At 52.0% G+C, this 57,129-nt stretch carries 45 protein-coding genes, 1 pseudogene and 1 riboswitch; of the genes and pseudogenes, 20 read left to right on the top strand and 26 right to left on the bottom strand.

Going from position 1 to position 57,129, the window contains the following annotated elements; all coding sequences use genetic code 11:
- Positions 1-171 precede the first annotated feature (171 nt).
- The 6 genes and pseudogenes from PsAD37_RS04050 to PsAD37_RS04070 form a co-directional block, all read right to left on the bottom strand.
- A complete protein-coding gene (locus PsAD37_RS04050; RefSeq protein WP_063295091.1) occupies positions 172-1,365 on the bottom strand; it encodes an NnrS family protein in 1,194 nt (397 codons plus the stop codon).
- Positions 1,366-2,230: 865 nt separating this feature from the next.
- On the bottom strand, positions 2,231-3,763 hold the full coding sequence (locus PsAD37_RS04055; RefSeq protein WP_063295055.1) for a nitrite reductase: 1,533 nt from the start codon (positions 3,761-3,763) through the stop codon (positions 2,231-2,233).
- Between the two features lie 116 nt (positions 3,764-3,879).
- Entirely contained in the window at positions 3,880-4,299 is a 420-nt protein-coding gene (locus PsAD37_RS04060; RefSeq protein WP_063295056.1) for a plastocyanin/azurin family copper-binding protein, read from the bottom strand.
- A gap of 213 nt (positions 4,300-4,512) precedes the next feature.
- Positions 4,513-5,706, bottom strand: a complete 1,194-nt coding sequence (locus tag PsAD37_RS29020; protein ID WP_275078304.1) for an ethylbenzene dehydrogenase-related protein — start codon at positions 5,704-5,706, stop codon at positions 4,513-4,515.
- 36 nt (positions 5,707-5,742) lie between these two features.
- Positions 5,743-6,219 (bottom strand): annotated as a pseudogene (locus PsAD37_RS29025) (NapC/NirT family cytochrome c); the annotation flags it as partial.
- A 265-nt stretch (positions 6,220-6,484) separates the two neighbouring features.
- Positions 6,485-8,158, bottom strand: a complete 1,674-nt coding sequence (locus PsAD37_RS04070) for a cytochrome D1 domain-containing protein (RefSeq protein ID WP_208991683.1) — start codon at positions 8,156-8,158, stop codon at positions 6,485-6,487.
- 530 nt (positions 8,159-8,688) lie between these two features.
- On the opposite strand from PsAD37_RS04070, the gene PsAD37_RS04075 reads away from it, so the two are divergent.
- The 7 genes from PsAD37_RS04075 to PsAD37_RS04105 all read left to right on the top strand — a co-directional run bounded on the left by PsAD37_RS04075 (position 8,689) and on the right by PsAD37_RS04105 (position 17,688).
- The gene (locus PsAD37_RS04075; protein ID WP_063295059.1) at positions 8,689-10,659 is read left to right on the top strand and encodes a beta-galactosidase; all 1,971 of its coding nucleotides are present in this window, start codon (positions 8,689-8,691) and stop codon (positions 10,657-10,659) included.
- An 87-nt stretch (positions 10,660-10,746) separates the two neighbouring features.
- Positions 10,747-11,901, top strand: coding sequence for an ABC transporter ATP-binding protein (locus tag PsAD37_RS04080; protein ID WP_063295060.1), 1,155 nt, complete (start codon positions 10,747-10,749; stop codon positions 11,899-11,901).
- Positions 11,902-11,914: 13 nt separating this feature from the next.
- The gene (locus PsAD37_RS04085; protein ID WP_063295061.1) at positions 11,915-13,153 is read left to right on the top strand and encodes a sugar ABC transporter substrate-binding protein; all 1,239 of its coding nucleotides are present in this window, start codon (positions 11,915-11,917) and stop codon (positions 13,151-13,153) included.
- A gap of 21 nt (positions 13,154-13,174) precedes the next feature.
- Positions 13,175-14,119, top strand: coding sequence for a carbohydrate ABC transporter permease (locus tag PsAD37_RS04090; protein ID WP_063295062.1), 945 nt, complete (start codon positions 13,175-13,177; stop codon positions 14,117-14,119).
- Positions 14,112-14,924, top strand: coding sequence for a carbohydrate ABC transporter permease (locus tag PsAD37_RS04095; RefSeq protein ID WP_063295063.1), 813 nt, complete (start codon positions 14,112-14,114; stop codon positions 14,922-14,924). Before PsAD37_RS04090 ends, PsAD37_RS04095 begins: the two co-directional genes overlap by 8 nt.
- 3 nt (positions 14,925-14,927) lie before the next feature.
- Positions 14,928-16,640: an amylo-alpha-1,6-glucosidase gene (locus PsAD37_RS04100; RefSeq protein ID WP_063295064.1), complete on the top strand. Its 1,713-nt coding sequence runs from the start codon at positions 14,928-14,930 to the stop codon at positions 16,638-16,640.
- A 7-nt stretch (positions 16,641-16,647) separates the two neighbouring features.
- Entirely contained in the window at positions 16,648-17,688 is a 1,041-nt protein-coding gene (locus PsAD37_RS04105) for a LacI family transcriptional regulator (RefSeq protein WP_063295065.1), read from the top strand.
- Positions 17,689-17,695: 7 nt separating this feature from the next.
- On the opposite strand, the gene PsAD37_RS04110 is transcribed toward PsAD37_RS04105, so the two are convergent.
- From PsAD37_RS04110 to thiC, 6 genes are read right to left on the bottom strand one after another with little or no spacing between them, the layout of a single operon-like run.
- Positions 17,696-18,661: a HesA/MoeB/ThiF family protein gene (locus tag PsAD37_RS04110; RefSeq protein ID WP_063295066.1), complete on the bottom strand. Its 966-nt coding sequence runs from the start codon at positions 18,659-18,661 to the stop codon at positions 17,696-17,698.
- The gene (locus tag PsAD37_RS04115; protein ID WP_063295067.1) at positions 18,658-19,251 is read right to left on the bottom strand and encodes a thiamine phosphate synthase; all 594 of its coding nucleotides are present in this window, start codon (positions 19,249-19,251) and stop codon (positions 18,658-18,660) included. The genes PsAD37_RS04110 and PsAD37_RS04115 overlap by 4 nt, the downstream gene beginning before the upstream one ends.
- Entirely contained in the window at positions 19,251-20,018 is a 768-nt protein-coding gene (locus tag PsAD37_RS04120) for a thiazole synthase (RefSeq protein WP_063295068.1), read from the bottom strand. The genes PsAD37_RS04115 and PsAD37_RS04120 overlap by 1 nt, the downstream gene beginning before the upstream one ends.
- Position 20,019: 1 nt before the next feature.
- Positions 20,020-20,217, bottom strand: a complete 198-nt coding sequence (gene thiS / locus PsAD37_RS04125) for a sulfur carrier protein ThiS (RefSeq protein WP_063295069.1) — start codon at positions 20,215-20,217, stop codon at positions 20,020-20,022.
- Positions 20,214-21,155, bottom strand: coding sequence for an FAD-dependent oxidoreductase (locus PsAD37_RS04130; RefSeq protein WP_063295070.1), 942 nt, complete (start codon positions 21,153-21,155; stop codon positions 20,214-20,216). Before PsAD37_RS04130 ends, thiS begins: the two co-directional genes overlap by 4 nt.
- A complete protein-coding gene (gene thiC / locus PsAD37_RS04135) occupies positions 21,152-22,951 on the bottom strand; it encodes a phosphomethylpyrimidine synthase ThiC (RefSeq protein WP_063295071.1) in 1,800 nt (599 codons plus the stop codon). The genes PsAD37_RS04130 and thiC overlap by 4 nt, the downstream gene beginning before the upstream one ends.
- A gap of 115 nt (positions 22,952-23,066) precedes the next feature.
- A riboswitch (TPP riboswitch) is annotated at positions 23,067-23,187 on the bottom strand.
- 183 nt (positions 23,188-23,370) lie between these two features.
- Between thiC and PsAD37_RS04140 the strand changes: the two genes are divergently transcribed.
- The 7 genes from PsAD37_RS04140 (at position 23,371) to PsAD37_RS04170 (ending at position 31,881) form a co-directional block, all read left to right on the top strand.
- Positions 23,371-25,338 (top strand): hypothetical protein, encoded by a 1,968-nt coding sequence (locus PsAD37_RS04140; protein ID WP_063295072.1) that lies wholly within the window; start codon positions 23,371-23,373, stop codon positions 25,336-25,338.
- Positions 25,339-25,505: 167 nt separating this feature from the next.
- On the top strand, positions 25,506-26,453 hold the full coding sequence (locus tag PsAD37_RS04145; RefSeq protein ID WP_063295092.1) for an N-acetylmuramic acid 6-phosphate etherase: 948 nt from the start codon (positions 25,506-25,508) through the stop codon (positions 26,451-26,453).
- A gap of 131 nt (positions 26,454-26,584) precedes the next feature.
- Entirely contained in the window at positions 26,585-27,841 is a 1,257-nt protein-coding gene (locus PsAD37_RS04150; protein ID WP_063295073.1) for an ABC transporter substrate-binding protein, read from the top strand.
- A gap of 73 nt (positions 27,842-27,914) precedes the next feature.
- The gene (locus PsAD37_RS04155) at positions 27,915-28,868 is read left to right on the top strand and encodes a carbohydrate ABC transporter permease (protein ID WP_244272474.1); all 954 of its coding nucleotides are present in this window, start codon (positions 27,915-27,917) and stop codon (positions 28,866-28,868) included.
- Positions 28,869-28,875: 7 nt separating this feature from the next.
- Positions 28,876-29,721: a carbohydrate ABC transporter permease gene (locus tag PsAD37_RS04160; RefSeq protein ID WP_153039672.1), complete on the top strand. Its 846-nt coding sequence runs from the start codon at positions 28,876-28,878 to the stop codon at positions 29,719-29,721.
- Positions 29,718-30,782 (top strand): Gfo/Idh/MocA family protein, encoded by a 1,065-nt coding sequence (locus PsAD37_RS04165; RefSeq protein ID WP_063295074.1) that lies wholly within the window; start codon positions 29,718-29,720, stop codon positions 30,780-30,782. The genes PsAD37_RS04160 and PsAD37_RS04165 overlap by 4 nt, the downstream gene beginning before the upstream one ends.
- Position 30,783: 1 nt before the next feature.
- On the top strand, positions 30,784-31,881 hold the full coding sequence (locus PsAD37_RS04170) for an ABC transporter ATP-binding protein (protein ID WP_063295075.1): 1,098 nt from the start codon (positions 30,784-30,786) through the stop codon (positions 31,879-31,881).
- A 31-nt stretch (positions 31,882-31,912) separates the two neighbouring features.
- Here the strand turns inward: PsAD37_RS04170 and PsAD37_RS04175 are convergent, their stop codons facing one another.
- On the bottom strand, positions 31,913-32,839 hold the full coding sequence (locus tag PsAD37_RS04175) for a LysR substrate-binding domain-containing protein (RefSeq protein WP_057464105.1): 927 nt from the start codon (positions 32,837-32,839) through the stop codon (positions 31,913-31,915).
- 576 nt (positions 32,840-33,415) lie between these two features.
- Here PsAD37_RS04175 and PsAD37_RS04180 point away from each other — a divergent pair.
- Positions 33,416-34,678, top strand: coding sequence for a NupC/NupG family nucleoside CNT transporter (locus PsAD37_RS04180; protein WP_063295076.1), 1,263 nt, complete (start codon positions 33,416-33,418; stop codon positions 34,676-34,678).
- 134 nt (positions 34,679-34,812) lie between these two features.
- On the opposite strand, the gene PsAD37_RS04185 is transcribed toward PsAD37_RS04180, so the two are convergent.
- On the bottom strand, positions 34,813-35,262 hold the full coding sequence (locus PsAD37_RS04185; protein ID WP_063286673.1) for a GFA family protein: 450 nt from the start codon (positions 35,260-35,262) through the stop codon (positions 34,813-34,815).
- An 84-nt stretch (positions 35,263-35,346) separates the two neighbouring features.
- Between PsAD37_RS04185 and PsAD37_RS04190 the strand changes: the two genes are divergently transcribed.
- Complete coding sequence (locus PsAD37_RS04190; protein ID WP_063295077.1) at positions 35,347-35,703, top strand: helix-turn-helix domain-containing protein; 357 nt, start codon at positions 35,347-35,349, stop codon at positions 35,701-35,703.
- A gap of 53 nt (positions 35,704-35,756) precedes the next feature.
- Here the strand turns inward: PsAD37_RS04190 and PsAD37_RS04195 are convergent, their stop codons facing one another.
- The 7 genes from PsAD37_RS04195 to hutI form a co-directional block, all read right to left on the bottom strand.
- Complete coding sequence (locus PsAD37_RS04195) at positions 35,757-37,316, bottom strand: TRAP transporter large permease subunit (RefSeq protein ID WP_084407653.1); 1,560 nt, start codon at positions 37,314-37,316, stop codon at positions 35,757-35,759.
- Positions 37,313-37,831 (bottom strand): TRAP transporter small permease subunit, encoded by a 519-nt coding sequence (locus tag PsAD37_RS04200; RefSeq protein WP_063295078.1) that lies wholly within the window; start codon positions 37,829-37,831, stop codon positions 37,313-37,315. Before PsAD37_RS04200 ends, PsAD37_RS04195 begins: the two co-directional genes overlap by 4 nt.
- A gap of 190 nt (positions 37,832-38,021) precedes the next feature.
- Complete coding sequence (locus PsAD37_RS04205) at positions 38,022-39,122, bottom strand: TRAP transporter substrate-binding protein (RefSeq protein WP_063295079.1); 1,101 nt, start codon at positions 39,120-39,122, stop codon at positions 38,022-38,024.
- Between the two features lie 159 nt (positions 39,123-39,281).
- Positions 39,282-40,967 (bottom strand): urocanate hydratase, encoded by a 1,686-nt coding sequence (gene hutU, locus PsAD37_RS04210; protein ID WP_063295080.1) that lies wholly within the window; start codon positions 40,965-40,967, stop codon positions 39,282-39,284.
- Between the two features lie 11 nt (positions 40,968-40,978).
- Positions 40,979-41,806, bottom strand: a complete 828-nt coding sequence (gene hutG, locus PsAD37_RS04215; RefSeq protein WP_084407654.1) for an N-formylglutamate deformylase — start codon at positions 41,804-41,806, stop codon at positions 40,979-40,981.
- Positions 41,807-43,375, bottom strand: coding sequence for a histidine ammonia-lyase (gene hutH, locus PsAD37_RS04220; RefSeq protein WP_063295081.1), 1,569 nt, complete (start codon positions 43,373-43,375; stop codon positions 41,807-41,809).
- Positions 43,376-43,389: 14 nt separating this feature from the next.
- Positions 43,390-44,625 carry an imidazolonepropionase gene (gene hutI, locus PsAD37_RS04225; RefSeq protein WP_063295082.1) on the bottom strand — a complete coding sequence of 412 codons (1,236 nt, stop codon included), beginning with the start codon at positions 44,623-44,625 and terminating at the stop codon, positions 43,390-43,392.
- Positions 44,626-44,899: 274 nt separating this feature from the next.
- On the opposite strand from hutI, the gene PsAD37_RS04230 reads away from it, so the two are divergent.
- Together PsAD37_RS04230 and PsAD37_RS04235 are read left to right on the top strand one after the other, a co-directional pair.
- The gene (locus tag PsAD37_RS04230) at positions 44,900-46,276 is read left to right on the top strand and encodes a formimidoylglutamate deiminase (protein WP_063295083.1); all 1,377 of its coding nucleotides are present in this window, start codon (positions 44,900-44,902) and stop codon (positions 46,274-46,276) included.
- Between the two features lie 44 nt (positions 46,277-46,320).
- Positions 46,321-47,031: a UTRA domain-containing protein gene (locus PsAD37_RS04235; protein ID WP_063295084.1), complete on the top strand. Its 711-nt coding sequence runs from the start codon at positions 46,321-46,323 to the stop codon at positions 47,029-47,031.
- A 6-nt stretch (positions 47,032-47,037) separates the two neighbouring features.
- On the opposite strand, the gene PsAD37_RS04240 is transcribed toward PsAD37_RS04235, so the two are convergent.
- From PsAD37_RS04240 to PsAD37_RS04260, 5 genes are all read right to left on the bottom strand, one after another.
- Positions 47,038-47,907: an SDR family oxidoreductase gene (locus PsAD37_RS04240; RefSeq protein WP_063295085.1), complete on the bottom strand. Its 870-nt coding sequence runs from the start codon at positions 47,905-47,907 to the stop codon at positions 47,038-47,040.
- A gap of 335 nt (positions 47,908-48,242) precedes the next feature.
- The gene (locus PsAD37_RS04245) at positions 48,243-49,112 is read right to left on the bottom strand and encodes an ABC transporter permease (RefSeq protein WP_057464094.1); all 870 of its coding nucleotides are present in this window, start codon (positions 49,110-49,112) and stop codon (positions 48,243-48,245) included.
- A gap of 9 nt (positions 49,113-49,121) precedes the next feature.
- Positions 49,122-49,904, bottom strand: coding sequence for a taurine ABC transporter ATP-binding protein (locus tag PsAD37_RS04250; protein WP_063295086.1), 783 nt, complete (start codon positions 49,902-49,904; stop codon positions 49,122-49,124).
- 123 nt (positions 49,905-50,027) lie between these two features.
- Positions 50,028-51,014 carry an ABC transporter substrate-binding protein gene (locus PsAD37_RS04255; protein WP_063295087.1) on the bottom strand — a complete coding sequence of 329 codons (987 nt, stop codon included), beginning with the start codon at positions 51,012-51,014 and terminating at the stop codon, positions 50,028-50,030.
- A gap of 292 nt (positions 51,015-51,306) precedes the next feature.
- Complete coding sequence (locus PsAD37_RS04260; RefSeq protein ID WP_063295088.1) at positions 51,307-52,821, bottom strand: PLP-dependent aminotransferase family protein; 1,515 nt, start codon at positions 52,819-52,821, stop codon at positions 51,307-51,309.
- Between the two features lie 171 nt (positions 52,822-52,992).
- Between PsAD37_RS04260 and PsAD37_RS04265 the strand changes: the two genes are divergently transcribed.
- Complete coding sequence (locus PsAD37_RS04265) at positions 52,993-54,330, top strand: aminotransferase class III-fold pyridoxal phosphate-dependent enzyme (RefSeq protein ID WP_063295089.1); 1,338 nt, start codon at positions 52,993-52,995, stop codon at positions 54,328-54,330.
- A 79-nt stretch (positions 54,331-54,409) separates the two neighbouring features.
- Complete coding sequence (locus tag PsAD37_RS04270; RefSeq protein WP_063295090.1) at positions 54,410-56,884, top strand: FAD-dependent oxidoreductase; 2,475 nt, start codon at positions 54,410-54,412, stop codon at positions 56,882-56,884.
- Positions 56,885-57,129 lie beyond the last annotated feature (245 nt).

Raw genomic sequence — 57,129 nt, forward strand, 5'->3', positions numbered from 1 at the left:
CTGATCATTCAGGCCTTCATTTCAGCAATTCAGGGAGCATGGGATCTGACTAACATCACAGTTAACGCCAGCAGCTTTTGGCGAGGTATATGCGAACCTCCCAGAAAGCGAAAAATTCAACGAATTCGAAAACATAGCTCCTTAAGTTAGCGCCTATGGGGCAACTCCCCCTCACTTCTTCCCCCACGCCAGCAGGGGGCCGAAGGTCACCACGTACACCACGAATGCAAGGATCCATGCTAGCGCTGACATATCGTAGAGCCTTGCTGCGAGGTCTGGGAATAGGCCTGCGGAGAAGCGGAGGAGGACTGATGTGGCCATTGCGCAAAAGAGGAAGGTGGCACCACGGCTTGCTTTTAGCTCCATGCCCATATGCCCGAGGGTTGCACGGGTCATGACGGCCAAAGTCATCATACCCAGGACGCCAGCCATTAGCAGGTGTTGTGCTCCGGTGATATCCAGTAGGTCTGGCTGGAGAATGGCAAAGCCAAGTGCAAGCAGACCCAGCGGCATAAACAGATAGCTTGCGTGCAGCACCAAAACCAGAGGTTCCTTGAAGGTATACTGTCCTTTCCAGCGAACCAGACGCGCGAAGTGCAATACTCCGGCAATCAAAAGCACAACACCCGCCAGCCAATGATCTTGAAGCGCAGTCCAGACAAGCAGTGCGACCAGGAGGGCAAGCAGTGAGATCTTGTCGAACACCTGCATCGGGCTCGCTGGCAGGCTCTTACGGCCTTGCTTCACCAGCCAGTTACGGGTGAAGGAAGGAATAATCCGCCCACCGATCAAACCTACCATCAGAACCATGGTGGAGATACCCAGACGCATACCATAGCCCTGCGCTGCGTATCCATCGCTCCAGGCTTCCCAATGGAACAGCAGGTTGGATGCTATGAGCAGGCCCAGCAAACCCAACACGATCAGGTTGCGCCAGTTTTTGCCTGCCATAATTTCGCGCAGGCACGCAATGGCCAGCACCAATGGCATTGCAACATCAAGCGCGGCAACGACGCTTGCTGGAAGGTAAGCGCCGAACAGGATCGCGGCACGGCCAATCACCCAAAGGCTGAACAGGACAATGAGCGGCTTGCCCACAATGGGCATACGCCCGGTCCAGTTGGGAATAGCGGTCAGCAAAAAACCTGCAACAACGGCGCTTAGATAGCCGAAAAGGAACTCATGGGCGTGCCACGAGACAGGATCAAACGCAATCGGCAGCTCGATGTACCCGGAAACGAGTGGAATCCAGAGCAACATAAGCACGATTGCCCAGACTGCGCTGGCGAGGAAGAACGGCCTGAACCCATAACTGAATAGCACAGGGCCTTGCCAGGATCTGACTTGTTCCATAGTGGTCGACATGAGGCGCTCTTTTGGCTTTTGTTGATGCGCGCGTGCACATTCAGTGATCGATGCGTTAGAGCGCGTTCCGTTTGATTGCATTCAATCAAACGACAAGAATTCGCTCCACTAAAGATGCTAGAGCGCGATGCGTAAATGAAAATGAACGCAACGTGCTCTAGCTTTACAATCAGCTTCATCAATCTAACTCACCATGTCCTTGACTATTATTAAGTGCACTCTGCATTTAAAGCGTGTTCCCGAAAAGCGGTTTTGGTTTTCGGGTGAGAATATGCCCAGCCTAATGAGAGGAGAGTGTCTCGATACGTCAGTTCGTCCAAGACATCTCTTAGGTGGCTTATGATCGCACAAGCACTGAAACCACCACATGGCATCCCATGCAGTGTTGAACCAGAGTTCCCGGAAGTCGGGATGAGCAAGGCGGCAGGCAATGCCTGCGCTATTTGTTAGTAATGAGTCTTCGGCATCAGCTGCTCGCCTCGCCCGGGCTTTCTTGTAATGAACAACGTCGCCTCTTTTGCCTATAAGGCACGATAGCCGGTTTCCCGGAAAGAAAGTGGCTTATCCAGTCAGATTTCCCTGACCAGACAGTTCCTCCGTCTTTGACAAACACTTTTGCAAAAGTGAGTTACCTCACCGGCACATCTGCACCTGTCACCGCGTGATACCCTATAGTCCTGGGCCCTTCCCCTCAAACCATGCGGTCACGTTTGAAGTTCGGTTCACCGGACCACTGAAAGGTGCGTTACGTCTTCCAATAGCCCCGCCCAACCTACGACAAACTGACGGTCGCTCCGCCAGCAGCCCGTTACGTAGGCATAGGTTTAGAGTATGGGAGGAAAACACGAGGGGGATAAGTTTATCTTTAGTTTTCAGGCGTTCCAACACCTGCAATCCTGTTGCCGATGTTGTACTTGCCGCGAGGCTTTCTCATGAGCAGGCGCCGCACTTCTTCCAGTGTTTGTGCATCATAAACAATGACAGCCCCATCCTCTTCCCAGACAGAAACCAGGGCGTATTTGCCATCATCTGTGAACTCCACATGGGCCGCACGGGAGCCTTCCTGAGGGCGCAGGGTCTTTACAATCTCAAGGCTCTGCTTGTCTATCACCTGGATCGCGTCTTTGTCTGGACCAAAGAAAACATCTACCCAGACATAGGGCGAGCTCTCGTGCGTCCGCGTGAAGAAGCCAGAGCCGAGCATCTCAATCTGTTTGATAGTCTCCCATGACTTCATGTCTACAATGGAAACCAGCGGTTCTCTCAGATGCGGGGTGGCCATGACGGTCCGCTCACCCATCTTCCAGGTAGAACCTGAGCTCAGATGTGGCAGGCCTGCCAAGTCCAGATCAGCAATCTTGTGTCCGATAACCAAATCAACCACCTGTCCACCAATGCCACTGGGGGAAGCGCCCATCACGTATTCATCACTTGGGTCGAGATAGAAATCTTCAACCAAACTTTTGACAGTGAATTTGCGCAAAGGAAACGGGTCTTTGTTAGGAGCAGGCCCCTCAACGCGCCAGTCATGGGCAAATCCGTAATGCGGTGGATTAGGGCCATAAAACACTTCCCAAATAGAGGGCGCATCCTTCAGCGCCAACACAAAGCTCTTGCGTTTGGCGGCGAGGTAAACAGAGGAGACACGGCTTGGTGTGCCGTCTTTGCCTTGAACGTGCTCTAGTTTCTGCGGGCTCAAATCATCAGCGGAGAGAATGACAAACGTGTTGGGCAGATAGTTCGCCACAGCAATCCACTTGCCATCGTGGCTCAAAGCAATATTCCGGCTGTTCAGCCCGGCACGAATGCGGCTCACCTCCTGTAACGCGTAAAGGTCATACTTCAAGATCCAGCCATCACGGGACATGATGTAGACGTAGCGCCCATCAGGGGAGAACTTGGGCTGGCCACGTGTCCCCAACGGAATCTTGAAACGCGTCAAAACTTCGAAGCTGTCGCCATCCACCACGCTGACAGAATGGTTCAGCATCTCCACTACCAATGTCAGGTTCATCGGGTCGGCAGACCAGACAGGCTTCACAGTCGCTTTATAATCATCGTTGGCAATCAGGCTCGCGGAAATCTGCTCCATCGTCCATGTCGGTGCAGGCTTCAATGGCGTCTTCAGAAAAGCGCTGAATGCATCAATCTCCTGGTCGCTCAGCACATCCTGAAAGGACGGCATCTCAGTTATATTTCGCCCGCGTTTAATTGTGTCTTGCAACGCCGTGCCGCGCATACTCCCCAAAGTTTCAGGAAGCAGAGCTGGCCCGATCAGGCCCAAACGGTTTTCACCGTGGCACTCTACGCAGTGCCTTTGGTAAAGAGCGGCAGGGTCGGCAAGGCAAGCAGATGCTGAAAGAACAGCCGAACCAAGAGCAACAAGGAGCCTGATCATTGAATAAACTCGAATTTGGGGAAAGTACCTCTGAAGCGCAGTCGCCGTGCTGGTTCAAAGCCACGCAAAAACAAAGGCAAAGCAGTTCATGTGTTTCACCTTAAATGCGGACTGCTTTAAGGTGTGACGGTCACCATGCCGATCATCTTCTGCGTTTCCCAATGTGGACCACACAGATATTGCTGCGATCCCGCGCTCAGGAATGTGAATTCGAAGGTCTCTTCAGGGAACAATCGATCGGACTCTTTCTCACCCGCCTCATTCAAATGAACGGTGTGGCTTGTCCGCTTGTCAACATTCACCCAGCGAACGGTGGTGCCAACAGGGACAGAAAGTGTCTCAGGGCAGAACCGATACTTGTACATCTTCACGATCGTAACGCCATCCACCTCAGCTGCCGGATGTCCAAACATATCGACATAACGAGCTTCTGCTTTTGCGCACAGTGCAGCAGCTTTGTCATCCGCAGCAACAGCAGGTGCCACCATCAAAAGACCCAGAAGAAGTGCGGAACAGTGAAGAAATCTTGAGTACATGAAGCGCCCCCTTGCAAATGCATATCCAAAAACCACTTGATATTATTGATAAGGATACGCTCGGAAAAACTTAGAGCAAGCTCTGCAACTATGCATATCTTCGAAAAGTGGAAACCGGTTTTCGGATAAAGATACGCAAAACCAAAAGAATAAAGGAGGATCCAACCTCCAAGAAAAAGGGTGGCCAATTGCTCGGCCACCCTTTGTGTTTTTTTAACGTCCTACCACATTGATTTGGGCAGTTTCGTCATCCAGTGCCAGACTGGTGTTCAGTGTCACGTGGTGGAAACGTGCAGCTGCGAAGTCATCATGGATAGCGAAGCCAACCGTGTAGGTCTTGCCAGCTTCAAGCGGAACATCACCTGGCTTGTCGCTTGCCAGAGGACGGGAGAAGACCACAGTCCACATACCAGCGGAAAGCTTGGCAGAAGCTGTGATGTCACCATTATTCTCGACACGACGCTCAAGCAAGTAACCATTGCTTGCGGAACCGTCAGCATAGACGCGCATCAGATCCATGAAGGTACCATCAGCTAGCAGCTGATCGAGTTCTTCAGCAGATTTCAGCTTGTTCCAACCACCTTGAGCCTTACCACGACGACCTTTGATCTCGACCTTTGTCCGGGTCTCACTCAGGTACTTCTGGATGGACTTCTTGGCTTTCAGCATCTCAGCAACATCACCGGAAGCAGCGATTGCTTCTGGACCCGGATCAAACGGCATGTAGGTGTTGTCTGCATGGCATGTTGCCCAGCAACCAACCTGTTCACCCATCTTGATACCGGTGCCAGTGATCATCATGGCAACCTTAATCTGGTTTTCAGGATCCATCTTGCCACCGTCAACAAATGGTGCTGGTGCATGAGGAGTATCTGGCCATTGCAGGCGGAAGTAGACATTCTCATCATCATAAGCAGCCTGCATCGTTGCGTTGATCACACCACGCTTCCCAGGAATTGGGGTTGGCTCGGTGTTGTCAGTGCCTTTGACGATCTTGTTGCCAATGTTGTTCAGCTCTTTCGCATGACAGGTTGTGCACTGGTCACCACCTTTTGTCAGCGGACGAGCACCACCGTGCTGCTTGCCGTTCTGCACAAACTCGAAGGAAGCCTGACCAGGGTAGAACAAAGTCATGTCTACGCTGTCCACACCGCTCCAGTCGATGTTGGCACCAACAGTGTCACCTGCATCAGCAGCGGGTGCTTCACCGGCAGCTTTTGCACGTTCTTCAGCAACGGCTGCGTCAACAGCAGCTGCAATCTGAGCCTGTGTAGCTTCCTGCTGTGCTTTCTTCGCAGTGCTTGCAGCCTCCGCTTCAGCAGCTTCTTTGGCCTCAATGCGAGCGAGGCTCTCCAGATACTCTTTCGGAATCTCGCGAACGTAATTCTGGTCAGGAGCTTCAATCATCTCCAGATATTCGTCAGAGGCACGGTCACGAACGTTCTTATGCGCAATACCTTTATGGCAATCGATACAGGTCTGACCTGTCTTCATTGCATTCAGGTGCTGCTGACGTGCGCGTGGCCTTTGGAATTCTGGCATCATGGATTCAAAATCATGACAGTTGCGGCATTCACGAGAGTCAGAAGACTTCATCCGCGCCCATTCGTTTTTCGCGAGGTGTAGACGCTTCTTGTCAAATTTCTCTGGTGTGTTGATCGTGCCGACCAGCTTGCCCCAAACTTCTTTGGATGCCTTGATCTTGCGGATGATCTTATGTGTCCAGTCTTTAGGAACGTGGCAGTCTGAGCAAACTGCACCAACACCTGACCGGTTTACGTCGTGGATCGTGCCCTGGTATTCCTGATAGACAAAGTCATTCATCTCGTGGCACGAGACGCAGAATTCTTTTGTGTTTGTGGCTTCCATGACGGTGTTGAAACCGCCCCAGAAGATAATGCCGACGACAAAGGCCCCCAAGAGACCAGCAACCGGCATTCCCCATAGGAAATACCGGCGCCAGATCGGCTTTTTCTTTTCCGTACCGTTGGACTGGGTCATTTCCAGGCTCCGTTTTGGATTTTCTGTCGACCCATCCTTGTCGGGTCGTGTGCGGTCGGCTTTCAAGATACGGGGAGCAAATCCGTCATCTCCGGCTGGTGTCCAACCGTTGCAGTCTCGATACCGCTGATAAAAAAGAAGGGCGGGCGTGGTGCCCGCCCCTCAAAAGGATCGTTAGATCACATTAGGTAACGTGGTTCGAACGGATATGAACGTTGAACTTACCGGTTGGGGCATAAAGGCCTTTAATCCGGGTTTTCTCTTCAAGGGTGTCTGCGTCGTAAACAACGATTTCACCATTTGGCTCAAGAGAGTCGCTCATGTTCCAGTTGGATACCCAAACTTCAGAACCATCTGCGTTGAACTCGAAGTGAACAGCGGCATTGCCGTCTGTTTCAGTAACCTGGATTGTTTTCACAATCTCACCGGTTTCTTTCGAGATCACCTGTACAGCCTGCTGTACTTCTGGATCTGGGTGTTTGGTCTGGTCAGCCCATACGTACTTGGAGTTTGGATGTGTACGAATGAACAGGCCTGGGCCATCAGTTTCAACTTCGTAACACTTCTTCCAAGCTTCATCAGGACGACCTGCTGGATCGTTTGCCCAAACAGAAACAGTACCAACACCGAGGTGAGTTGTACCTGCAACCGGACCACACTTAGGATCGTTCCAGTTAGCACCTGGACCTGGGTGTGGAAGAGCAGCAACGTCGATCATAGCTTCAAGCTTGCGATCTTTGGTGTCGACAACAACCATTTTGTTCGATGCGTTAGCAGCGATCTGGAAGTAACGGCCTGTTGGATCGAAGAATCCGTCGTGCAAGAACTTCGCGGAGTCAATTTTGTCGATACGAAGGTTGTCGATATCGGAGTAATCAACCTGCCACATCTGGCCAAGTTCTTTAACAGCAACCAGCCATGTAGGCTCATTTGGAGTTGTGTAGATAGCAGCAACACGGCTTTCTTCTACATAATCTCCGTCCACGTTCACGCCGCGGGTTGAAACAACCTTAAGCGGTTCCATGGTCACTGCGTCAGAAATCACGAAGTGTGGAGGCCAGTAAGCACCACCAATGATGTATTTGCCATCGCCGGAAACGGCAACGTCACGTGCATCATAAGCAACGGTAACTTCAGAAACGAGCATCTTGTCTGGTGTCTGCCAGAGGTCGATTTTCGTCATCTTGCCGTCACGGCCCATGGTGTACCAGAAACGACCTGGATCTTCAGGCTCTGCCAGTTTGTGATGCTCGGATGCTTTGATCACGTGCACTGCATAACCGGTAGGGATATGAACCAGAACTTCTTTGGTGTCGCCGTCGATGACTGCAACTTTACCTGCATCACGCTCGATAACAACGAAGAAGTTTTCCCAGTTACGGCCATGAAGCGGCTTGGTTGGGTAATCTTTTTCTTCGACGTAAACCTTGCGGGTTTCGCGCATCTGAGCAAGTGACATCTCAGGTGGCTTTGGCGGATCCAACATAATGTAGGTCGCCATGTCCTTGATTTCTTGCTCGCTCAGGATTTCCGAGAAGTTGTTCATGCCGCCTTCTGTGCCCCAGGCGATGATCTTCTCAAGGCGTTCCTGACCTAGCTGAAGGGTACCACCTTCAGTGACGGTGCCGTCTTTGCCTTTTTTCTTCCAATGCGGCTCAAGGTTTTTACCTGTCGCGCCCTTGCGTAAAACGCCGTGACAGCCTGCGCACTGCTCAAAATAAAGCTGCTTAGAACGTTCAAAGGCTTCTTCGCTCAGTGTTGGACCTTCAGCAAATGCAGGTGCAGCTGCACTTCCTAGCAACATCGCGAAGCCGGCCGCTAAAGCGTACCCTGACCCACGTCTCTTATTTTGTAACATTCTCAATCTCCAATGCTGGTGAGACCAGGTCACAGTGAATTGAACGGCCGCTGTCCTCCTTGACTAATGTTAAGCAAGAAAACTTAGAACCCTACCCTGAAACATCACGCCCCAAAAAACCGCCGAAAACTCCCCTTTTAGCCAAACTTGCGACAGAACGTCTCAACCGTGCTTTTCATTCAGTGGACAATAACCATGCGATGAAGAGGCGATGAAACGGCTTCGCACTGGAACTTGGTGTTAGAATCAGTAACTTATTGAAATAATTGATTTTAATGTCATGCGCTGCTGTCGTGTATGGCAATAAAGGAGAATGATGAACGATCGTTCCGCTGATTCTTACTTATGAGACTTCAGGTTTGCATACTTCCAAGAGCAGACCCACAGACTGGTCCATCACTCGCACATAGTATTCAATCACGATAAAATTAAACGTTTATATTCCGATGTCTTCTCTGATATATCTCCTATGTGGGTGATTCTTTAAGTGTCACTTATTGAGAGATATTCGTTGTATTGAGGCGTTTTGAATGTTGGAGTTGGGGACCTGTTATTATCCTGAGCAATGGCCAGAAGCCATTTGGGCTGATGATGCGCATCAGATGGTTGAGCTTGGCTTGAAATGGGTACGCATTGCTGAGTTTTCGTGGGCTTTGGTTGAGCCGGAGGAAGGGAAGTTCGATTGGGCCTGGCTGGATAGAGCTGTCAAAGTGCTTGGTCAAGCAGGGCTGGATGTTGTCATGTGTACACCAACCGCAGCGCCTCCGAAGTGGCTCATAGACAAACATCCTGAAGTTCTTCCCGTCAATGAAGATGGTGTAACGCGAAAATTTGGAGCCAGGCGCCATTATTGCTTTTCAAGTCCGATCTATCTTGAGTATGCGACGAAAATTGCTGAAGCATTTGCTCGAAGATACGGCCAGAACCAACATGTCAAAGCTTGGCAGATTGACAACGAATACGGTGACCACGACACGATTCATAGTTATTCGTCTGCCGCAAAACAGGCCTTTAGTGAATGGTTGGAGCACCACTATAATTCAATCGAGCAGCTGAACGAGGCATGGGGAACGTGTTTCTGGGGTATGAAATATTCCGCATTCTCTCAGATTGAGCTACCGAACAATCTTGTAGAAGAGCCAAGCCCTACTCATCTGTTGGATTACTATCGCTTCTCCTCTGACCAGGTCGTCAAGTTTAATCGGTCTCAAGTCGATACCCTTCGGAAATTTGTTGGTAGTACGCCAATCACGCATAACTTTATGGGTCACAATGCGGACTATGATCATTATGCTGTTGGTGTAGATATCGACTTTGCCTCTTGGGACAGTTACCCCATGGGTGCACTTGTCTACTCACCGAAGGAAGATGCCGAGAAAGCAAAGCTTCTGCGGGTTGGTTTGCCAGATCAGCCTGCGTTTAATCACGACCTCTATCGTCATGTTGGCAAAGGTAAAGCCTGGGTTATGGAGCAGCAACCCGGACCTGTGAACTGGGCGAAGCATAACCAATCTCCTCAGGATGGCATGATCCGCCTTTGGACGTGGCTGGCTTATGCGCACGGCATTGATGTTGTCTGTTACTTCCGTTGGCGCCAATCAAAATTCGCGCAAGAGCAGTTTCATACAGGTCTTCTCTTGCCGAACAATGAGCCCGATCAGGCTTTTAGTGAAGTGGCTCAAGTTGCGAACGAGTGCAAGCTGCTGCCCGAAGCCGGTGAAAAGAAAAAAGCACAGGTTGCACTTGTCCTTGATTATCCATCTAGATGGGCAGCTCGTACCTTGCCTCAGGGAGCTGACTACTCCAGCGCGAAAGTTGCGATGGATTGGTACGCAACACTCTCTAGGATGGGCGCGGATGTCGATATCATTGGCCCGCACTCCGATCTCAGTAATTACAAGCTGATCATCCTCCCGGATATGATCATAGATAATCCGAAATTTACTTCGCGATTAAATGAGGCCGCCGCCAAGGTCTTTCTGGGGCCGCGCTCTGGCAGCAAAACTGAACACATGCATGTTTCGGAGCCTTTGCCACCAGGCAGCCTCAAAGAGCTCATCGACCTTGATGTTGTGCGGGTGGAGTCTTTGCCTCGTTACAATCAAGACCAGATTGTTTTCGAGGGGGAGCGTGGAAATGTCACCAACTGGCGGGAGAGCATTAAGGCCTCTGAGGAGGTCTTGGGGCACTTCAGGTCCGATTATCGCGATGGGTATCCGGCATTGGTTGGTAATCAGAAATGCATCTATGCAGCGGCACACGTTGACGATGCTTTGCAGGAAAAAATAGCAACTTATCTTGTGAAATGGGCGGACGTTGAGTTGCATGCAGGCCTACAAGAAGGCCTTCGTATTACATGTCGCGGACAACTTAAGTTTGCGTTCAATTTCACCAATGAAACCAAGCATCTGATGCTGCCGAAAGCCGCAAAGATTTATGTAGGGGCAGAGCTGGTGCCGGCATTTGGAGTTGTAATTTGGTCAGATAGTCCGAATGGGTGAGTAAGGTGACTAAAATATAAGTATCTTTACATATAAAATTAAACGTTTATATTTTGAGTGGCCTTGCTCAGCTTCGGGGGGAGATCCATGGCAGGCGTAGATATCAAGCAGCTTTACAAAAGCTTCGGCAAGACAGAAGTGCTTACCGGGATCGATCTGGGTATTCGAGATGGAGAGTTCGTCAGCTTCCTTGGTCCGTCTGGATGCGGAAAGACTACGCTCCTTCGTTCCATTGCAGGGCTTGAAGAAGTATCTGGTGGCTCTGTCAGGTTGGGAGCGCGCATCATAACACAGTTGCCGCCCGCAAAACGCGATATCGCGATGGTGTTTCAGAACTACGCGCTCTATCCGCACATGAACGTCTACAAGAACCTGTCTTTCGGTCTTTCCTTAAATGGTGTCCCTAAAGCGGAAATTGAAGAACGAGTACAGACTGCTTCACGTATTCTTCAGATTTCTGATCTCTTGAAGCGCCGCCCAAGGCAACTTTCAGGTGGGCAGCGCCAGCGTGTGGCCATTGGGCGTGCCATTGTTCGTGATCCTAAGTTGTTCTTGTTGGATGAGCCTTTGTCTAACCTTGATGCGGGCCTCAGAGTAAGCATGCGTGTGGAACTTGCCAGCCTTCATCGCCGACTGGGTGTGACCATGATTTACGTCACGCATGATCAGGTAGAAGCAATGACGCTTTCTAGTCGTGTCGTTGTCCTGAACAAAGGAGCGGTCGCACAGTTCGGTACACCGCTTGAATTGTTCTATGCTCCGCAAAACCTGTTTGTTGCCGGTTTCATCGGTTCACCCAAGATGAACATGATGAAAGTGAACGCCAATGCTATCAATGAGATGAGTATCGCACTCACATCAGAAAGCATCTCTGGTTCTATTTCGTTTCAGTTAAGTACTCCCGTGCAACAAGTCCCCGACCAGCCTCACATTTTTGGTATTCGTCCAGAAAATGTGGGGCTGGTTGAGGAAGCCAATTCCCATATGAGTGGCAACGTGGAACTGGTCGAGCGATTGGGGACAGAAAGCCAGGTTCATGTTCGTTTGGACTCTGGTCAGGGGCTCACGGCCGTCACCAGAGGAACGCATCCGGTCAATATGGGCGACAGGGTCCACCTCAATTTTCCAGCAGAGCACTGCCATCTTTTTAGTCCTGAGGGGGAGGCCTATCCACGCAAGTTGGATGGGGAAACGCGTTCATTGATTGAACGTCAGGAGACTGCAGCACTTTGCATTGCATAGAAGGAGGAGAGGAATGAAAAAGCGTCTGAAACAATTAGCGATGGTGACAGCAGTTACCTCAATGGCTTTGGGAGGAGCCAATGCTGTATTCGCAGAAGAAGTGCTCCGCTTTGCAACATGGAACAGTAGCGAGAACCTCGCTATTCTACAGGAAATCTCAAAGCGTTTTGAAGCTGCAAATCCCGGCGTAAAAGTGCAGGTAGAATCCTACGGTGATGGTTATGACAAGAAGCTCATTGCAGCATTCGGGGCCGGAAACCCACCTGATGTCATGTACATGTGGAACTACCCTAAGTACTACAAGTCTCTGATGCCTCTTGACGAGTTGATGGCGCGTGATGCTGAGAGCATGGATCTTGAGGATATTCCTGCGGGCCTAATCAATACCACGCGAATAGAAGGCAAGGCCTACGGCATTCCTGCGGGCTTCACCACTCATGTCGTCTTCTACAACAAAGATATGTTTACAGCTGCTGATGTTGCCGAGCCAAAAACAGGATGGACTTGGTCAGATCTGCGTGAAAAAGCCGCGCAATTCCGCGACAAGGGCAGTAAGACCTATGGTTTCGCCGTGGAAGCCAAGCCAGATCCATATGACTATGAGCAGTTCTTCTGGTCCAACGGTACGCGCTTTATTGCGGAAGATGGCAGTTCAGTTGATGGATACATGAACAGTCCGGAAGCTGTCGAAGTGCTGACCATGTTTGCTGAAATGGCGAAAAACGAAGAGGCAACGGTTCTCGGCATTGGTGATAGCACCTCTGGCTCTGCACTCTTTAAAGGTAGCAAACTGGCCATGTTCCAGAGTGCGATGTGGTCCAAGGGGGGCATCGACAAAGCAGGCATAAACTATGGCGTTGCCATGTTACCTGCATTTGGTGACAAGCCTGTTCATTCATCAATCGGCGCCTCTGCTATGTCCGTCGCGAAGGCGACGAAAAATCCTGAGCTGGCTTGGGAATTTGTTAAATTCTACGCCTCCCCAGAGGCCGTCAAGTTGCGTGAAAACGACTTACCAATCCGCACAAGTGTCGCTGAAGAGATGAACCTTACAGCTGACCCGATCTACAAGCCATTTTTTGAAATGCTGGCCCTTTCTGATCGGGAATCCAACGCGTTTCTCAAGCACAAAAACTGGAGCAAGATCCAGACCAATCTTGAACGTGCGATTGAGGCGACCATGATCGAAAAAGGTAACGCTAAGAAACACTTGGACAGTGCTGTCGCGCGCTCTAAGCGTCACCTGAAATAAGAATTGTTGGGGGAGGGAGAGATGTCTACATTGGTCGTGCAGGATGAAGCATCTGAGGAGCGGCATCGCTTCATCGAAAAGCTAACACCATATCTATTCATCTCTCCCTGGATCTTGGGCTTCCTGTTTTTCACATTGGGGCCGCTCATCTTCTCGTTCATCATGAGCTTTTATGACTGGCCTGTGGTGGGAGAGCGTACATTTGTTGGGCTGCAGAATTACGAGGTGATGCTGACAGAAGATCCGCTGTTCTGGGATAGTCTCTGGATTACCGTCAAGTTCGGTCTGTTCTTCGTGCCATTTAATGTGATCCTTGGATTGTTGCTGGCTGTACTGCTCAATCAGAAAGTCTTTGGCACAGGCGTCTTTAGAACGATCTTCTATCTGCCTTCGGTAATCTCCGGCGTTGCGCTGGTAACCATCTGGGCGTGGATCTACAGCCACGAATACGGCATCCTGAACTTTCTGCTTGGATTGGCAGGTATCGAAGGGCCGAATTGGTTGGGGGATCCAAACTGGTCGCTGCTGGCTATCGTGATTGCATCTCTTTGGGGCCTGGGCGGCACCATGCTCATATTACTGACTGGCCTGCAATCCATCCCGAAAGAACTTTACGAGGCGGCCAAAATGTCTGACGTGCCAGCGTGGGCACGACTTATCTATATCACCATCCCAATGCTCTCACCCATGCTGCTCTTCACTGTGATCACGTCGATCATCTCAGCCTTTCAGCAGCTTACAATCGCGCTGCTGCTTACCGGCGGTGGACCACTGGAGAGCACCTATTTCTTCGCCATGTACATTTACGACAACGCCTTTAAGTACTTCGAGATGGGGTTTGCTGCTGCGAACTCATGGGTCATGTTCCTGATCATTCTCGTCCTGTCCATGTTGGTCCTGAAATCATCGTCCGCATGGGTTTACTACGAAGGGGAGATGAAAAACTCGGAGGCAGCTGATGCCTAGAGCTCTCACATATGGTGCGCTGCTGTTTCTATCAGCAATGTTCATCATCCCGTTCTATTGGACATTCATCACGGCAGTGAAAAGCATTGGCGAGCTCTACCAGTTTCCGCCGGTCTTCTGGCCCGATGAGGTTATGTGGGATAATTTCGTCACCGCTTGGTTCAAGCAACCATTCGATGTCTACCTCAAAAATTCGGTGATTGTGGTGGTCCTTTCCACCATCGGGCAATTGTTTTCCTGCTCTTTGGTAGCCTTCGGTTTTGCCCGCTTCAAGTTCAAAGGCCGTGATGCCATTTTCGTCCTGTTGCTCTCTACCATGATGATCCCGTGGGATGTAAAAATGATCCCGCTTTACATGGAGTTCAACATGCTCGGCTGGATCAACACGCTCAAACCACTGATTGTTCCGGCCTACTTCGCAGATGCGTTCTTCGTGTTCTTGCTGCGCCAGTACATCATGACTGTACCCATCGAGATTGACGAAGCTGCGCGCATGGATGGCGCCAACTCCTGGCAAATCTATTGGCGCATTCATCTGCCGTTGATGATGCCTGCACTCGTGCTGGTCGGTACGTTCCACTTCATGAACGCGTGGAACGACTATCTTGGTCCGCTGATCTATCTGAACGACCAGTCCAAATACACACTCACGCTGGGTCTTTCCATGTTCAAAGGTCTGCATGAAACGGACATCACGTCCATCGCGGCCATTACTGTGGTTCTTTGCATCCCGCCGCTGATCCTGTTCTTTTTTGCGCAACGCTACATCATGGACGGCTCAATCGGCTCCTCGGTGAAAGGATAAGGCATGACGCTATTTGACTTCGACCGCGTGCCATTCTCCCGCCACCAGCGCTTTACAACGCTCTCCATGATGCGCGGTCGGGATGATGAACAGCACTGCTATCTACGCTATGTCGCTGGTGGAGATGAGCGACCAAGCCTGGGCCGCTTGTGCAAGCTGGAGTTTCTGAGCAAGGATGGCACAGTACTCACCCCTCAGTTCACGCTGTCTCCACATCGTCTGGATGCTGATCTGTTCTCAAATGGGAGAAAGCAGGGATATGTCAGCTTCTGCATTGGTGAGGGAGAACTGCTACACATCAAAGGGCAGGGCGTCTTACTGAAGTTCGCCTTGGAAGGCTCCCGTTATGATTACGCTTTCCAACACCCCAACAGAGACCAATGCATTGTTGCAGCAGGCGAAAACCTGCGACTGACACCGTTCACAACAGCTGGCAATGCTGTTGTTGAAGGCAACTGGCGCCGCGATCATGCAGACAACGTTTCCCTGATCTTTTCTGGAGAGCAGTTTGAAGGCGGTATAATCCTTCACCGCCGCCTCTGTCCTGAAGTCGAGAAACAATCCTTTGAAGAAGCTCAGGCAACATCTCGGCAAGCCTTTTTCAACTGGCATGGCAAGCAAGACCAAAGTGAAGCGGAGCAACTCGCCACCTACCTCCTTTGGGCAAATACTGTTCCTGCAGAAGGAGTGCTAACGCATCCGTCTACCTACATGTCCAAGAACCACATGATCAATATCTGGAGCTGGGACAACGCCTTTTCTGCAATCGGGCTTGCTGGTATCGATCCTGATCTGGCATTTAGTCAGTTCGCTGCAATTTTTGACTGGCAAGATGACAGCGGACTGCTGCCAGATTTTGTGCACGATGCTGGCACTTCCTTTGCATTCACAAAACCACCCGTCCACGGTTGGGCACTCCTGCACATCTTTGAAGCCTATCGTGATTGCTTTAACTCAGAGCAGCTCGTGTATCTCAGAGACAAGATGGAACGCCAGCTCAGCTATTGGCTCACGCATACACGCGCAAATGAACAGGAGCTTCCCAGCTACTTTCACGGCAACGACAGTGGCTGGGACAACGCCAGTTTCTTCGATCACGGCGGTCCGGTCGTTGGACCAGACCTACCAACATTCCTATGCCTGACAGCCACCTGCATTGCGCGGCTCTACCGCACATCAGAAGACCCGAATACCGCGAGTAAGTATGATTATGTCAGTAAGCAACTGAAAGACCTGATGATAAACCAGTTATGGAACGGCAAGACCTTCGAGTTCCGCAAACCTGCTCAGCCAGACTTGGTCTTGTCAGACACTAGCCTGGCGCAGTTTATGCCTCTTCTGCTTGGCAGTGATCTGCCAAGAGAGATTGCAGGCAAACTCATAGAAAGGTTCAATACTCAGGGCTTTCTCACTGAATGGGGACCTGCTACTGAAAACCCGCAAAGCACGTATTATGAAGCCGATGGGTATTGGCGTGGGCCAATATGGGCTCCAACGACATTACTGATCTTTGACGGTTTATGCTGGCAAGGCGAAATCCGGCTGGCTCACGAGTTGGCAAAGCGGTTCATGAAAACCTGCGAGGCCTCAGGAATGGCGGAAAACTTTGATGCCTTGACTGGAGCCGGTCTTCGCGACAAAGCCTTCGCTTGGACATCTGCCGTTTATCTTCGTTTTCAGAATGTGCTTTCCAAAGCGCAACTGACCCCAGCTTGAGTACCCCATGGCGCAAAGACCGACGATCAAAACAATTGCTAAGGAAACCGGGCTTTCAACGGCAACAGTATCGAAAGCACTAAATGCCTCACCGCAGGTGCGCCCACGCACACGTGACAAAGTACTGCAAGCGGCTAAAGAGCTGGGATACGAACTTAACATCAGTGGAGTTCAACTCCGGACTGGCAAGACCTATCAGATAGCCATGATCACAGTCATTGCATCACCTGATGATGACGAATGGGCAGGTGTTGGTTACACGCAGCTGATCAGCGGAATATCCCGTGCAATTGAGCATACGCCTTACAGAGTTGTGCAGCATCAGGTTGCCAGTTTTGATGATAGCTTTGAGGTTATAAAACGCATCGTTCAAAACAAAAAAGCCGATGGAATCATCATCTCCGGGACGAGAGCAAATGATCCGCGCATCAGCTTCATGCAGGAGCAGGACTTTCCGTTTGTTACCTACGGAACCAGTGACGCCAGCGCACCCCATGCCTTTGTTGATACCGATAACCGCCGTATTGTGACGATCTGTGTTGAGCGTTTGCTCTCCAAAGGTCATCGCCGCATCGCGATGATCAATGCCAGAGAAGAGTTGAACTATACTCAAAACCGTATTGAGGCTTACAAAGCCGCACTGTCAAAGGCGGGCCAGACATTCGACCCTTCACTGCTTGCTTACGGGCGCCTGACACCGGCCTTCGGACGAGAACAGCTTTTTGAAATGTCCATGTTTGATGAGCCGCCGACTGCCTACATCTGTGCCAATGAAGCAACCGCAATGGGAGTTCTGTCAGGCTTTCAGGTGCGTGGTATGGAACATGGCCGGGATGCTGTCGTTATTGCTACAGATGACCTGAACGTGTCGCAGTATTTCTCACCGCCAATTACAACATGTTATCTCCCGATATCAAAGCCGAGCGAAACGCTGGGCAAGTTCATGCTGGACTTAATTGGCGGTGAGGATCCTATCAATCTCCAAAAGCTGTTCGTACCAGACCTCATTGAGCGCGGCGCAGATACCTGCAACTTGGAGAGACAGTAAGGGCTCTTCAGCCGCTCCCATCTGCAATCAGAGCAACATCCCTATACCCTTGCTTTGCAAGCGCCTCTGCACCGCGCCATGCGCGCAGGCCTGTGCGGCAGCAAAGGGTGATGCGGTGTGCAGGGTTAAAGTTGTGCTGGCCAAGTTCATCGGAGGCAAGGCGCAGTGCGGTATTGCAGACAGGTTGGGGGGCTTCCAATGCATCTCGAAGCTCAATCACTACGTCGTCCTGCCTCAGTTCACTAACTGAGATAAAGGGTGCATGCCAGTCCGGTTCTTTGGCGTTGAGAAACGAAAAGCCACCGAACTTAAATCCCTTAAAATCCACTGTGGTGAGACGACCCAATGGGCTGGGAGAAAAGTCCAGCAGCACCGCTAAAGTCATTTGTGCCTGTATGGCTCCGATGCTGCCGACCGAAGGGCCGAGGACACCCGCACTGGCGCAATTGGCAGAGTTGGTTGGTGGGGAGGGGAAGACAGCTCGCAGTGATGGCGCACCACCACAAAAACCTCCGAGATAACCGGAGGTTCCAAGCGCAGAGGCTGAGATAAGCGGCTTGCCTTGTCGGTAGCACTCATCTGAGAGCGTGTAAGAGGCTGCAAACGTATCTGCAGCATCCACGATGATATCTGCCTGAGCAATCAGTCCGCCCGCATTCGCAGGTTCCAGAGCAATGTTAAGGGCGTGTAGCTCCACCTCTGGGTTGTATCCATGTAACCGAGCTGCTGCGGCATAGGCCTTGCTCTCCCCTACATTTGCCGGTGAATACAAAGGCTGTCGATGCAGATTGCTCTCTTCAATCACATCGGGATCAACAATGGTGATAACGCCCACACCGGCACCGGTAAGATATTGCAGGACAGGGCAGCCTAAACCGCCAGCACCAACAACGAGGACATGAGCGGATAGCAACCGCTCTTGCCCTGCGGTTCCAACTTCTGGCAAGAGCATCTGGCGGTCATAACGTGTCATTGCTTACAAGCCTCCACCCATTCCTGAGTTCGGGCAATCGGATCGTGTGCCTGTAAAATGTCTGTCACCACTGCAGCGCTATCAGCACCAGCTTCAAACACACCGGCAAGTCGCTCCGGCGTTAACCCACCTATGGCAACAAGAGGCGTCTCGCCAACCATCTGTTTCCAGCGGCTGACACGCTCCAAACCTTGTGGAGCCCACTTCATTTTCTTCAGCTTGGTTGGATAGACCGGGCCCAGAGCGACATACTCGGGCTTGAAGGAGAGAGCACGATCCAACTCGGCCTCATCATGGGTGGAAAGACCAAAGCAAACACCAGCCTTCTGGAGTGCAGCAAAGTCAGCACTGTCCATGTCTTCCTGTCCAAGATGAACGAAATCACAGCCAAGCTCTAATGCCAGCTCCCAATAGTCATTGATGATCAGTTGAACACCATGTTGATGGCAATAATCACGAGCCTGCGCAATGTGCTGTCGAATAACCTGTTCAGGTTGGTCTTTGATCCGTAGTTGAACAAGCTTCACGCCGTGAGGGACAAGCTTTTCAATCCAGTCCGCGTCTCCGGCAATCAGATAAAACCGTTCCATCAGATCAACTCCGCCATGCCAAGGGTTGGGGTAGAGGGAACCGCCATGTCGCGCGGGTCCATAGGGTCTGCGATGTATCCATTCCGCCCTGCTTCAATGGCTTGCGCCATAGCCTGCGCCATCAAAACCGGGTCACCCGCTTTGGCAACTGCGGTATTGAGCAGAACAGCATTCATGCCAAGCTCCATTGCACGCGTGGCGTCAGAGGGACGCCCAATACCAGCATCCACGATCAAGGGTACATCCGGAAAATGCGCTCGCATGGCCCGCAAGGCCTCAGGATTTCGCAGGCCCTGACCAGACCCGATGGGAGCCCCCCATGGCATCAGCAGTTCGCATCCGGCTTCCAACAGCTTTTCGCCAACCACAAGATCATCAGTCGTGTATGGAAACACCTTGAAACCATCTGCACAGAGAAGCCTCGCAGCTTCGACCAACCCAAACACATCGGGCTGTAAGGTGTCTGAGTTGCCGATAACCTCTAGCTTGATCCAGTCAGTTCCAAACAACTCGCGAGCCATCTGTGCAGTAACAACGGCTTCTTGCACGCTATGGCACCCAGCGGTGTTGGGCAGAATTCTGCAGCCACTATCTTTCAATAGCCCCCAGAAACCAGCCCCAGAACCGTCAGCGGTTTCGCGTCGCAAAGAGACTGTGATGATCTCTGCCCTGCTGGTCTCAATTGCTTTTTGTAGCACAGCAGGAGAAGGGTATTGCGCTGTCCCGAGCAACAGCCGGGAACTGATGTCTGTACCATAAAGCTGCATGTTACCCTCCCTGCATAGGCGCAAGAACTTCCAGTCGATCGCCTTCTGAAAGGGATGTCTCAGAGTAGTCCTCACGAGGAACAAACCGGCCGTTCAAAGCCGTCGCAACAGCGGGGCTGGTGAACTCCAGCTCCGTAAGAGCATCCTCCAACGTTTCGTTGGTGACCTCGCGTGGTTCCGCATTCACGATGATCTTCATGCGCAAGCCTCCTTCAAAAGATGTTGTGCTGCTTGCTGTGCCAGTGCTGGTGCAAGCAAAAAGCCGTGGCGGTAAAGCCCGTTGAGGTGGAGAGACCCGTCATGCTCGACCAGTCGAGGCAAGTTGTCTGGAAACGCTGGACGCAATCCCGCTCCAATTTCAACCACACTGGCCTCGGCAAAGGCAGGGTGAATGGCAAAGGCTGCGCTCAGCATTTCTGTAAGGGATCGTAGGGTGGGGGGACGGTCTGAGTTACTCTCCACCATGGTCCCGCCAATCATGAACAACCCATCAGCCCGCGGCACCAGATAAAGCGGCATACGTGGGTGTAAGAGCCGGATGACACGGGAAAGCTGAACCTCAGGACAATGCAAAATCGCCATCTCACCGCGCACAGCCCGCAAGTCAGGAAGGCTGGATGCGGTTGCTGTGCAATTGAGATTGACCCGCGCAGGTGCAGTCCTTCCATATTGGATCTCTACCCCAAGCTCCTGAACAGCACCTGTCAGATCAGCCAGTGCCTGCCGTGGATCCAGATGCGCTTCCTCTTTAAAAAACAGCCCGCGCTCAAAGCGTCCAGCCAATGCTGGCTCCAGCTCTGAGATCGCTTGACCGTTCACCTCGGTAAAGTGTGAGGTCCGCCGTGCAAAGCGGGTCAGCTCGGCCTGATCGCGCGGCGGAGTAACCACCAGCGTTCCGTGCCGGGTCACAGGCGTTACCTGAGACCACCAATCAGCGGCCTGCACCCCACATGTAACAACCTCCTCTTCTGCGCTTTCTCGCTCGCAAAATGGCGCAAGCATGCCACCTGCAAACCGTGCAACACTGCTTTCACCCGGCTGCTCGGCTTTTTCAAAGATAGTGACGGGTGCACTGCGCTTTGCGAGCTCATAGGCGGAAGCCAGCCCCGCAAGACCGGCTCCAGCAATCGTAATCACTGCTCTGTCCCTTCAAGTGGCAGGTATAACTTGCCGCCTTCGCGGAACTTGGCTGCCATGGCCTCCATACCTTCCTTTTGCGCTTCCGCGCGGATGTCATGGGAGATCCGCATAGAACAGAACTTAGGTCCGCACATAGAGCAGAAATGAGCCACTTTATGCGCATCTTTCGGCAGGGTTTCATCGTGGAACTCTCGCGCAGTATCCGGATCGAGAGAAAGGTTGAACTGATCCTCCCAACGGAATTCAAAGCGTGCACGGGACAAGGCATCATCCCGGCGCTGGGCACCCGGCAATCCTTTCGCAAGATCAGCGGCGTGAGCTGCAATCTTATAGGTAATCACACCGGTTTTCACATCATCCCGGTCCGGCAACCCTAAATGCTCTTTCGGTGTCACATAGCAAAGCATGGCGCAGCCAAACCACCCGATCATCGCAGCACCGATGCCGGAGGTGATGTGATCATATCCGGGCGCGATATCCGTGGTGAGAGGGCCAAGCGTGTAAAACGGTGCTTCATGGCAGCATTCCAGCTGCTTATCCATGTTCTCTTTGATCTTGTGCATGGCCACATGACCCGGGCCTTCAATCATCACCTGACAATCCTTGGCCCATGCAATCTTGGTCAGCTCCCCAAGCGTCTCCAACTCGGCAAACTGGGCTTCATCATTTGCATCTGCAATGGAACCCGGACGCAATCCATCACCAAGAGAAAACGCCACATCGTACTGGCGGCAAATATCGCAGATCTCGTCAAAGTGCTCATAGAGGAAGCTGTCTTTGTGATGATGCAGAGACCACTTCGCCATGATGGAACCGCCACGGGAGACAATCCCCGTCACGCGATTAACGGTCATCGGCACCATGTGAAGGCGCACGCCAGCATGGATGGTGAAGTAATCAACCCCTTGCTCTGCCTGCTCAATCAACGTGTCGCGGAAGATTTCCCAAGTCAGATCTTCCGCAACTCCATTCACCTTCTCAAGTGCCTGATAAAGCGGGACGGTCCCAATCGGTACAGGACTGTTGCGGATGATCCATTCACGGGTGTTGTGAATGTTACGACCGGTAGACAGATCCATCACCGTGTCAGCGCCCCAGCGGATCGACCACACCATCTTGTCGACTTCCTCTTCCATGGAGGAGGTAACAGCAGACGTGCCCATATTGGCGTTGATCTTGACCAGAAAGTTACGGCCAATAATCATCGGCTCACTCTCAGGGTGGTTGATGTTCGACGGAATGATCGCGCGGCCAGCAGCCACCTCATCACGTACAAACTCCGGTGTCACATAGTCAGGGATGCTCGCACCCCAGTCATTGCCACACCGCTCTTCTACAACCGCTTCCCGCAACTGGTTTTCGCGGATGGCGATGAACTCCATCTCCGGCGTGATAATGCCAGCGCGAGCATAGGCCAGCTGGGTGACAGCTTTATCACCTTTCCCGCGTAAGGGGCGAGGCTTCACCGGAAACTCAGGAACAAGCCGATCGCCTTTTACAAAACCATTGTCTTCAGGCTTAATCTCGCGGCCATCATACTCCTCCGTGTCACCACGTGCCTCAATCCACTCGCGTCGTAGAGCGGGCAAACCTTCAGAAATATTCGTTGTTGCCGTTGGATCCGTGTAAGGGCCGGAACTGTCATAGACAGGGAGGGGAGGCTCGCCTGCAGTTGGGTGAACGCTGATCTCGCGCATGGGCACGAGCACGTCTTCGTGCAGGCTGCCTCGAACGTAGATTTTACGTGCTGCTGGCAAGGCGCCGGTGGTGATGGATGGGTTTGGCGTCGTCATTATGGTGCTCCTCAAGTTCATAACTCGAAAAAGACACCAGATGAGTTTTGGCTGGGAAACGGCAGAAAGAACTTCTGCTGCTAAGATCGCGGTTGTTACACTGGCCCTTCAAACAGGCCCCGCGACCCGTGCTTCCTACGCCAGTATCAACTGGGTCAGGTTCTAAGGGTCGCGTCGCCGAGCTTGCGCTCTGTCAGCCTCTCAGTCTCCTTGGTGAGACTCCCCTGCATACATGATTTTGCTAGAACGATTATGAACTAGTGTCAAGGCAGGTTCGGTTCAGGCGAGGTTCAGAAATCTTTTGTAAGTTGGATTTTATGAGAGGGGAGTCGCTGACACTTATTGGATTTTGCGGTTTGCGTTCCTATCTCTCATCTAAGAATTTCACATCTGGATATCGCGAAAAATAATATCAACGAATGCTTGAAACCTGTTCTCTCCCATCCGTTTTAGCTGGCCCAATCTTGCGGCGACTGGAAACCTTACGTCTGACGTTTTGGCTCGCACTGCGCGCACCGGCAGATGTAAAATTGGACTTGTTCCCACAAGGTGGCGAACCACAAACCTACGAGCTGACGAAAGCGCAAACCGAGGTAAACCTGATTTCAGCAGGGGTGCATCTCCACTACCTCCTGATCGATCTACCTCTCCAAACCCCACTCCCGCAAGACAGCTGGATCAGCTATCGCCTTGCACTGCGTATGCAGGACGACGAGGAGACTGGCTGGCAAGATCATTCCGTATGGGCTCCGGATCTTTGCTATGAAAATCAGGAGCTTCCTGGCTTTCTGCTATGCTCAAAAGTGTCCTCGCTCCTACATGGATCCTGCCGCAAACCACATCACGAATCCGGCGATGGTCTGGTCGCAGCGGATAAGTTTCTGGCAAAGCACATCAGGGCTGAGGACGGCACCAAAGTTGATAAGGAAAAATGGCCAGCTGCCCTCGTGATGAGCGGTGATCAGGTTTATTCAGATGACGTTGCAGGCCCCATGTTGCGGGCTATCCATGCGCTCATCGAAAAACTCGGTATCACTGAAGAACAGTTGGCGAGCTTGGAAAGCAAAGTGCCCGATAAGGCATCAGACCTTTACCATCATGGCGACACCTACTACCGGCGCGAAAAGTTTCTCCCAAGTCTGGAGAAGAACCGGAAGCTCTGGCTTGTTTTGTTCGGAGGTGTAGAAAAGCCAATCTTTACTGCCGACCATGCCCATAACCATCTGATCACACTGGCTGAATTCTTGGCAATGTATCTTCTCGTCTGGTCTCCAGCAGTATGGGAGCTGGTTGAGACAGATGTTCCCGAAGGACTGACGCATGAAGAAACAGGGCTCTACCAGAGCGAGCAGAAAATCCTGAAGGAGTTTGTTACTGGTCTCAGTCAGGTTCGCCGCCTATTTGCACACATTCCAGTCGCGATGATCTTTGATGACCATGATGTCACTGATGATTGGAACCTCAATCGTGATTGGGAAGAGACAGCCTACGGACATCCGTTCTCCCGCCGGGTTATAGGTAACGCCTTATGCGCTTATATGCTCAACCAGGGGTGGGGTAACCGACCAGAAGCGTTTTCTGGTGGAACACTTCAGGAGATGACACAGGCCATTACAGTGCCGGGCACTCGCAGCTATGACGAGTTCTTGGACCACCTCTTTACCTTTGAAAATTGGGATTATCACTGGGAACTAGACCCACCACTGCTGGTGCTGGATACGCGCACACGGCGTTGGAGATCTGAGCGTGCAGGTTATCTGCCCTCTGGTCTACTGGATTGGGAAGCCGTCACGGATTTACAGCGCGCTTTACGCGGAAAAGACGCCGTGCTGCTCGTGTCTGCAGCTCCGATCTTTGGCGTCAAGTTGATCGAGACGCTGCAAAAGCTGCTCACGTTCATGGGCAAACCGCTCATGGTGGATGCAGAATACTGGATGGCACATCCGGGAACGGCAGATGGCATTTTGAACGTGTTCCGCCACCGCAAAACGCCAGATCGCTTTACGATCCTTTCCGGTGATGTGCACTACTCCTTTGTTTACGATGTTGAGTTGCGCGGACATTCTCGTGGACCTGACATCTGGCAAATCTGCAGCAGTGGCATCAAAAACGAGTTCCCAGCCAAACTGCTCGACAAACTCGATCACCTGAACCGCTGGCTCTATGCCCCGCGTTCACCGCTGAACTGGCTAACAAGACGGCGCGGCATGAAGGTTATTCCGCGTAAGCCCGTGGGCACACATCATGGTCGACGCCTGCTGAATGCAAGTGGCATTGGATTAGTTGAGTTTGATGAACATGGCGGTCCAGACCAAATCAGCCAACTGCTGCCAGATGGGCGTCAGGTTGTCTTCGTGCGCCGGGAAGAAGAAGCGCGCTGGGATTGATGGTGGAGAAAACTAGATCCAAAACAATACCTGTGGCCTGCAACTGTCACAGGTAACTGCAAGAAATCTATTGGATTTACTCAAATTACGGGTCTTGTCTAATATATCATTGCCATATTGCGAGTTGTTGGTATGCTATTGGTATCAGGGAGAGTCTCGTGTCCAGCATATCCAAAAAAGTGGGGTTTCCAGAACATTCCAATCCGCAGGAGTGGCGTGAAACCGAGCAAAGATCTTCACGTTATGCGGGCTTGGAAACATGGGGGACTGACGAAGTTCTCAAGGCCTTGCTCGGTGGTCAAATGCAAGCCCTCAACGCTGTTTGGTCCGCGTTGGGTGAGCTGGAAGCCGCAGTTGATGCCGCTGCCCAAAGGCTACAGGGAACCGAAGGTAGACTTGTTTATGTTGGTGCAGGTACCTCAGGCAGGCTCGGCGTTTTGGATGGCATTGAGCTCATCCCCACATTTGGCTGGCCAGAGCATCGGTTGATCTATGGTCTGGCAGGCGGCGAAGCTGGATTATTACGCCCGCAGGAAGGTGCTGAGGACAGCGCAGAAGCTGGCCGTGACTTCATTTTAGAGAACAATGTCGGCGCTTCTGATGTCGTCTTGGGTATTGCAGCAAGCGGCACCACACCTTTTACCCGCTCTGCCATTCAAACCGCCAGAGGCGCGGGGGCTCTGACCATATCACTGGCGAATAATCCGCAAAGCCCGTTACTGGCCGATGCTGAGCATGAAATCCTTTTAAGGACAGGTCCGGAAGTGTTGGCAGGATCAACCAGGTTATCCGCAGGAACCAGCCAAAAGGCCGCACTCAACCTATTTTCTACAGCGCTCATGGTCCGGTTGAAGAAGGTGTATCGTGGCTACATGGTGGATATGCAGCTGACCAACATCAAACTGGATCAGCGCGCCAAAGACATGGTGGTCTCACTCACCGCTTGTTCGCAGGAAAAAGCCGCAGCTGCCCTGCATGAAAGTGACAGTCAGATCAAGCTGGCTGTCTTACTGGTGCTGGGGGCAACAAAGCAACAGGCCACTAATGTTTTGAATGAAACTCAGGGAGATTTGGGAGAATCTCTTCGGGTGCTTGGGTTACATCAACCTGACTGAATTATGCGCACATTGCGATCTGCTTAGACCGTAATGTGCCAAAAGGAATATTCGCCAGCTGGGGGGCTGGCGAGTTGCAATACCGGCGGTTTTTCAAGGCGGTATTCGATCATTTGTTACGGGAGGAATTAATGAAACACTATTTGACATCAGGCATTGCTGCATCCCTGCTTCTGGGCTCCGCATCTTTTGCTTTTGCAGCGTCTGAACTGACAATTGAGAGCTGGCGTAACGACGATTTAAGCATCTGGCAGGACACCATTCTGCCTGCGTTTATGAAAGCGCACCCAGAGATCAAAATCAGGTTCTCGCCAACAGCTCCAACACAATACAATGCAGCACTGAATGCAAAGCTGGAAGGTGGAACCGGTGGTGATCTGATCACATGCCGTCCGTTTGATGGTTCGCTGGATCTCTACAGTAAAGGCTATCTGAAGAACCTGCAGGACATGGCAACCCTCGATAACTTCCCGGATTCAGCAAAAGGTGCATGGAGCACCGATGATGGCAGTGCCACATTCTGCGTTCCAATGGCCGCTGTGATCCACGGCTTCATCTACAACAAGGATGCCTTTGCTGAAGTTGGTGTTGAGCCACCAAAAACTCAGGCTGAGTTCATGGCTGTTCTCGACAAGATCAAGGCAGATGGCAACTACATTCCAATGGCGATGGGCACGTTAGATCAGTGGGAATCCGCTGCAATGGGCTATCAGAACATCGGCCCAATGTACTGGAAAGGCGAGGAAGGCCGTAAGGCAATTGTTGCAGGCACTGGCAAGCTGACAGATGATGGCTGGGTCAAGCCGTTTGAAGTACTGGCAGGCTGGGGCCCATATCTCGGTGACGGGTATGAAGCTCAATCCTATCCAGACAGCCAGACCTTGTTCACACTGGGCCGTGCAGCAATTTATCCATCCGGCTCTTGGGAAATTGCAGGCTTCAACCGTGATTCAGACTTCGAGCTCGGCGCATTCCGTCCACCTCTGCCAGCCGAGGGTGACAGCTGCTACATCTCAGGCCACACTGACATCGGCATTGGCCTGAATGCGGCCTCTCCAAATGCTGAAGCTGCTATGAAGTTCCTTGAATGGATGGGCACCAAAGAGTTTGCGGAGCTCTACTCCAACGCTGTTCCGGGCTTCTTCTCTTTGTCCAAGCATGAGATCTCGCTCACTGATCCACTGGCGGATGAGTTCATCTCCTGGCGCAAAGACTGTCAGTCCACCAACCGTTCTGCGGCACAGATCGTTTCTCGCGGTACTCCAAACCTCTGGAACGAAATGTGGGTTGTGTCTGCAAATGTCATCAATGGCAAGCAGACACCTGCGGATGCAGCGAACCAGCTTCAGAAGGGGTTGAGCTCCTGGTACGAACCTCAGATGGACTAAGCCATCTCTCTGAATGAACACCAAACAGCAGATGTGCGGATTGACCCGCGCATCTGCATTGCAATGAGAGATGATGGAATTGGAACAGGACCTTATGGTCAGTGAGCGGAAGAAGAAGCCGTTCCGCTGGCATGTACTTGTCTTTCTGGCTCCGGCAGTCATCGTTTACACGATGATCATGATCCTGCCGTTGGCTGAAACTCTGCGCTTTTCATTTTTTCAAAGAGACACGACCACGCAGGCGATCTCGTTTGTCGGACTGGAAAACTACATCAAGCTGTTCTTTGATCCGTATTGGGTCGAGCCGTTTTTAAACTCGCTCTGGAACAACTGCTATTTCTTCCTGATCCACATGTTAGTGCAGAACCCGATTGGCATCCTGATAGCGGCTTTGCTCTCCATGGTGCACCTACCGGGCAAGAAGCTTTATCGCACAGCCATCTTCATGCCGACACTCCTGTCCTTCGTTGTGGTCGGGTTTGTCTGGAAGCTCATGCTTTCCCCGTTATGGGGCGTTTCCAAAGGCCTGATGAAGTCTGTTGGGGTGGGCAGTTGGTACCTACCGTTCCTCGGGAAAGAAGAAACAGCACTCACAACGCTCTCTCTCATCTCCGTCTGGCAGTTCATCGGCATTCCAATGATGCTGATTTATGCAGCGCTGCTTTCTATTCCTGATGAGGTGATTGAAGCCGCTGAATGCGATGGCGTGACCGGCATCTCGCAGTTCTTCAAAATCAAGCTGGTCCTGATCCTTCCAACAATCGGTATCATCTCCATCTTAACCTTCGTGGGCAACTTCAACGCATTTGACTTGATCTACACCACGCAGGGGCCGCTTGCGGGGCCAAATTTCTCGACAGACCTGTTGGGCACGATCTTGTACCGAACATTCTACGGGCAACAGTTGCAACCCGGTGACCCCAACATGGGAGCCGCCATCGCAACGGTGATGTTCTTTATCATCCTGACGGGTGTTGCCATTTATCTCTTCTTCATTCAGCGCAAGCTGACACGTTACGAGATGTGAGGCGCAAATGGCTATTTCTCGTGCAAGACGAAACCGAATGGCAGAACTGGGCGCACATGCAATCTTGCTCACGTTTGCAGTGATCGCGCTTTTCCCGGTTCTCCTCATTCTCATCAACTCGCTCAAAACCAAAAAAGCGATCTTCCGCCAGCCTCTGGAGTTCCCTACTTCCGAAACACTGGATCTGGTTGGTTATTCAACAGTGCTGCAGCAAGGCAACTTCCCGCTGTATTTTTGGAATTCTCTGTTCGTGACTGGTGCCAGCTTGTGTCTCATTCTCCTGTTTGGAGCAATGGCAGCTTTTGCGCTCAGCGAGTACAAGTTTCGCGGTAATCGCCTAATGGGCCTTTATATGGCACTGGGCATCATGATCCCGATCCGTCTGGGGACTGTGGGCATTCTCCGCCTGATGGTCACGACGGATCTGGTGAATACACATTGGGCACTCATACTGGTCTACATAGCACAAGGCCTGCCATTGGCGATCTTCATTCTCTCCGAGTTTATGTCGACAGTGTCGTCAGACCTCAAATCTGCTGGTCGTATTGATGGCCTTTCAGAATACTCCATCTTTTTACGCCTCGTACTGCCTCTCATCAGACCCGCAATGGCAACAGTGGCTGTCTTCTCCATGATCCCGATTTGGAATGATCTCTGGTTCCCCCTTGTTCTGGCCCCCGCAGAGCATACCAAAACACTCACACTGGGCGCTCAGGTGTTTGTTGGGCAATATTCCAACAACTGGAACGCAATTCTCGCGGCTATGGCGCTGGCAGTCATTCCGGTCCTCATTCTCTACACGCTCTTCTCGCGCCAACTCATTCGGGGCCTAACATCTGGAGCAGTCAAATGAGTGAAAAACCTATCCGCGTGCTCGTGGCTGGCCTTGGAAATATGGGTAAGTCACATGCTCTGGCGTATGAGGTCAATCCGGGATTTGAGATCGTAGGGCTGGTCAATCGATCACCGGTGGAATTGCCTGAAGAGTTAAGGGGCCATATCATCCAATCTGATTTTGCGCAGGCTTTGGTCGAAACCAAACCCGACCTTGTGTCCATCTGCACTTATTCAGACAGCCATGCTGAATATGCTGTCATGGCGATGGAAGCAGGGACGGATGTGTTTGTAGAAAAGCCACTGGCAACCACTCTGGAAGATGCTCAAAGTGTCGTGGAAACTGCTCGCAAGCTGGGATGTAAACTGGTGGTTGGTTATATCCTGCGCCATCACCCATCATGGACAACCCTCATAGAGCAATCGCGCAAACTGGGCGGCCCTTACGTTTTCCGCATGAACCTCAACCAGCAATCCAGCGGCGCGACGTGGCAGACCCACAAACAGCTGATGCAGACCACATCACCGATTGTCGACTGCGGCGTCCACTACATTGACGTCATGTGCCAAATTACCGACGCCAAGCCGGTCGAAGTGCGTGGCATGGGCGTGCGTTTGAGTGATGAGCTTCCCGATGACATGTACAATTATGGCCATCTGCAAGTCCTGTTCGAGGACGGCTCCGTCGGCTGGTACGAGGCAGGGTGGGGCCCGATGATGTCGGAAACCGCGTTCTTCGTAAAAGATGTCGTCTCGAAAAATGGCAGCGTCTCGATTGTTATGGAAGGCGAAGCCCGTTCGGACGATATCGACATGCACACCAAAACCTCCACGATCCGGGTTCATTACGGCCAAACAGATGCGAACGGCGAGTTTACACGCAAAGACGATGTACTCAGCATGGATGGTGAACCGGGGCATCAGGCCCTGTGTGATCGCGAGCAAGCCTTTGTGCTCACAGCTATCCGTGAAGGGCTGGATTTAGAAGATCACATGAATGCAGCGGTAAATTCTCTGGCTGTCGTATTGGCGGCAGATCAGGCTGTGCGCACAGGCACAGCTCAGAAACTGGACTTGTAATATGGCTAACTTGAAAATCTCATCCCTCTACAAGTCTTTCGGTGCTGAGAATGTGCTGGATGGTATCAACCTTGATATCCAATCCGGTGAATTCCTCGTCTTGCTCGGACCATCCGGCTGCGGAAAATCTACACTCCTGCGCATCATGGCAGGGCTGGAAGACGAAAGCGCGGGCGATATCGCCATTGAAGGTAAATCCATCGCACACTTACCGCCATCGAAGCGTGAGATCGCCATGGTCTTTCAGACTTACGCGCTTTATCCGCATTTGAGTGTGCGAGGGAACATGGAGCTGGTCCTCAAGCAGGCAGGGTACTCAAAGGCAGAAATCAAGGATCGTGTTGCTGAAAGTGCCCGTGCGTTAGAGCTGGATGCCTTGATGGACCGAAAGCCCTCTCAGCTCTCAGGTGGACAGCGCCAACGTGTTGCAATTGGTCGTGCAATTGTGAGAGATCCCAAGATTTTCCTGTTTGATGAACCTCTCTCAAATCTGGATGCAGCATTGCGTGGGCAAGTGCGGTTGGAAATCGCGCGCCTTCATCAACGCCTGTCAGCAACCATGGTGTATGTGACACACGATCAGGTCGAGGCTATGACACTGGCAGATCGTATCGTGGTTCTGAATGATGGCGAGGTCCAGCAGGTCGGCACACCGCGAGATCTTTACGAGCGACCAGCAAACCTGTTCGTGGCCAGTTTTATCGGCTCGCCCAATATGAACTTTTTGCAACTGGAAAAACTGAGCGAAAACAGTGCGCAGCTTAAGGATGGGACGCTACTCCCTATCTCCAACGATGCCTCCGTCATCCCGGCAAATGTCACACTCGGTATCCGTCCTTCTCACGGCATTTTGCACGATGAAGCAGGGGAAAGCTATCTGAGGGCAGAAGTCTTACTGGAAGAGTATCTGGGAGACACCACTTATGTGCATGTTGAGTTGGAAACTGGCGAACAAATGGTTGTTCGCGAAGACCCAGAGATAACACGCCGAACTGGTGACCTGGTCTACGTTGAGCTGACACTGTCAGGCGTACATCTCTTCAATGCTGATACGGGAAAACGGATGGTCGTCAGCATCTCTGAACAGGAAACTGCTTAGCGCTTAAACTGAGGGAACATGCAGATTTCCCTCAGTTCTCATCAATCTGCGGTTTGTAGTCAAACTCGATAAACTGTAGAAACTTGCGCAAGATATCGGTTTCATAGTTCTTTTTGTAAATTGCGCAAAGGTCTGCCGGAATGTCTTCCTTCAAGCGAATGAAACGCACATTCTTAGATTTCTGACTACGAAAACAGTCGCTGACCAAAGCAATCGCCTGACCAGAAGCAACTAGCGCCAACAAGGTACTTGGCTCCTGAACCTCAAAGGCAGCTTTAGGGTAGAAGCCCTGATCTTTACATCTTGCGATCAAAAATGGCGTCGAGTTGGACATGCTCCGGTCCAAAACAGCCATTTCCTCATCTTTTAGCTCTTCCAGTCCCACCACCCTGCGATCCTTGAGAGGGTGCGTGCTAGGCACTGCCAGTGTAAGATTTTCTCTCACCAATACTTTTGAGTTTAAGGCTGGCTCATTGAGTGTATCGCCATAGCGGCAGATACCCAGATCAATGATGCCGCCATCCAGCGCTTCCTTCTGTTGATTGGGCGCCAACTCGGTAAAATTCAGAGAACAATCCGGATGCTTGCTCTTGAAATCCGAGAGCAGGTTCGCAAATCCATCCAGAAAGGCGCTGCTCACCATCCCGATGCTGAGGGTCGAGTTTTCCGCACGTCCCTGCCGCTGGGTGTTGGTGATGGCGTAATCCAACGTATTGAAAATCTGCTCGCACTCACGTTTCAACACGCGCCCCGCAGCAGTCAGAGAAACATTTCGTGAGTCACGCTGAAAGAGAGAGAGACCGAGGGCAACCTCCAACTCTTTGATTTGTATGGACATAGGTGACTTAGAAATATGCAGCTCTTCCGCCGCACGCCCAAAGTGTCCACTTACTGACACTTGATGGAAGTAACGCAGCATTCGCAAAGTAATGCGGCCTGATGTGATTAGATCGTGCATGAACTTGTTTTGCTATTCTTATTTTGTTCTAGGTTGTAGCTCTTAAAGTTCTACTATTTTATTCTATATGTTCTGTAAGAACTATAATCTACGAAATAATCCGTATGTGACGTGGTTTTCTACGTAATATTTTCTAGTTTGTTTCGAACTTCGAAACGATTGATATATTTAAAAAACTTAATAATTGCCTCTCAGGCAACTAGGTTGCCCTCACCAAAGGGAATTAAATAAAAGGTGAGGCAAACTATGCAATCGGGTCAGTTCACATTCGCACCTACGCAAGGTGAGTGTACTGCGCCTGTCGTATGCCGCGCTTTCACTGAGACTGACGGCTCATACTCGCGAACTCCCACCGTGTGTATGTCCTCAGCACTGACAATTCCTGATAAAGCTCCAGAAGGTTCTACAATCGCAGGTGTTTTACATTGTTTTTCAATGACAAAGCATTTGTTGGATGCGGGTGGCCATCTCAACTGTCCACGTGAAGGTGGGTACGGTTAGTCGCCTTCCGGCGCTTCAAATTTCTCCCCAACCATAATCAACAACTTACCTCAGGGCCTCTGGGAGGAGCTCATAATGTTCGCAACAGGTTTTCTTGGCATCGCTACACTGATCGTTATTGCTGTATTGGCTTCAATCAATCGCAAAGCGATCAATCTCCGCACTGTAGGGGGGGCACTTGCCTTACAGATTGGTATCGGCGCTTTCGTGCTCTATATTCCAGCTGGCCGTGCTATTCTTCATGCAATGTCAAAGGGTGTTTCCGGTGTGATCGACAGCGGTCGTTCCGGTGTTAACTTCCTTTTCGGCAACCTCACCAACGGTACACTTTCTGAAACTGTTGGTTTTGTGTTTGCCTTCAACGTGCTTTGCCTCGTTATTTTCTTCTCCGCTCTGATTGCTGTTCTGTACCACCTTGGTGTTATGCAGGTCGTCATTCGTGTCGTTGGCGGTGGTCTGGCAAAACTGCTCGGCACCCATCAGGCCGAATCCATGTCTGCGGTTTCCAACGTTTTCGTTGGTCAGACAGAAGCTCCACTGGTTGTGAAGCCTTACATGCCTAAGATGTCTGATAGTGAGTTCTTCGCTATCATGTGTGGTGGTATGGCATCTGTTGCTGGTACTGTTCTCGGCGGCTACGCATTGATGGGCGTTAAGATTGAGTTCCTGCTCGCAGCATCCTTCATGGCTGCGCCAGGCGGTTTGCTCTTCGCAAAACTCATCATGCCTGAAACCAAAGAAGTGAACTACACAGTAGACACAAGCGCTGACTTTGGCGACGAAAAGCCAGAAAACGTGCTGGCTGCTGCCGGTCAGGGCGCAATGAATGGTCTTCAGCTTGCTGGCGCAATCGGTGCAAACCTTGTTGCAATGATCGGTCTCATCACTCTGGTGAACCTGATCCTCGGCGGCGTTGGTGATCTGGCTGGCTTCAGCCTGTCTCTGGAAATGATCCTCGGCTGGATCTTCGCTCCAATCGCTTACCTGCTGGGTGTTCCAATGGCTGACATCGGTGTTGCAGGTTCTCTGATTGGTAAGAAGCTGGTCGTAAACGAGTTCGTAGCGTACCTCGACCTGAAGAACTACCTCGTCGATGCCACAGCAATGGACATGGGTCTGCCGATTATTCAGGAAAAGACCAAAGCAATCGTTTCCTTCGCTCTCTGTGGCTTCGCAAACATCTCTTCCATGGGTATTCTCATCGGTGGCCTGGGTGTTCTGGCTCCAAACCGCATGAACTTCATCGCGAAATACGGTCCTCGCACTCTGTTGGCTGCAACTTGCTCAAACCTCATGAGCGCAGCGATCGCGGGTATCTTTATCTCCTTGGCAATGTAAGAGAGTTTTCTTCCTTAATCTCTGAAATTGCCTGTGACGGGGGGAGCCTAGCTCCCCCCGTTTCTATTTGTATTAGAAAAACAGACCGCGCTACGTTGGGGGTAAGCGCCTACCTGCATCACAGGAACGAAGCGCTAGCTGCTAACGCCTTCTTCGATAACTTCTCGTGAGCCTTGCGGAGGCATTTCCGGGAACGCCGGAAGCTTCGGATCAATCTCATCCCACGATGGTGCTCTACTGGAATACACGTTTACCTGAGGCTCGATGACCTCCGGTTGGTCAACAGCAGATGCACGCACAAAGATCAAATCTGTCATGGCTGAGTTGAGTGAGTAAACCGCACTGCCGCAGGTTGGGCAAAAGCCCCTTGTGACTACATTTCCACTATTTGCAGGCTTGTCAAAAAATGTGAGCTCCCCAGTCACTTCAACCGCTTCTTTGGGCAGAGCTGCATGAGTGCAATGTCCTGTTCCGGACGACTTGCGACAGTCATCACAGTGACAGTGTGCGGTAATCTGCGGCTTCATTGTGGATTTCAGCTGTACATTCCCGCAAAGGCAGGACCCTGTAAAAGCGCTTTCCATGATACTATCCTTAGTCAATGTTGAGAGATGACTTAGTGACTTGTAAATTGCAAGTCACTATTCACAATAGGAGAGATTGGCGGTATGTCAACCGAAAACCGTTCCGGCTGCCCGATCGCAAATACGCTGGATATTGTGGGAGACCGTTGGAGCCTCCTGATCCTGCGGGACATGTTCAATGGAAAGAAGATCTTTTCAGAGTTTCTGAGCTCACCGGAGAAGATAACCACGAGCGTTCTGACAGTGCGTCTCAACCAGTTGGAAGCGGCTGGATTGGTGAAAAAGGAGCTCTATCAACCGAACCCAAAACGCTACCAGTATCTCTTGTCTGAGTCGGGAAGGGACATTCTACCTGTGCTTCGGGAAATGTGCCGATGGGCCAACAAGCATATGCCCGAAACCTGGATCCCGCCGGAGAGCTTTATGGAAATGAATCCATGAGAAAGGCTGGACGCGATATCCAGCCTTTCTCAACTTCCAATGATGTCCTGCGGTCAGAATAAAACCGACGGCAACCATGTCGCTATCTGAGGGAAGAACCAGACCAGTGCCATCCCGACAATCTGCAGCAGGATGTAAGGCAACACCCCTTTGTAGATCATGCCTGTTGTGATCTCAGGCGGTGCTGCCCCGCGTAGGTAAAACAGCGAGAAACCAAACGGCGGCGTCAGGAAGCTGGTTTGCAGATTGATTGCGATCATCACAGAGAGCCAGATTGGATCAAAGCCCATCATCAGCAGGGTAGGGCCAACGATCGGAAGCAAGATCACCGAGATCTCAACGAAGTCCATGAAAAAGCCCAGTGCGAAAATCAACGCCATCACAAACAGCAGCGCGCCCATCTCTCCACCAGGCATCGCAGAAATCAGCTCTTCAATGCGTGTATCACCTCCAAGGCCGCGGAAAATCAGCGAGAACACACTCGCTCCAATGATGGTCGCAAAGATCATCGCTGAGATGGAGAGCGTATTGGTCATCACTGGCGCCAACAACTGAGATCGCCACATGCGCATCACGCTTTGCAGCAGACCACTTATGCCGATGATTAACAGCACGATCGCAACAAACGCCAAGCCCCAGTCCGCAGCTGTCAGCTCGCTCTTTTGCAAGCGAATGGTAGTAAAGCCTGCAAGCGTAATCACCGCCAGCAACGCAACAACACTGGCTCCAAGCAGCAGGTTTGACTTGCCGTTGCTCAGCCGGAAACCAGCAAGCAGCAAAGCGCCAACAGCACCAACCGCGGCAGCTTCTGTTGGTGTCGCGACACCGCCCAAAATTGAGCCCAGAACGGCAATAATCAGAGCCACCGGTGGAATGAGCACAGATGCAATCCGCCGCACTGAAGTTGTACCCAGCACTTGTTTGTCCATAGCAGGCGCACAACTAGGCTGAAGATAGGCGCGGACAAGCAGGTAGACGATGTAAACACCCACCAACATCAATCCGGGGACCAGCGCTGCAGCAAATGTCTGACCCACACTGATTGTCTCAACGGTGAACTTGCCCTCAGCAAACTGAGCCTGCTGATAGGCGTTGGACATCACCTCAGAAAGAATGATCAAAAGCGTTGAAGGGGGGATAATCTGCCCCAAAGTGCCAGCTGTACAAACCGTACCAGCAGCTAGTTTCGGATCGTAACCATTACGCAGCATCGTTGGCAAAGCAATCAACGCCATCGTCACCACAGTTGCACCCACAATACCAGTGGAAGCTGCGAGCAACCCACCAACGAGCACAACGGAAATACCCAGACCGCCACGAAGAGAACCGAACAACTTGCCCATTTCTTCCAGCAGGTCTTCAGCAATGCGGCTGCGTTCAAGCACAAGCCCCATGAAGACAAAGAGCGGGATCGCAATCAACACGTTGTTTGTCATCGTGCCGAAAATACGCTGCGAAAGCGCACCCAGCAGGCCGGTATCAAACGTGCCAGCCAATGCTCCAAGAATTGCGAAGAGAACGGCCACACCAGCAATTGTGAAAGCAACGGGATAGCCCAGCAAAATCGCAAAGCACAAGCCAGCGAACATAAAGATATCGAGAAACTCAATCACAGCTTTGGCTCCTCAACATCAACACCACACAAGAAGAGGCCGTCGCGCAAAATGCCAGAAATACCCTGAATGATCAGAAGGCCGCAAAATGCTGGAATAAGGCTCTTAAGCAAAAAGCTCGCAGGTATGCCGCCAACAGAGATCGGCCCCTCTAGGATCTTCCAGCTGTTGTAAACAAACGGCCAGCTGATCCAAAGCAGCAACCCAACAGTTGGCAGCAAAAAGAGCAAAGCACCGATCAGGTTGATAATGGCTTTGGCCTTGGGAGAGGCCTGCCCGTAAAAGATGTCGACGCGCACATGCTTGTCAGCCAGAAGCGTATAGCCCGCGCCAAGCATGAAAACAGCGGCGTGCATGTAAAGCACGCCTTCGCCGAGAAAGATGTAGCTGATGCCAAACAGATAACGCAGCAAAACAATCGCGAACTGTAAAAGCAGCATAAACAACGCAAACCAGCGAATGGTATGACCAACCAGACGGTTGATAGCGTCGAGTTTCAAAACAACAGAGGTCATCGGTGAGATCCGATCAGGCCAGAGTTTTTTCTTGGCTTTCTAGAGCGCCTCTTCGAAAAATAAATACTGATTTTCGGAGAAAGGGGCGCACTAAACTGACGAAAGCAGGAGAGCAGCCGGGGTGATGTACCCCGACTGAGTATTGCGCGGAAAATTCTGACAAACCGGGAGTTAGCCAGAAGACTGCAGCTTAACCGTAGTTGATGTCCAGAAGGCGCATATTCATCTGGCCGTTGTCTGCCAGAGGTTTGTATTCCTTCATGGATTCACGATAGGTGAGGAAGCTTTCAGTGATGCGCTTTACCAACTCATCATCGTTCTGGCGCAGTTCGCCAATCACTTCACCCGCAGCGTTGCCCATTGCCAGAATAACGTCTTCTGGCATGTTGCGAACCATGACGCCTTTTTCCGCAACCAGCATCTTCAGAGCCTTAGCATGGTTGGTGGTGTATTCAGTCCAAACATCGTTGTAGAGCGACGAGCAGGCAAACGCGACAACTTGCTTCAAGTCATCTGGGAGTGCACTGTAAGCCTCAGAGTTCACAGCACATTCTTCAGCCGAAGATGGCTCGCCCACACCTGGGAAGTAATAGTTCTTGGCAACCTGATAAAAACCCAGAGCAGAGTCAGTCCAAGGTCCGATAAACTCACCTGCATCCAGTGTTCCTGTCTGCAGTGCCTGGAACATGTCGCGGCCACCCATTGCTTGAACAGCCATGCCCATCTTGGTGCACATCTCAGAAGCAAGACCAGTGGTACGGAAGCGTAGACCTTTCAGGTCCTCAGCCGAGTTGATTTCGGTGCGGAACCAACCAGCTGCTTGTGGGCCAGAGTTGCCACACAGGAACGGCTTAAGATTAAAGCGGGCATACATCTCATCGTAGAGCGCCTGACCACCGCCATGGGCCATCCAGCCATATTGCTCATCAGCGGTCAAACCAAATGGCTGAGATCCGAACAGCAGGAAGCCTTTGGACTTAGAGCCCCAATATGCCGGAACAGAGTGGTAAAGTTCAGCAGTTCCCTCCGATACTGCATCAAACACACCACGACCCGGAACAAGCTCACCAGCTGCATAGAGTTTTACCTCAATGCGGCCACCGGAAAGCATGGTGATACGGTCTGCAAGCATCTGCGCTGCAACGCCAGGACCCGGAAGGTTTTTTGGCCACGAGGTGACCATCTTCCACTTGATCTTGTCGGAAGCAACAGCCGGAGCTGCCAGAGCAGAAGCAGCGGCGACGCCAGTTGCTGCAACACCTGCGCCCTTAAGAAAATCACGTCTTTTCATAATTTTTCCCCTCAAAAATTAGAATAACAAGGGGCCGCGAACTGCGGTCCCTTATCGGTTTTTGTTTAAAGTCTGGAGTGCCAGAATACGCGGCTAGACCAGTTTGCCCGGAAATGGAGTAGCTGTCTTAATCAGGAAAGGTTTGTACTCCCGAGTCAGTTACTTACCTAGAGATGGTAAGTTCAAACCATTCTCCTTGGCGCAATCAATTGCCAATTGGTAGCCTGCGTCCGCATGGCGCATGACACCTGTCGCAGGGTCATTCCACAGCACACGGCCAACACGCTCATCAGCTTCTTTCGTTCCGTCACAACAAATCACCATGCCGGAATGCTGGGAAAAGCCCATGCCAACACCACCGCCATGGTGCAGAGACACCCATGTTGCGCCAGAAGCAGTGTTCAACAGCGCATTAAGCAGCGGCCAGTCAGAAACAGCATCAGAGCCATCCATCATGGATTCCGTTTCACGATTTGGCGACGCAACAGAGCCGGAATCCAGATGATCACGACCAATCACGACAGGAGCCTTCAGCTCGCCATTGCGAACCATCTCGTTAAACGCAAGCCCGAGGCGGTGACGCTGTCCAAGGCCAACCCAGCAGATACGTGCTGGCAACCCCTGGAAGGAGATACGCTCCCGCGCCATATCTAGCCAGTTGTGCAGGTGCGGATCATCAGGAATGAGTTCCTTCACCTTTTGGTCTGTCTTGTAGATGTCCTCTGGATCACCTGAAAGCGCTGCCCAACGGAACGGACCAACGCCTTTACAGAACAACGGACGAATGTAGGCAGGGACAAATCCTGGGAAGTCGAAGGCGTTCTCTAAGCCTTCTTCAAATGCCATCTGACGGATGTTGTTGCCGTAATCCACTGTTGGAACACCGCGTTCATGGAAGTCCAGCATCGCCTTCACATGTACTTTCATGGAGGCACGGGCCGCTATCTCAACGGCCTTCGGATCGCTCTCGCGTTTTTCTTTCCACTGCGCCATGGTCCAGCCCTGTGGCATGTATCCATTGATCGGGTCATGAGCAGACGTCTGGTCTGTCACGATATCCGGACGAACACCACGCTCAACCAGTTCAGCAAAAATGTCAGCGGCATTGCCGAGCAAGCCAACAGACTTGGCTTCACCTGCAGCCGTCCAACGCTCAATCATCTCCAGCGCTTCATCAAGCGTCTTGACTTTCTCATCAACGTATTTGGTACGCAGGCGGAAATCGATGCTGTCCTCGTTGCACTCAACGGCCAGACAAGAGGCTCCAGCCATGACTGCAGCAAGCGGCTGAGCGCCACCCATACCGCCAAGACCGCCAGTCAGGATCCACTTGCCTTTCAGGTCTCCGCCATAATGCTGACGGCCTGCCTCAACGAAGGTTTCGTAAGTGCCCTGAACAATGCCCTGTGAGCCGATGTAGATCCACGAGCCCGCAGTCATCTGGCCGTACATCGCCAGACCTTTTTTATCCAGCTCGTTAAAGTGATCCCAGTTTGCCCAATGCGGTACAAGGTTGGAGTTAGCGATCAAAACACGTGGTGCATTCTCATGCGTGCGGAATACACCAACTGGCTTACCGGACTGCACCAGCAAGGTTTCATCAGCTTCCAGCTTTTTGAGGCTATCGACAATGGTGTCGAAATCTTTCCAGGTGCGCGCAGCACGGCCAATGCCACCATACACCACCAGCTCATGCGGGTTTTCAGCCACATCAGGGTGCAAGTTGTTCATAAGCATGCGCAACGGTGCTTCCGTCAGCCAGCTCTTGGCATTCAACTCTGGCCCGGTTGGTGGAAAGATATCGCGCGTATTCTTGCGAGGGTCTTGAGTGAGCGTATCGGTCATTGTCGGCTCCGTTAGCGACTTGTACTGGCGCTTGAAAAGGCCCCGGCAAGGGCATGTGCTTCTAACTGAGTAAGAATGGATTTGAGAGTGGTTCGCGTCTTGTCCGCACTTTCTGGAGCGTAAGCCCACGGGCTCTGCTCAAACATGTAGGCCCGCTGCGCTGTCTCCATCTGAATGGCGTGCATGCTAGTCTCGGGCTTGCCATAATGGCGTGTTGTCCAGCCACCTTTAAAACGCGCATTCACTACAGTTTCTACGCTGGCATCTGCACGGCAGGCCTCAACAGTGATCTGCTCAATCATCGAAGCACAGGTTTGCCCGCCATTGGTGCCAATGTTGAAGACTGGCAGTTCACCTTCAAACAGAAACGAGATATTGGAGCGGATGGAATGGCAGTCGTAAAGAACAGCGACACCAAACTTCTGCCGCACACGCTCCAGCTCTTCGGCAATCGCCTCATGATACGGTGCATGGAACTTAGTGCGACGCTCTTCAACTTCATCCTCAGATGGTTCATGCCCATCTCGATAGATTGAGCGTCCATCAAAGTCAGTCAGCGGGCAAAGAGTGGTGGTGTTCTGGCCCGGATAAAGCGATACATCTGCAGGGTCACGGTTGGCATCAATTACATAACGATGCACCGGTGTCTGGATTACACTCGCGTTTTCCAGCAGGCCGTCATAAAGGCGGTTGATGTGCCAGTCCGTATCAGCCAGCGCGTGCCCAACTGGGTTGAATCTGTCCCAGATAGCCAGCGGCACATCTGTGCCTCCATGCGGCTGGGCAAGAACAATCGGGCTGTCACCACGTTTGATCAGGGGGGAGAAAGAACAGGTCAATCAAGCCTCCTCTAACTTGAAAAACTGGGCTTTGCTGGCCGCATCAAAAATTCGACCAGAAGCAACAAGCTCAGCCGCTTTTTCCAGATCTGGCGCCATGTAGCGATCGTCTTCCAGCTCTTCCACCTCTGTGCGTACAGCTTTGATGACTTCCTGCAAGATCGGACTGGTTTTGAGCGGAGTACGGAACTCAATGCCTTGAGCCGCCATCAGCAACTCAATGCCGATGATCTGGGAAAGGTTGGCGTTCATATCAATCAAGCGCCGTGCAGCATGGGTCGCCATGGAAACATGGTCTTCCTGATTGGCACTGGTCGGCGTTGAATCCACGGAGCACGGAGCCGCACGTTGTTTGTTCTCGCTGTAAAGCGCTGCAGAGGTCACGTCCGCAATCATAAAGCCGGAGTTGAGGCCCGGATTTGGCGTCAGGAACGGCGGCAGACCGTAGTTGAGTGCAGGATCAACCAGCGTTGCGATCCGGCGCTGCGAGATTGCGCCAATCTCGGCAATGGCAAGTGCGGTCTGATCTGCAGCAAACGCTACAGGCTCAGCATGGAAGTTGCCGCCAGAAACAATGGAGCCGTCTTTGAAGACAAGCGGGTTATCAGTCACCGCATTGGCTTCAATCTCAAGCGTATAAGCAACCTGAGCAAGAAGCCCCAGTACGGCACCCATCACCTGAGGTTGGCAGCGCAGGCAGTACGGATCTTGCACGCGCTCATCATCCTCGCGGTGGCTTTCGCGGATGGCAGAACCAGACATTAGCTCGCGAATGGTAGCAGCGGCAGAGATTTGGCCTTTATGACCGCGCAGCTCTTGGATCTCTGGGCGGAACGGAGCGCCAGAGCCCATCAACGCATCGACGGACATAGCACCGGTAATCAATGCAGTCTTCGCAAGACGATGTGCCTGGAACAGACCCGCAAGAGCAAGCGCAGTTGAAACCTGCGTGCCATTGATCAGCGCAAGGCCTTCCTTCGCTGCTAGCTGAATAGTCGGAATACCAGCCAACCGCATCGCTTCTTTGCCAGAAACACGCACACCACCAAAGAAGGCCTCTCCTTCACCGAGCATCACAGCTGCAATGTGAGAAAGCGGAGCCAGGTCACCGGAAGCGCCGACGCTACCCTGACCCGGAACCACTGGCACAACATTGTGCGCCAGCATCTGTTCAAGACACTCAATCAACTCCCACCGCACACCGGATGCGCCGCGACCCAGCGAGGCGAGTTTTAGCACAATCACCAAACGCACAATGTTTTGCGGCAGCACATCACCAACGCCGCAGCAATGCGAAAGAATGAGGTTTCTCTGCAAGGTAGCAGTATTATCGCTAGGGATTTTGACAGAAGCAAGCTTCCCAAATCCCGTATTCACCCCATACACTGGTGTATCGCCCTGTGCCGCTGCATGCACAACAGCAGCAGCTCGTTCAACGCCCTCTTTGCAAGAGCGGTCCAGTTCTACATTGGCCTCGGTGCGATAGATCTGCTGAAGCTGAGAAAGTGCAATTTCTCCCGGTTTTAAAATCAGTTTAGGTTTGGAAGAGACGGTGGGGGAACTAGTCATAAATGCCTCAGTGCTTAATTTGCTTGTGTTTTTGTGATGTCTTTGCCGAGGAAATACAGGCGGTTCAGTGGGTTGAACCCGATCCGATAGGCCAGTTCGGCTGGCTCCTTTACATCCCAGATCGCAATGTTTGCCTGCTTGCCTGCTTCCAAAGTTCCGCAAGTCTCCGCTTGCCCCAGTGCTTGGGCTGCATTGCGAGTAATCCCAGCCAGCGCTTCCTGCGGTGTCATGCGGAACAAAGTGCACGCCATGTTCATACACAGCAGAAGCGAGGTGAGGGGAGAGGACCCCGGATTAGCATCTGTCGCCAGAGCAATCGGAACACCGGCATCGCGCAATTCCTGAAGCGGAGGATGCTGAGTTTCACGCAGGAAGTAGAATGCGCCCGGCAGCAAAACGGCAACAGTTCCAGCTTCCTTTATGCTCGCAATACCGGCGGCATCCAGATACTCCAGATGATCAGCGGAAAGCGCTTTGTGGCTGGCTGCCATAGCCGTGCCACCAAGGTTGGAGAGCTGCTCAGAATGAATTTTTACTGGCAGGCCAAGCTCCTGAGCCCGGTCAAATACGCGGCTGACCTGCTCAGGTGAAAACGCAATCCCTTCACAGAAAGCATCAACCGCATCAGCAAGGTTCTCGGCCTGAACAGCAGGGAGCACTTCATTGCAAACAAAGCTGATATAAGCATCACTGCGTCCTTCATACTCAGGCGGCAACGCATGTGCGCCGAGAAAGGTGGTCAGGACCTTGACTGGCCGAAGTTCACCAATCTTGCGGGCAACTCGCAGCATTTTCAGCTCGGTATTTAGATCCAGCCCATAACCAGACTTAATCTCCAGAAGTGTCACACCCTCCGCCAGCAATGCATCAACGCGTGGCAATGCATTGGCTAACAGGTCTTCTTCACTGGAAGCGCGCGTAGCAGCAACAGTGGAACGAATACCACCACCGGCGCGGGCAATCTCTTCATAGGTCGCACCATTCAACCGCATCTCAAACTCACGAGCGCGGGAACCGCCATAGACAATATGCGTGTGGCAATCAACGAGAGACGGTGTTGCGAGGCGTCCGCCAAGGTCGGTTTGTCCAGCCTCTTTCCAGTCCTCTGGCAAATCCTGCTCAGGGCCAATCCAACAGATTGTGTCGTCTTCAATGGCAATCGCTGCGCCATGGATCAGGCCATAACCATCCGACTGCTCAGAAAGAGTTGCAGCTGTCAGGTTGGTGAGTACGGTTCTCCCGCTTGTCATGGACCCTCCCGAGATTCCACGTGAATTCACTTCAGTAAAAATCTACATGGAAATCGCTTAATGTCTATACATAAAAAATGTGCAATGTGCGTAATTCTTGATCCAATGCGCCTGAGAAGATTGAATAAATAGCTAAATTAAGCCATTTATGTCATTATGTGGTGATATTTTAGAAAAATGATGTGGTTGTGTGGGTTGCATTTATGTATATGCTTATTAATGTAAAAATGATCTGAGCTGATCATCGTTTCACATCAAACCTATTGAGTGAGCAATGAAAACCATCTTTGCAGGGCAGGCTTTACTTCCCACTGGTCTAACTGAAAATGTGCGCTTGCGCTTGGACGACAATGGCACAATCAAAGCCGTTGAGACTGGGGTAAAACCTGAAGGCGAAGAGGTTTCCGGCAAAAGCAGAATGATCTGTCCTGCTCCTGCCAACTTGCATTCACATGCCTTCCAACGCGCAATGGCTGGCATGACAGAAGTGCGCCAAAAGGGAAAAGATAGTTTCTGGACCTGGCGTGAGCTCATGTATCGCTTTTTGGGGCAATTGCGCCCGGAGCAAGCCGAGGCAATCGCAGCGCTGGTCTATATGGAGATGTTAGAGGCTGGCTATGCCAGTGTGGGTGAGTTCCACTACCTCCATCACCAACTAGATGGAACACCCTACGACACCCTTGCAGAAATGAGCGATCGCATCTTTGCCGCTGCCAGCCAGACAGGCATCGGCCTCACGCATCTGCCGGTGCTCTATTCCTACGGTGGTGCAGGCGAACAGCCACTCAGTGGCGGTCAGCTGCGGTTCGGCAATGATCTGGATCGTCATCTGCAACTCATTGAGCAAGCGTCGAAAACGCTGACTGCCACTCTACCTGTTGACTGTCAGGTCGGCATCGCACCACATTCACTACGGGCAACCAACCCATCTCAGTTGCGCGAGATTGCTTCCACGTTTGCAGGCAAGCCTGTTCACATCCACATCTCAGAGCAGATGAAGGAAGTGGAAGCCGTTCAGGAATGGCTGGGCGCACGGCCAATCGAATGGTTATTGAGCAATGTTGATGTGCAAAACAACTGGTGTTTTGTGCATGCAACCCACATGACTACAGAGGAAACGGTAGCCATGGCGAAGGCTGGTGCAGTCGCAGGTCTTTGCCCGATTACGGAGGCGAATCTCGGCGACGGCATCTTTAATGGCCCAACATTCATCGAAGCTGGTGGTGTCTATGGTGTCGGCTCGGATAGTAACCTGCGTATCTCGCTCTCTGAAGAACTGCGCATTCTTGAATACAGCCAACGCCTGCGTGATCAGTCTCGCAATGTGATGTTGTGTGGGGAAGGCTCTGTCGGCACGGCCATGTATCAGGCCTCTGCCAAAGGCGGTGCACAAGCGCTTGGTCGGCGCACTGGTGAGCTGAAGGAAGGCCATCTGGCTGATGTGGTTGCAATCGACACCACTCGCGTTGAATTTGCAGGCCTGAGACCAGACCAATATCTCGACTATTGGATTTTTGCAGGTGATGACCGTGTGGTGACTGATGTCTGGTCGGCCGGGCGCCACATGGTGAAAGATGGACAGCACATCCACCGTGCAGCTATCACGGCTAAATACAGAGAACAGCTTGCAGTTTTGCTGGAAGCAGCCTAACAACGCGCCAAATCAATTCCAAATGAAAACGACAGGACAAGCGCTTGCGATCCTATAAGGAAATTAGAGGTATTTTGCAGGAACGGATCACCAGCCAGCAATGGCAGCCAGGTGATTTGTTGCCAAGCGAGCAAGCGCTTTCTGAGGAGTTTGGGTGTACCCGATCAACCGTCAACCGCGCGATGCGAGAGCTCGCGGATGCTGGACTGGTCGAACGCCGCCGTAAAGCTGGTACCCGTGTCGTTCAACCGAAATCCCATCCTGCAACCATTTCCATTCCAGTGATCCGGCAAGAAATAGAAAACAAGGATCAGTCTTACAAGTACCTGCTACTGGAGCGCCTGGAAGCCCTGCCGCCGGAAGATGTTCGTGCCCAGCTTGGATTGGAGCAAAATGAGAAAGCTCTTTTTCTGAAAAGCTTGCATTATGGTGACGGCATTCCGCAGCAACTTGACGTGCGCTGGATCAATATCTCAGCATTGCCTGAAGCCTCGCAGGAGAGTTTTGCGGATATCGGCCCAAATGACTGGCTGCTACAACGCGTCCCACACCCAAACATTGAGCACGTCTTCCGCGCAGACAAAGCCACAGCTGAGGAGCAACGGCTCCTGCAGCTGCAAGAGTGTGAGCCTGTTTTCACGATTGAGCGTCGCACATGGATTTCAGGGCAGGGCATAACTTATGTACGCCTTGTGCACCCAGGCAGCCGTTACCGTATGGCAACACGCAGTTCAGCAACCCCCACCTTCAACTAGCGAAATCTAGCCAGTATTTTGCTTTTCCTTTTGCTCCAGTTGGGCGAAGTGATCTTCCAGCCGGATTTTGCCGTAGCACTTTCCAATCATGTCCATCCGCATGGCACTCAGGAAAAACTGGATCGGCCCATAAGTTTTCACGGATGTGAACGTCTCCAGCACCCGCTGTAGTGCGATGCTGATCCAATTGGGGAGATGCGTGATCCTGGTTTTTTTGCTCAAGCTTTTAAAGGCGATCTCAGCCAACTCGTTGTGGGTGTACTTCACCGGACCACCAACCTCGGCGTAGGCTTGGCCTTCCTCGATAATCTCAAAGCAAGCTGCGGCGAGGTCAGCCCCGTGGATCGGATTGATGCGAAAGTCTCCAGAACCAAACATGTAAACCCGGTCAGATTTCGCCATGCCCCGGAATTCCTCAATATCTGAGAAGTACCCGCTTGGAGAAATAACTGTGCTTTTGATTGGTGCTGACTGAAGCACCTCAACAAAGTGCTGTTTGGCGCGCACGAGTTTCACATTCAGCAGTTTACTCGCGTTCAGTACATGGACATATGCAAAATGAGGGATGCTGTTTTCTACTGCTAGATCGAGCAGGTTTTTGTTGGCCTGATAATCCACTTCGTTGTAACTCAAGCCGTCTTTCTGGCGGGTAATACCGAGCGCAGAGACGACAAGGTCAACCTCATCCATCAGCCCGATCAAGCTGTTTGGCTGAGTAACTTCCCCCTCAAAAAACTCACTGGCTTCAAGGCCTTTCGTACGGGCTGCTTGTTCATTGCGCACAAGAGCACGGACGCACCAGCCCTGCCGCTGATAATAGGAGGTGAGATAAGAACCCAGATAGCCGGTTGCGCCTGCAATTACGACGGTCTTCATTACAATTCCTCAAACGATCAGGTGCCGCAAAAGGTCTGCTGCCAATGAAAATACGAGGCGCCGAGTACCTTTTGGATATTCCGCCCCAAGGAAGTGCGTGCGTCAAATAACAGCTCTTCACCGGGCGTGAGGCTTTTAAGTTTCTATGGGATGAGGTCGTGCAGAAGTGTGCTGAAACAACTCTTATTCCCACTCTCAAAAAATGGGAGCTTCTACCGACAAAATCAACCGATAATTGTGCATAGTCAAGGTTTCAGGACAAAGTGGATAAGCAATAAAAAGGGGAAGAGCCTTTCAGCTCTCCCCTTCTGGTATTGAGTGGCCTCTTGTTGCAATCAACCTTTGCCTTGCCATGGAATGAGCAAGCGCTCCAAATACCGCATACCAAGTTCAATGGTGTATCCAATAAGCCCGATGACCATGATCCCGATCACCACCGTATCCGTTTGCAAAAAGTTCTTTGCAATCATGATCATGGAACCGACGCCCTTGTCCGCTGCAACCAGTTCTGCAGCAACAACAGTGCCCCAGCAAACACCCATGGCTGTTCTGAGGCCAGTGAAAATCTCCGGCAGCGCGTTTGGCAAAATCACATGAAACAGGATCTGTGTGCGAGACGCTCCAAGTGAATAAGCGGCATGCACCTTGGTGATCTTGACGCTGTTCACTCCAGATCGCGCTGCAATGGTCATGATAAACAAGGACGCTAGGAACAGCAGGAAGATCTTTGCGGTTTCATCAATACCAAACCACAGAATGATCAGTGGAATCAGAGCAAGCGGTGGAATCGGACGCATGAACTCCACGATCGGATCGAATAAACCGCGTGCAATAGAGGAAAGGCCCATGGCCAGTCCAAGAGGAATGCCAACAAGTGCCCCTAACAGCACGCCTCCAAGGACGCGGAACACTGAAATGCCGATGTGATCCCAGAAGGCGACATTTCGGAAGCCTTCCGAAAGCAACTTGCCCATCCGGGTGAGAGTTGCATTGACAGACGGCCAGTAGAAGCTCTCCAGCATGCCGAGTGCGCTGGCAATACCCCAGGCAGATAGTAAAATGACAACAGTCAGGATCGAATAAAACCGACCTGAATTAACCGCGCTGGCATCACCAAAGCGAACGGTCTTCTGCTGCGTGAAAACATTGTCTTTAAGCCCGAGCCAGACGGAGACTCCTGAAGGCGGTGTATGGTGTTTGCTCATGTTGGCCTCCTATGCTGGTTCAAGTTCTTGGTCGTTGCCCATAATCTCTTCTTCCATGCCCCAAATAAGGGACAGGACTTCCTCACGCGTCTCCACAAACTCATGGGAAGCTTTGATCTGGCGTGGGCTCTCCACCAGTCCGCGGTCCGCAAACGGTAATTCGTATTCACGCAGAATACGGCCAGGTCGGGGGGCCATCACGATAAGTCGCTCTCCAAGGAACAAGGCTTCTTCAACAGAGTGTGTGATGAGAATGATTGTCTTGCGCGTCTCTTTCCAAAGTTTGAGCACAAGGCTCTGCATTTTCTCGCGGGTCAAAGCATCCAGCGCCCCAAGGGGCTCATCCATCAAGATCACTTCCGGATCATTAGCAAGGCAACGGGCTAAAGCGACGCGTTGCTGCATACCGCCGGAGAGCTGATAGACTGGCTTCTTGCCAAAATCCTGCAGGCCGACAATCTGCAAAAGCTCATCTACTTTGCGTTTGGTCTCCGCCGCAGGTCGTCCCGCCATTTTCGGTCCGAATGCGATGTTTTTTTCAACCGTCATCCATTCAAACAATGCGCCCTGCTGAAACACCATTCCGCGGTCAGAGCCGGGGCCAGTCACCTCCATATTCTCACGGATGATCTTACCGGAGGTGGGGCGAAGAAAGCCTGCAATGATGTTGAGAAGAGTTGTTTTACCGCATCCCGATGGACCAAGAACGGAGACGATTTCACCGTCCTTCACATTCAAATTGACGTTGTTGAGAGCATGGACTTGATCACCGTTGGGAAGGGTGAACACCATAGAGATATTGTCGGCAACTATTCCACTCAAAGCGCTTCTCCCGGTTCTTTGGAAAATGCCTGGTTCGCCCGGTCTTTTTATTGGAAGAATGGCGGGACATTGCCCGCCATTTTCAAAAGTCTCTTATTTAAGATAGCTGGCGTCGACGAACTGGGAGTAATCATCCAGTGCTTCATCAAGCCCACCAGCAGAAACCATGACATCAGCCACGCCTTTTGCTGCAGCCTGAATGCCACCGCCGAGCCAGTTCTCACTTAACTGCTCTTCATTGGTTGGGAAGCCAAAGTTCGCGATCATCTTCTTCGCTGGCTCAATGTCCATACCCGCAGCGCGCGCAATCTTGTCGTACATTGCGTTAGGGTCTGTGTTGTAAGCGGTGTTCGCCTGATTGGTGACTTCCATGAACTTCTTCACCAGCTCAGGATGTTCAGCGGCAAAATCGCTGGTCACATTCACCACATCAAAGGTATTGATGCCAACGGCTTCCTGCTCCGCGCCTGTCATCAGCGGGGTGCCAACCGTTTTCATCCGGTCAAGCGCACCACCAAAGGCACAGCCCATTGCTACATCACCGCGCAAAACAGCAACTGCTGCATCTGCCGGGTTCATTTGCACAAGGTTCACCTTGTTGAGGTCAACGCCCAAATGGTCCAGCGTGCGGATCAGCTTGTAATGGGTGACGTTGCCAATTGGAGTAGCAACCTTCTTGCCTTCCAACTCCTTGGCATTTGCCTTGGTAATACCGGTGTCATTGCGCACAATGCAAAGGTCGTTCTCAGCATAAGTCACGGCGATGCCGACAAGTTTGATTGGAGCACCGGAGGAAACACCAACAACGAAAGGCACGAACCCATTGCTGTACGCAATTTGCACATCACCGGAAACCATGGCCTGAACCATTTCGTTTCCGTTGCCAAACGCCCGCCACTCAACTTCCAGACCCAGCGCTTCATCGTAGGTCTTGTCAATCTGGGCTGCTTGGTTCGCGGTGGGCCATTCCAGAAAATAGGCTACGGTGATTTTATCAAGTGCGTGAGCAGAGCTCATACCAAGGCTCGCGACCATGCCTGCTGCAAGAGCCAGTTTTCCTGCAAGCTTCTTCAATGCCATCTCTATTCCCCCTCTGCGGTGCTAAGTTCTTATTCCCTCGTTATTTTTACGCGTTCCCTATTCTTGGGACTTCCTTAAACCTAAGCTTTCAGCAATTGAGGACACTATGAAACCGCAGGTCCCGGTAGTGCCAGTTGGTGAATCCCGATGGAACCAGACAGTATTTCTCGATCCGCATTCATTTATAAGTGCCCAATCTGCCAATATTATTCTCTATATCTCTGCGGAAGATTGGGTTGGAGCTTCTCAATAACAGTGATTCCTCTGTATAAATAAACGAAGAATCCTATGTTCATGCTGATGTATATGAGCAATCGCTACTTTTTGTGCTGCGACGCAGCAATTTATCTGCGGTCTCCGATAGTAATTCTATGCCCTTTGGAATTTTATCGGTGTGGATTGAAGAAAAACCAAGGCGGAAATAGTTTTTACCTTGGTTTGAATCTGCAAAGAACACGTTCCCCGGTTCAATCAGGACACCCTGCTTCAGAGCTTCTTGGGCAAGAACCGTCGCATCCAGATCAGGTGGCCCGCTCACCCAGAAGGACGATCCACCAAACGCAGAAACCTGCGCCCAGCCGGGAAAGTGCGTTTCCATAGCTTCGCTCAGCGCATTCCAGCGGCTTGAATAGGCATGGTGCAACTTGCTGATCAAAGCATCCTGTGAGCCCTGTGCCAGAAACAACGCAACACTGCGCTGGTTGTTGCCCGGCGGATGGCGGAGCATCAGCCGCCGCATGGCGCGGATTTCCTTGATCACCGGCTTCGGTGCCACAATAAACCCAATCCTCAACCCCGGCATGATGGACTTGGAAAGGCTACCCACATAAAGCACCCGCCCGGATGCATCGACAGAGCGCAATGCAGCGGTGGGTTGCCCGCGATAGTTGGTCTCGTACTCATAATCATCTTCAATAATCAGAGCGTCGGACTGGGCCACCCATTCCAGCACCTCGCGACGCCGTTTCATCGTCATCGTGGTGTTGGTGGGGAACTGATGGCTTGGCGTCACATACACCAGCTTGGCATCACCAAGCATATCGGCCCGTATGCCTTCCTCATCCACAGGAATGGCCCTTATGTCGGAGCTCCTGAGTCGCATGATGTTTCGCACATCAGGATATCCGGGGTCTTCCACTGCAACAGGTGTATCCGGCTTCACGAACAAGTGCGCGATCAAGAACAGAGCATTTTGCGCCCCCATCGTCACGAGAATCTCGTCAGATTCAGCAATCACACCACGCCGGATCAGGATGCGCCGCTGGATCTGCTCAATCAGCATCGGATCATCAGCCGTAAAGCGGTCATCCGTCCAGGCATCCAGCCATTTGATGCTCATTGTCTGACGTACACAATCCCGCCACGCACTGATGGGAAACAGCGTTGGGTCCACCTGACCGTAGATGAACGGGTAGGGATAGCTGTGCCAGTTCTCGGTCTTCAAAATATTGAATTGAGTGGACGGTGTAAGCCGCAACTTGGAAGCCCAATCCACACGATCCCCGGGAACTTGTTCCCTGGGCTGGACCCGATCAGGCAGCTGTCCCAGATTCTCAATCACCTCTGGCGACACATAAAAGCCGGATCGTTCACGGGTGATCAGATACCCATCCGCCGCCAGTGCCTGATAGGCCAGCATGACCGTGTTGCGCGAAACACTCAACCGTTTCGCCAACGCACGCGTTGAAGGAACAGGTGTGTTTTCAGCAAGTTGGCCGGAAAGAATAGCAGAGACGAGCATCTCCCTGATCTGGCTTTGCAGCGTCGTACTGTCATCCCGGTCAACGGAAAACAAGCTGTATCTCATGGCTGGCCCCTCCCTCCAAATCACGAGTGAAGTATCAGCATGAGTTCATCTGGCTCTATGGTCAAGAACAACTGGACCTATCTGACCTATTATTTCGGCGACAAGATATTTCTCACAGTACCTCTGGGGAACTGTTGGCGAATAACTCAGTGTTCTAGGAGAAAGATCGAGATGAGTGTCCTTGCAGAGCCGATTGAACAAGCGAAAACCAATTCTCTTGAGCAACACTGGATGCCGTTTTCCGCAAACAAAGAATTTAAGAGCGCACCGCGTCTCATCACCCGTTCAGAGGGAATGTACCTTTGGAATCAAAACGGTGACAGGTTGGTCGATGGCTCTTCCGGGCTGTTCAACGTGCCTGCAGGCCATGCGCGCAAGTCGATTGCGGATGCCGTTCATGCTCAAATGATGCAGAACGGATACACAGCGCCCTTCCAGCTGGGCCAGCCGACATCCTTTGAGTTTGCGGCAAAACTCACCAAAATTATGCCAGAGCCCTTCAATCACGTGTTCTTTGTGAATTCAGGATCGGAGGCCATCGATACCGCGCTGAAAATGGTCATGGCCTATCATCGTGCAAACGGTGATGCACAGCGCACTCGCTTTGTCTCCCGTGAGCGGGCGTATCATGGCGTGAATATGGGCGGTGTCTCTTTGGCTGGTATGGTCAAAAACCGCGAAACTTTCCCGGTTGTCATGCCAAACATCGTCATGATGCGTCATACGTGGAACGAGGAAAACGCCTTCACAAGAGGCCAGCCGGAAACCGGTGTGGAACTGGCAAATGATCTGCAGCGCTTCTGCGAGACCTACGGTGGCTCCACAATCGCCGCTGTGTTCATTGAGCCTGTTGCAGGCTCCACCGGCACGCTCGTCCCGCCAAAAGGCTATCTGGAGCGTGTGCGCCAGATCTGTGACGAGCACGGCATTCTGCTGGTGTTTGATGAAGTGATCACTGGCTTCGGACGTCTCGGCAAACCGTTTGCAGTGGATGCGTTCAACGTGATGCCAGACATCATAACACTGGCAAAAGCACTCACCAACGGAGCAATCCCGATGGGTGCCGTTGCAGCGTCGGATCAGGTTTATGAAACCATCACCGAAGCAGCGCCAGAAAATGCCATCGAGTTCTTCCATGGCTACACATATTCGGCACACCCAGCAGCCTGTGCAGCAGGTTTGGCGACGCTTAAAATTTACGAGGAAGAAGGCCTGTTTGATCGGGCAGCCGAACTGAGCGATTACTTCCTTGATGCGATCTGGTCCCTGCAGGATATCCCGATTGTGAAGGATATCCGAGGCTACGGGCTTATGGGCGGCGTAGAGGTTCACCCGCTCGCCGGTAAGCCGGGCATCCGCGGCAACGAGATGCAAAAGCGATTGTTCTGGAACGGCTGTCACGCCAAATGGACGGGGGACACAGCCATCCTGGCGCCAGCGTTTATTGCAGAGCGAAGTCATGTCGATGAGATCGTGGATGCAATGAGGAAAACGCTCATAGCTGAATAGATCGAAGAAAGTATTGTTTTGAGAAGAGCACATTTGTGCTCTTCTTTTGTTTTTCAAATTGGTTGAGGGGAGGCGATCAATGACGAAGTCTATTCCGCAAAATGCGCGTGTCGTGATCATTGGTGGCGGTATTGCCGGGTGTTCTGTTGCGTATCATCTGGCAAAGCTTGGCTGGCAGGACATCGTGCTGCTGGAGCGCAAGCAGCTCACGTGCGGCACCACCTGGCATGCCGCAGGGCTGATTGCCCAATTACGTGCATCCAAAAACATGACGCGCCTCGCTAAATACTCGCAGGAGCTCTATGGCGATCTGGAAGCAGAAACCGAAATCGCGACAGGTTTTCGCCGCAACGGATCAATCACAGTTGCCTTAACCGAAGAACGTCGCAGCGAGATCCTACGCTCAGCCGCAATGGCGCGGGCGTTTGGGGTGGAAGTAGAAGAGATCACCACCTCAGAATTGTTGGACCGCTACCCCTATGTAAATGCGCAGGATGTTACAGCAGCTGTCTACCTGCCAAAGGATGGGCAGGGTGACCCGGGCAACATTGCGCTTGCTCTTGCCAAAGGTGCCCGCCAACGCGGAGCACAGGTGTTTGAAGGTGTCAAAGTCACAGGCATCGCTAAGAAGAATGGTGCTGTCTCAGGTGTCTCTTGGCAGCGAGATGGCAGTGATGAGCAAGGTCACATCGCAGCTGACTATGTGGTCAATTGCGCTGGTATGTGGGCGCACCAACTGGGTAAAATGGCTGGCGTCAACGTGCCGCTGCATGCCTGCGAGCATTTTTATATGGTCACAGATAACATCGCTGGCCTCCCACAACTCCCCACACTGCGCGTGCCGGATGAATGTGCTTACTACAAGGAAGATGCCGGCAAAATCCTGCTGGGCGCGTTTGAGCCAACTGCCAAGCCGTGGGGCATGCAGGGCATCTCGGATGATTTCTGTTTTGACCAGTTGCCAGAAGATATCGAGCACTTCGAGCCCATCCTGGAACAAGCGGTCAACCGTTTCCCTGAGTTGGCAGTGACTGGCATTCACACCTTCTTCAATGGCCCTGAAAGTTTCACACCGGATGATGCCTATCATCTGGGTGAAGCGCCGGAACTCAAGAACTTCTTTGTTTGTGCTGGCTTTAATTCCATTGGCATTCAATCCGCTGGTGGTGCAGGTATGGCGCTCGCCCATTGGATGGAGCATGGCCATCCACCCTTTGATATTTCCGATGTTGATATCCGGCGCATGCAGCCGTTCATGGGCAACAAAACGTTCCTCTATCAACGCTCGAAAGAAACGCTCGGCCTGTTATATGCCGATCACTTCCCCTTCCGCCAGAAAGCCACGGCACGCGGTGTCCGTCGCTCTCCGCTGCATGAGCATCTCAAACAAGCTGGCGCAGTCTTCGGTGAAGTTGCAGGCTGGGAGCGCGCTAATTGGTTTGCAGAGCAGGGGCAGGACCCAAACTACGACTACTCCTGGAAACGCCAGAACTGGTTCGAAAACTCCAAACGCGAACACCTCGCCATACGCAACAATGTCGGTCTCTACGACATGTCTTCCTTCGGGAAAATCCGCGTGGAAGGCCCGGATGCAGAAGACCTGCTCAATCATATGTGCGGCGGAGATATGTCTGTGCCAATCGGCAAGATTGTCTACACACAGTTCCTCAATGATCGCGGTGGCATTGAAGCCGATCTTACCGTCACCCGCCTTTCTGAAACCGCGTACCTGCTCGTAACTCCCGCTGCCACTGTTATCAGAGAACTCAGTTGGCTCAACAAGCGCAAGGGCGGAGCAAACGTCGTGATCACCGACATCACATCGGGCGAAGCGACCTTGGTTGTGATGGGGCCGAAATCGCGAGAGCTGCTCTCCAAGGTCTCTAATCACGACTGGTCCAACGAAAATCATCCCTTCGGCACGATGCAGGAGATTGAACTCGGGATGGGCCTTGCTCGTGCGCATCGTGTTTCCTATGTCGGAGAACTGGGGTGGGAACTGTACGTCTCAACTGATATGGCCGCTCATGCCTATGAAACTCTGGTGGAAGCAGGTGCCGACGTTGACCTGAAACTCTGCGGCCTCCACTCAATGGATTCTTTGCGTATTGAAAAAGGCTTTCGCCACTTCGGTCATGACATAACTGAGGAAGATCACGTTCTTGAAGCAGGTCTTGGCTTTGCTGTGAACACCAGCAAAACTTCCTTCATTGGCAGAGAGGCTGTGCTGCGCAAGAAGGAAGAGGGTCTCTCATCCCGCATGCTGCAGTTCAAGCTAAAAGAGGCAGAACCGCTGTTGCACCACAACGAGCCTGTTCTACGCGATGGAGAGATCATCGGATATCTCACCTCCGGCAACTACGGTCACACTCTGGGCGGTGCCATTGGCCTTGGCTACGTGCCATGCAAAGGCGAAACAATCAAAGACATGCTCGCCTCCAGCTACCAGATCGACGTCGAAGGCACACTCTGCGACGCAGAAGCATCCTTCAAACCGATGTACGACCCCAAAAGCCTGCGTATGCGCGGTGTGAAGGAACTGGAAAGCGCATAACTCAAGACAACACCTCGCACGGCGTGCGAGGTGTTCTTCTAATCTGATAGGTGCGATGCTGCTGCCTAAATATGCTCAGCTTTAAAGTACTCGACCCAGTTAGCGATCTCTTTTGCAATGAGCCTCCCCCTTTGAAGTGGTCCACGCCTATAGTTAGGAAACCGGAGGACCATAGATGGCTATCAAGCGCCCCAAACCTGAAGATATTGTTGTGAAGTTACGGCAGGTTGAAGTTCTGATGGGGC

The sequence above is a fragment of the Pseudovibrio sp. Ad37 genome (assembly GCF_001623075.1).
GTDB lineage: Bacteria > Pseudomonadota > Alphaproteobacteria > Rhizobiales > Stappiaceae > Pseudovibrio.

What these genes read in the sequence shown, in the direction of transcription:
- PsAD37_RS04240 (WP_063295085.1), bottom strand. Translation starts at nt 47,907, where the DNA reads ATGAAGACCGTCGTAATTGCAGGCGCAACCGGCTATCTGGGTTCTTAT.
- PsAD37_RS04175 (WP_057464105.1), bottom strand. Translation starts at nt 32,839, where the DNA reads ATGCACGATCTAATCACATCAGGCCGCATTACTTTGCGAATGCTGCGT.
- PsAD37_RS04120 (WP_063295068.1), bottom strand. Translation starts at nt 20,018, where the DNA reads ATGCAGCTTTATGGTACAGACATCAGTTCCCGGCTGTTGCTCGGGACA.
- PsAD37_RS04060 (WP_063295056.1), bottom strand. Translation starts at nt 4,299, where the DNA reads ATGTACTCAAGATTTCTTCACTGTTCCGCACTTCTTCTGGGTCTTTTG.
- hutH (WP_063295081.1), bottom strand. Translation starts at nt 43,375, where the DNA reads ATGACTAGTTCCCCCACCGTCTCTTCCAAACCTAAACTGATTTTAAAA.
- PsAD37_RS29020 (WP_275078304.1), bottom strand. Translation starts at nt 5,706, where the DNA reads ATGATTGAAGCTCCTGACCAGAATTACGTTCGCGAGATTCCGAAAGAG.
- PsAD37_RS04115 (WP_063295067.1), bottom strand. Translation starts at nt 19,251, where the DNA reads ATGGAACGGTTTTATCTGATTGCCGGAGACGCGGACTGGATTGAAAAG.
- PsAD37_RS04080 (WP_063295060.1), top strand. Translation starts at nt 10,747, where the DNA reads ATGGCAGGCGTAGATATCAAGCAGCTTTACAAAAGCTTCGGCAAGACA.
- PsAD37_RS04110 (WP_063295066.1), bottom strand. Translation starts at nt 18,661, where the DNA reads ATGACACGTTATGACCGCCAGATGCTCTTGCCAGAAGTTGGAACCGCA.
- PsAD37_RS04085 (WP_063295061.1), top strand. Translation starts at nt 11,915, where the DNA reads ATGAAAAAGCGTCTGAAACAATTAGCGATGGTGACAGCAGTTACCTCA.
- PsAD37_RS04155 (WP_244272474.1), top strand. Translation starts at nt 27,915, where the DNA reads ATGGAATTGGAACAGGACCTTATGGTCAGTGAGCGGAAGAAGAAGCCG.
- PsAD37_RS04075 (WP_063295059.1), top strand. Translation starts at nt 8,689, where the DNA reads ATGTTGGAGTTGGGGACCTGTTATTATCCTGAGCAATGGCCAGAAGCC.
- PsAD37_RS04170 (WP_063295075.1), top strand. Translation starts at nt 30,784, where the DNA reads ATGGCTAACTTGAAAATCTCATCCCTCTACAAGTCTTTCGGTGCTGAG.
- hutI (WP_063295082.1), bottom strand. Translation starts at nt 44,625, where the DNA reads ATGACAAGCGGGAGAACCGTACTCACCAACCTGACAGCTGCAACTCTT.
- PsAD37_RS04180 (WP_063295076.1), top strand. Translation starts at nt 33,416, where the DNA reads ATGTTCGCAACAGGTTTTCTTGGCATCGCTACACTGATCGTTATTGCT.
- PsAD37_RS04140 (WP_063295072.1), top strand. Translation starts at nt 23,371, where the DNA reads ATGCTTGAAACCTGTTCTCTCCCATCCGTTTTAGCTGGCCCAATCTTG.
- PsAD37_RS04230 (WP_063295083.1), top strand. Translation starts at nt 44,900, where the DNA reads ATGAAAACCATCTTTGCAGGGCAGGCTTTACTTCCCACTGGTCTAACT.
- thiS (WP_063295069.1), bottom strand. Translation starts at nt 20,217, where the DNA reads ATGAAGATCATCGTGAATGCGGAACCACGCGAGGTCACCAACGAAACG.
- PsAD37_RS04090 (WP_063295062.1), top strand. Translation starts at nt 13,175, where the DNA reads ATGTCTACATTGGTCGTGCAGGATGAAGCATCTGAGGAGCGGCATCGC.
- PsAD37_RS04165 (WP_063295074.1), top strand. Translation starts at nt 29,718, where the DNA reads ATGAGTGAAAAACCTATCCGCGTGCTCGTGGCTGGCCTTGGAAATATG.
- PsAD37_RS04185 (WP_063286673.1), bottom strand. Translation starts at nt 35,262, where the DNA reads ATGGAAAGCGCTTTTACAGGGTCCTGCCTTTGCGGGAATGTACAGCTG.
- PsAD37_RS04150 (WP_063295073.1), top strand. Translation starts at nt 26,585, where the DNA reads ATGAAACACTATTTGACATCAGGCATTGCTGCATCCCTGCTTCTGGGC.
- PsAD37_RS04205 (WP_063295079.1), bottom strand. Translation starts at nt 39,122, where the DNA reads ATGAAAAGACGTGATTTTCTTAAGGGCGCAGGTGTTGCAGCAACTGGC.
- PsAD37_RS04245 (WP_057464094.1), bottom strand. Translation starts at nt 49,112, where the DNA reads ATGAGCAAACACCATACACCGCCTTCAGGAGTCTCCGTCTGGCTCGGG.
- PsAD37_RS04105 (WP_063295065.1), top strand. Translation starts at nt 16,648, where the DNA reads ATGGCGCAAAGACCGACGATCAAAACAATTGCTAAGGAAACCGGGCTT.
- PsAD37_RS04200 (WP_063295078.1), bottom strand. Translation starts at nt 37,831, where the DNA reads ATGACCTCTGTTGTTTTGAAACTCGACGCTATCAACCGTCTGGTTGGT.
- PsAD37_RS04160 (WP_153039672.1), top strand. Translation starts at nt 28,876, where the DNA reads ATGGCTATTTCTCGTGCAAGACGAAACCGAATGGCAGAACTGGGCGCA.
- PsAD37_RS04095 (WP_063295063.1), top strand. Translation starts at nt 14,112, where the DNA reads ATGCCTAGAGCTCTCACATATGGTGCGCTGCTGTTTCTATCAGCAATG.
- PsAD37_RS04190 (WP_063295077.1), top strand. Translation starts at nt 35,347, where the DNA reads ATGTCAACCGAAAACCGTTCCGGCTGCCCGATCGCAAATACGCTGGAT.
- PsAD37_RS04260 (WP_063295088.1), bottom strand. Translation starts at nt 52,821, where the DNA reads ATGAGATACAGCTTGTTTTCCGTTGACCGGGATGACAGTACGACGCTG.
- PsAD37_RS04050 (WP_063295091.1), bottom strand. Translation starts at nt 1,365, where the DNA reads ATGTCGACCACTATGGAACAAGTCAGATCCTGGCAAGGCCCTGTGCTA.
- thiC (WP_063295071.1), bottom strand. Translation starts at nt 22,951, where the DNA reads ATGACGACGCCAAACCCATCCATCACCACCGGCGCCTTGCCAGCAGCA.
- PsAD37_RS04270 (WP_063295090.1), top strand. Translation starts at nt 54,410, where the DNA reads ATGACGAAGTCTATTCCGCAAAATGCGCGTGTCGTGATCATTGGTGGC.
- PsAD37_RS04100 (WP_063295064.1), top strand. Translation starts at nt 14,928, where the DNA reads ATGACGCTATTTGACTTCGACCGCGTGCCATTCTCCCGCCACCAGCGC.
- hutU (WP_063295080.1), bottom strand. Translation starts at nt 40,967, where the DNA reads ATGACCGATACGCTCACTCAAGACCCTCGCAAGAATACGCGCGATATC.
- PsAD37_RS04255 (WP_063295087.1), bottom strand. Translation starts at nt 51,014, where the DNA reads ATGGCATTGAAGAAGCTTGCAGGAAAACTGGCTCTTGCAGCAGGCATG.
- PsAD37_RS04055 (WP_063295055.1), bottom strand. Translation starts at nt 3,763, where the DNA reads ATGATCAGGCTCCTTGTTGCTCTTGGTTCGGCTGTTCTTTCAGCATCT.
- PsAD37_RS04250 (WP_063295086.1), bottom strand. Translation starts at nt 49,904, where the DNA reads ATGGTGTTCACCCTTCCCAACGGTGATCAAGTCCATGCTCTCAACAAC.
- PsAD37_RS04070 (WP_208991683.1), bottom strand. Translation starts at nt 8,158, where the DNA reads ATGTTACAAAATAAGAGACGTGGGTCAGGGTACGCTTTAGCGGCCGGC.
- PsAD37_RS04265 (WP_063295089.1), top strand. Translation starts at nt 52,993, where the DNA reads ATGAGTGTCCTTGCAGAGCCGATTGAACAAGCGAAAACCAATTCTCTT.